Origin of the sequence: Arthrobacter oryzae, assembly GCF_037911235.1 — a bacterium.
Taxonomy (GTDB): Bacteria; Actinomycetota; Actinomycetes; order Actinomycetales; family Micrococcaceae; genus Arthrobacter; species Arthrobacter oryzae_E.
On record NZ_JBBLYW010000052.1, the window covers coordinates 57672 to 115342 of the forward strand.

Below are 57671 nucleotides of genomic sequence, written 5' to 3' on the forward strand. Positions count from 1 at the left end.
TTCTCGTAGACGGTCTCGTGGACGATGGAGACGCCCTCGGCCTGGGTCAGGGCCACCACCAGGGGCTGCTGCCAGTCCGTCATGAACCCCGGGTGCACGTCCGTTTCCAGGACGAGCGGGTTCAGCTTGCCGCCGCGGTGGTAGAAACGGATGCCGTCCTCACCGATGTCCATGCCGCCGCCCACCTTGCGGTAGGTGTTCAGGAACGTCATCATGTCGCGCTGCGAAGCGCCCTCGACGAAAATGTCACCGCGGGTCACGAGCGCGGCAGATGCCCAGGAGGCGGATTCGTTGCGGTCCGAGAGGGCACGGTGGTTGTAGCCGCCGAGGTCCTTCACGCCCTCAATCCGGATGGTGCGGTCCGTCTGGACGCTGATGATGGCGCCCATCTTCTGCAGCACGGCAATGAGGTCGATGATTTCCGGTTCCGTGGCGGCACCGGAAAGCTCCGTGATGCCTTCTGCCCGTGTGGCACTGAGCAGTACCTGTTCGGTGGCCCCCACAGACGGGTAGGGCAGCGAGATCTTGGCGCCCTGAAGTCCCTTGGGCGCAGAAATGTGGATGCCGCCCGGACGCTTTTCGACGACGGCCCCGAACTGGCGAAGAACGTTCAGGTGGTAGTCGATGGGGCGGTCGCCGATCTTGCAGCCGCCCAGGTCGGGAATGAAGGCCTCGCCAATGGCGTGGATCAGCGGCCCGCACAACAGGATGGGAATCCTGGAGTCGCCGGCGTGGGCGTCGATCGCAGTGCTGGACGCGGTCTTGGCACCCTTCGGATCCAGGGTCAGGTCCCCCGTAACCGGGTCCTTTTCGACCGTGACGCCGTGGAGCTGGAGCAGGCTGGTGACAACCTCAACGTCCTTGATTTCAGGAACGTTGCGCAACACGGACGGCTCATTGCCCAGCAGGGCGGCCACCATGGCCTTGGGGACAAGATTCTTGGCCCCGCGAACGGTGACACGTCCAGTCAGCGGGACGCCTCCGCGGATTGTCAAAACACTACTCATATACCGGTTTCCTCACGACTTCTCGCCCCCAAATCCTTACAAAGGCTCCAGCTAAGCATAGGAGCTTGCGTTTCCGATCTGAAATACGGCACGCCTTTCGAAGGGCCCGGCGCCGACCGGGAGGGGCTCAGCCCGGACCGGAAACGGTGCAGCAGGGACCAGGACCGCAGCCGGCGGGACCGCCCCGCCTAGGACAGCCGTGCAGGCAGCGTCTTCGGCTTGAAGGCCGGCCTGGTGGCTTCGTACGCGGTAATGTCTTCCTCGTGCTGGAGCGTCAGCCCGATGTCGTCCAGGCCTTCCAGGAGGCGCCAGCGCGTGTAGTCGTCAATCTCGAACGGTGCCACCACGTTGCCGCACGTCACGGTCTTAGAGACGAGGTCCACGGTCACTTCGGTGCCGGGCGCGTTCTCCAGGACCTTCCAGATGAGTTCAATGTCATCCTGGGCCACTTCGGCGGCCAGGAGTCCCTGTTTCCCCGAGTTGCCGCGGAAGATATCGGCAAACCGGGAGGACAGGACGGTCTTGAAGCCGTAGTCCTTCAGGGCCCACACAGCGTGCTCGCGGGAGGACCCGGTGCCGAAGTCCGGTCCGGCCACCAGGACGGAACCGGCGTTGAACGGTTCCTGGTTCAGGATGAACGCCGGGTCCTTGCGCCAGGCCGCAAACAGTGCGTCTTCGAAGCCCGTGCGCGTGATGCGCTTGAGGTAGACGGCGGGGATGATCTGGTCGGTGTCCACGTTGCTCTGGCGCAGCGGTACGCCGATGCCGGTGTGGGTGCTGAACTTTTCCATGGCGGATCCTTCGGTGCTGGAGTAGGTCTGGGCTGCGCAGGCCAGGCTGCGTTATCTAGGCGAGGTTTTCTAAGCGGCACTGCTGCGGACGGCGGCGGACTCCGGTGCGGGGTCCAGGTCCGACGGCGAACTGAGCGTCCCGCGGACGGCCGTGGCTGCCGCCACCACCGGCGACACGAGGTGGGTGCGGCCGCCCTTGCCCTGGCGCCCCTCGAAGTTGCGGTTGGACGTGGAGGCACAGCGTTCGCCCGGCTCCAGCTGGTCGGGGTTCATGCCCAGGCACATGGAGCAGCCGGCAAAACGCCATTCAGCGCCGAAATCCTTGAAGACCTTGTCCAGGCCCTCTGCTTCCGCTTCGAGCCGCACGCGGGCCGAGCCCGGCACAACGAGCATGCGGATGTTCGGGTCCTTGGTGCGTCCGCGGATGATGTCCGCGGCGGCGCGCAGGTCCTCCATCCGCGAGTTGGTGCAAGAGCCCAGGAAGACGGTGTCCACCCGGATGTCCTTCATCGGGGTGCCGGCTTCCAGCCCCATGTACTGCAGCGCGCGTTCCGCCGCGGCCTTGGCGTTCTCATCGCCGAAGTCCTCGGGCGAGGGCACCCTGGCGGACAGGGACACGCCCTGGCCGGGGTTGGTCCCCCAGGTCACGAACGGTTCCAGCGTATCGGCGTCGAGGTCCACCTCGACGTCGAACGTTGCGTCGTCTTCGGAGCGGAGCGTGTTCCAGTATTCGACGGCGGCGTCCCACTCGGCGCCCTGCGGCGCGTGCGGACGTCCGTACATGTAGTCGTACGTGGTCTGGTCCGGTGCCACCAGGCCGGCGCGGGCCCCGGCCTCAATGGACATGTTGCAGATGGTCATCCGGGCCTCCATGGACAGCGCGCGGATCGCGGAGCCGCGGTATTCAAGGACGTAGCCCTGCCCGCCGCCGGTGCCGATCTTCGCGATGACTGCCAGGATGATGTCCTTCGCCGAAACGCCGGGACGCAGCGTCCCTTCGACATTGATCGCCATGGTCTTGAACGGCTTCAGGGACAGCGTCTGGGTGGCCATGACATGCTCCACCTCAGACGTGCCGATTCCCATGGCCAGTGCGCCGAACGCTCCGTGCGTGGAGGTGTGCGAGTCGCCGCAGACCACCGTCATGCCGGGCTGGGTGAGGCCGAGCTGCGGCCCCACCACGTGGACGATTCCCTGCTCGGCATCGCCCAGGGAATGCAGGCGGACGCCGAATTCCGCACAGTTGTTGCGGAGGGTCTGGATCTGGGTCCGGCTGGTGAGATCGGCGATAGGCTTGTCGATGTCCAGCGTGGGGGTGTTGTGGTCCTCGGTGGCGATGGTGAGGTCCGGGCGGCGCAGCGGGCGGCCGGCCAGGCGGAGCCCTTCAAAGGCCTGCGGCGACGTGACTTCATGCACCAGGTGAAGGTCGATGTAGAGGAGGTCCGGCTGGGCGTTGGCGCCTTCGCCGTCGCCTTTGCGCACCACGTGCGCGTCCCAGACTTTCTCGGCCAATGTCTTTGCCATGGCCATCTCCCTTCACTGCTGTTGGCTGTTTACATCCACTGAACCAGTACGCCCGCGTAATACGCCAGCCAAATGATTTGCATCTCAGATATTGAGACGGCAATATCATTACATGGACAATTCTAGTGGCGTCGGTGTCATCGATAAAGCGGCCCATGTGCTTGACGCACTCGAGGCCGGGCCCACCACCCTGGCGCAGCTGGTGGCCGCCACCGGACTGGCGCGGCCGACCGTACACAGGCTCGCCCTCGCCCTGGTCCATCACCGGCTTGTCAGCCGCGACATCCAGGGCCGCTTTGTGCTGGGAAGCCGCCTGGTGGAGCTCGCCTCCGCTGCCGGCGAGGACAGGCTGATCGCCTCCGCCGGACCGGTCCTGATGCAGCTGCGCGACGCGACCGGCGAGAGCGCCCAGATCTTCCGGCGGCAGGGTGACTGGCGCGTGTGCGTTGCGTCGGCTGAACGCCCTATCGGGCTCCGCGACACCATTCCTGTTGGTACGCAGCTTTCCATGAAGGCCGGCTCCGCAGCCCAGGTGCTGCTGGCCTGGGAGGACCACGACCGGCTGCTCGAAGGACTGCAGGCAGCGCGCTTCACGCCCACCGTCCTGGCAGGAGTACGACGGCGTGGCTGGGGCCAGAGCCTCGGCGAACGGGAGCCGGGGGTCGCCTCCGTTTCGGCGCCTGTCCGGGGCCCCTCCGGACGGGTTATTGCCGCCGTCTCCATTTCCGGGCCGATTGAGCGGTTGACCCGCCAGCCCGGCCGGCTTCATGCCGAAGTCGTCTGCAATGCCGCCCGGGTGCTGACTGAAGCACTCCGCAAGAACAACGACTGATACTGCCACCGGCCGGGGCACCCCTGCGGCGGCCGTGTTCACCGGTCCCTGCCGGCCCGGTACTAGGCTGTGCCCATGAACAGCTATGCGGTGTTCCTCCGCGGTATCAACGTGGGCGGAATCAACATTAAGATGGCGGACCTCAAGACCGCCCTGGCGGCACGCGGCTTCGAAGGCGTGAAGACGCTCCTCGCCAGTGGCAACGTCGTAGTGTCCAGCAGCCTCGGGGCGGTGGCCGTCAAGAAGGACGTCGAAGCCTCCCTGCGGGAGTCCTTTGGCTACGACGCCTGGGTGGTAGTGCTGACCGCCGCCAGGGTGGCCGCGCTGATCGAGGCATGCCCGTACCCGGCCGAGGACAAGTCGACCCACACCTACGTCACCCTCAGTTCGGACACGGCCATCCTGGACGAGCTGTTCGAGGCCGGTTCCCGGCTGGACGGAACGCAGCAGCAGCGGCTGGGTCCGGAGGCCATGGCCTGGCTGGCACCTGCCGGCGGCACGTTGGACAGCCCGTTCAGCAAGCTGTCAGCTAAGGCCCGCTACAAATCCACCACCACCACACGCAACCTCCGCACCATGATCAAGGTGCGCGACGCCACGGCAGCACTGGAAAACGCCTAGTCGCGGCGGGCGGATTTCAAAGCCGTATTGAAGGACTTCAGCCTGCCGACTTCCACTTCCACCGGCTCAACCACCAGCCGGTCCGCAACCGCAGCCACGGCGGCCCTCAGCTTCTTTCCTGCTGCCGCGGCCCGCAGACCGGCGGCCGCAGCGGCGACGAGTTTCCCGGCCACGGCCAGCACAATGCCAAGCACCACTCCCCCGGCGATCATGAGGGTGGGGACGGGCCAGCCCTCCACCCTGGGCACCTCCGGAACCGGCAGCTGGAGATACCCGAGGCCCGCCAAAACGCCGAGCCAGCCCAGGCCGCCCAGTGCTGTCACGAGTGCCAGCCACTGAATGACGTTGAACATTCCCCACCACCACGACTTCCGTCCGGCAAGCAGCTCGGTCCCGGCAATGGCCTGGTCCAGCGCGTCCGGCAACTGGTCCCGGCCTTCGCGCGCTGCGCTGCGGATGGCCGCACGCCATGGCCCCGGAGCCCCGGCACTGGCGGCATCCGCGAATTCCCGCACGGCAGCGTCCGTCCTGGCGCGTTCCGGAGCCCCCGCCGGCGGCAGTGACGTCCTGTTGACTTCGGATTTTGCACCTTCGCGGCGCAGGTTCAGCCGCCGCAGCGGATCCGGACGGAAGCGGACCAGCCAGCGGGTCAGCGGCCATCCGGTGCGCCGGGCGGCTTCATGCCGGTAGGACCGGGACACAGCGTCCACCACGACCGGGACGTTGGCGGCAACCGCCAGCTCGTCCGCCAGCTGCGAGCGGGTGGCTGCCTTGACGCCGGCCGCCTCGCCTGTCCCGGATGCTTCGGCAAGCTCCGCCGAGGCTTTGGAGACATCCGCGGCCAGCCGCTGGGACAGCGCCTGACGTTGCACCACCACGTGGCGGATGGCGGCCCGTACTTTGTCCACGCCGGTCCCTGCCAGGGCGGAGGCACCGAGGACCTGGACCTTGCCCAGGCCGTCCCGGGCGAGGATGGCCTTGAGGGATTCCAGCACCGGAGCGACGTCCGGCTCCGGAAGACGGTCGATCTGGTTGAGGACCACCAGTGTGACTGCTCCGTGCGTAGCCAGGGGCGTAAGAAAGTCGTTGTGCACTGCGGCGTCAGCATACTTCTGCGGATCCAGCACCCAGACCAGGACGTCCACCAGCCCGACCATCCGTTGGACAATCTCGCGGTTGGCGGCCTTCGTTGAGTCGAAATCGGGCAGGTCCAGCAGGATCAGGCCGGTGGAGTCATCGGCGAACCCCGGCACAGCCGCCGAGTGGTGGCGCTTGCTGACCCCGAGCCAGTCCAGCAGCGGTTCACTGCCGTCTGCTCCCCAGACACCCGCCAACGGTTCCGACGTCGTGGGACGGCGGGCCGCCGCCGTCGCGATTTCGGCGCCGCTGACGGCATTGAAGAGCGACGATTTGCCGCTGCCCGTCGCGCCGAAGAACCCCACTACGGTGTGGTCCGAAGACAGCGAACGGCGGGAGCTGGCGCGCTCAAGGACATTAAGCACCTGGTCCAGTGCATCGTCGGGCAGCACACCGCCCGCGAGCTCCCGGGCGTCATTGAGGGCTTCCAGCCGGGCGCCAAGCCGCGAGGCTTCGCGGGTCCCGCTGTGCCGGCTCATGCCGACTCCGCCAGCCGCACGAGCGCGCGGGCGTGACCCGAGAGGACTTCGGGCGCCACCCCTGCCTGGAAGTCCAGGCGGTCAAGGAAACGCTGCTGTTCGGCCTCCAGCAGCTTGTGGCACCTCGCGTTGAGGTCCTCGCGGGCGGTTTTCGCGAGCCGCCGCACGGCATCCTCGCCGAAGACTGCCTCCAGCAGCCTTTGACCGAGGACGGCGGTACCGCCCGCCACGCCGATCTCCAGTCCGGTGAGCCCGGCAGTCATCGAGAAAACCACAATCATGAGGGCTGCCCCGAGCCCGTTCACGCCGAAGGACAGCCAGCGGGCCTGTGTGCGTTTGCCCTGGCCTTCCGTACGGATGAGCTCCATCAGGCCTGCCTGCCAGGCGCGGATCTCTGCCGCCACCCGGTCCGGGAACCCTGCGCCGGTGCCGGAAAGGTCGTCCGTGCCCAGCAGTTGGCGGCCGGCAGGGTCTGAGCGCCAGCGCTGGTCTGTATCCTCGGCCGCGTTGGCGGCTTCGTCCATGATCACCGCCTGCAGTCCCGTTTCAATGGCTGTTTCCACCTTGACCGCCGGCGCCGGTTCGCCGCGAAAGAAGGCACCCATACGGTCCCGCATACGCCCGATGTTCTGCTCCAGGACACGGAAGAACTCCCCCGTGCCGACGAAGTCCTGCCAGCGCGCAAGCACTTCGCCGCGCAAGAGGGCCCCGTCCCGTGTGGCGTCCAGAATCCTGTCGGCGGCGTCCCGGTAAGCGGCACGGGCGTCCTTGGCCAGGACGTCCCGCGATTGCTGCTGTTCCAGTGAAGCCTGGGCGAGGGCAGCCACGCGGCCGCCAAGGGCCCGCACAGTGCCGTTCAGTGTCCGCCGGGCAATGTCGGCCCTCCCCGCGGAGTCCGCTGCCAGCTCGCGTACCCAGCGCCCCAGGGGCTCCACAGCACCGGCGGGCAGCATTCCAAGGTTGTCCAGGGTGACCTCCGGAATAATGAACAGCCGTGCTGCGCCGAGGCCCTCCCGCTGCAGCATCGTCCGGAGGTCCGCGCTGACCTCCGCTTCGGCGGCGGGAGGCACGCGGTCCAGAACCACCGCCACCATGATGTCCCTGGACGCCGCATCAAGGAGCAGCTTCCACGGCACGGCGTCGGCATAGCGGTTGGCCGTTGTCACGAATACCCAGAGGTCGGCTGCGGCGAGCAATTGACCCGCGAGCTTCCTGTTGTCATCCGAGACGGAGTCCACGTCCGGGGCGTCCAGGAGGGCGATTCCTTGCGGCACCGTCGGGTGGCCCACAAGCACCAGGGAGGAAATGGGTGCGGCGTCCGGCGCGGCTCCGGCCCGGTTGGCGGGCAGCGGCGTGTCCACCACCGTGCCCCTGATGCGGCTCAGGTTCGGCAGCACGCGCTGGTCCTCGAACCAGCCGGAGTCCGCCGGGTTATGAAGCAGGATCGGCTGCCTGGTGGTGGGCCGGATCGCGCCCGCCCTCGTGACCGGGTGCCCCACAAGAGCGTTGACCAGGGTGGATTTTCCGGCACCGGTTGACCCGCCGACCACTGCCAGCAGGGGAGCGTCCAGGCTGCGGAAGCGCGGAAGGATGTAGTCGTCCAGCTGCGCCAGCGCATTCCTGATATCAAGGCGGGCCGCGTCCGCGCCAGGCAGCGCGAGCGGGAGGACCGCCGCGCCAAGGTCGCGGCGGACAGCCTCGAGTAGTTCCACGGCCGCGGCTGCCTGCGTGTTGTGCGCGGAAGGGCCCGGGGGTGAACTCTCAGATGGGGACGTCACAGCTTCATCATGCCAGTTAAGCCGGCGTCCGGCTCGAATCCGGTGCAGGGCCGCGCGGCAACGCACTTCTCCCGCGCAATCGAAACGTGCCGCAAACAAAAAAGAAGCGATCCCGGGCTGTTGCCCGGGACCGCTTCAGTGGTGACCCCAGCGGGATTCGAACCCGCGTTACCGCCGTGAGAGGGCAGCGTACTAGGCCGCTATACGATGGGGCCGCGTACTTTCCGGATGGCATTTCTGCCATCAGGCTCAGTGATTGTTTCATACACAGAGCCGGTGTTTCAAATCGGATAAACCGTTCGAAACCCCTGATCCGCCGCACCGAAATGCGGTTTACTCAGAGCTGGGATACCAGGACTCGAACCTAGAATGACGGTACCAGAAACCGTAGTGTTGCCAATTACACCATATCCCAATGGAACTTTCGGGCCGGAGAATCAGGCCTAAACCTTCGCTCCCAGCGCCTCAGCACGAGTAATTACTTTACCCGAGAGTTTTGGCTGGCACAAATCGGGGCGCACCGCCCCGTCCGCCGCACACTCGACAGCCCGTGCCGGCACGCCAGGGCCGTCCGAAGAAGACAAAACCCCTGCAATTCCGGGCACGGTAAGTTTTCGCTCGGTAAGTTACCGAAGAGTAACCACTTCCCCGAACGCCTCCGGCCGGCACTTTCACGCACAAATCCAGATGTTAGCTGCGTCACGGTTGGGGCCGCGGGACCCGCCCCCGTTCGCCAGGACCGTCGAGAGGAATTATCCGTGCCACAGAGTCGTGCCACTGCTCCCCTGAACCCCCGCACCCGCGCCCGCACCCGAGGCCGGCAGGTCGCCATCGCGGTCCTCGCCCTGCTACTGATCGCCTGGTCGGATTCTATACCCTGGTCACCGGCCGCATCACCGACGGCTCAGCCCGGCTCAAGGACGGGCCGGGCCGGCGTCCGCGGGGGCCGATCAGCTCAAGGATGGCACCGGGAAACTGTCCACCGGTGCCACGCTGGCAGACACGGGGGCAGGCAAGCTCTCCGACGCGGCGCGGAAGATCCACGCCGGTATCACCGGCAAGCTCGCTCCCGGCACGGAGCAGCTACAGGCCGGCGCGGAGAAACTCGCGGCTGGAGCGGTAAAGATTGAGGCGGACGTCGCCAACAAGCTCGCCCCGGGGGTGTATCAAGTTGACGACGGTGCCGGCAAACTTGCTGCCGGCGCGGTGCTGCTCTCTGCTGCGCTGACGCCTTCGGAGACCGGCACCGCGGAAAACAACCCGGCCGACGGCGCCACACGGCTCCACGAGGGCACCGGCGAACTGCAGGCCGGGGCAGGTAAACTGACCGCCGGCTTCACCACCCTGAGCGGGAAGCTCAACAGCCAGGATCCGGCAAACCCCGGGGTTGCCCTTGGCACCAGGTTGCTTGCCGACGGGACGGCCAGGATCAGGTTGGGTATGGACGGCGTACCCGGGAACCCGGACCGCCCGGGCCTGCTAAAGGCCACCGCAAGCATGTCTGAGGGCTCCGCCCGGCTTGCTACCGGAACCGCGGCTTTGAACGCCGGCATCAAGGGCGACCCGGTCGATCCCGCGAACCCCGTGCTGCTGAGCGGTTCCGAGGCCCTGGCCGCCGGAGCCTCCGAACTCCCGGAGGGGAACACCAAGCTGGCCTCCGGTTCCACACAGCTGGCCACGGGGGCGGCCAGGCTCGCGGAAGGCAATCCCAAAGTTGCCGCCGGAACAGAAACTCTGCACTCCAGTGCAGCAGCAGTGTCGCCGTCGAACCTGGTGGACCGGACCGATGCCGGAACGGCCGTCGGCATGGTGGGAGTGCTGGGCCTGGGCTCGGTTGGCGCCTTTATGGCGCCGCGCCACCGGCGGAGGGTCACTGTGCCACAGGCGGAAGATTGGTGACACCGCCGGCGCAGCTACCCCAGCAACTCGGCGAGCGAACCAACCTGGTGCCCTGAAAAGGCGGATTCGGTTTCGCCGCTGCGGTTCAGCCACACACCCAGCAGGCCGGCCGCCGTCGAACCTTCCGCGTCCAGCAGGCGGTTGTCGCCCACATAGAGTGTCTCTGCGGCGCTGCTGCCCAGGAGGCGGACGCCCTCGAGGTAGATGGCCGGGTCCGGCTTGGGCACGCCCACCGTATCCGTCCCCACCAGCACCGTAATCCGTTGCAGGCCGGCAGTGTCCAGCTTCACCCGCTGGTAGTCGTGCACGTTGTTGCTCACCGCTCCGTAAGGGATGCCGGCGTCGTCGAGCGCGTCCAGTACCGGCGCTACGTCCTCGAAGGCACGGACGTAGCCGTGCTGCAGGGCTGCGTAGGAGGTAACCCAGGCATGGGATTCCTCCCCCTCTTCCAGTTCCACCCCGAAGTGCCCCAGGGCAGCCCGGCCCCGGAGGAGACGCTGCTCGTTGAAGGTCAGCTCACCGGCCAGGTAGCGGTCATAGAAATGCGTGGTCTCGTGCGTGAAGATGCGTCCGAATTTCTCCCACCCGGCCTGGTCCAGACCGGGCAGGAGATGTTCGCTGACATCACGCAGCGCAGTGGTCATGGCGAATTCGAGGTCAACCAGGGTGTCATCAATATCAAACAGCACACCCCGGATGACTCCGAAGCCCGTGTGCAGGACACGTCCGCCGTCGCCGCGCATGGCAGTCATCAGCCGCGGAAGGCGTGCAGGCGGGCCAGTGAGGATGCCTTGCCCAGGATGACCATGGATTCAAACAGCGGCGGGGAAATCCGGCGCCCGGAAATGGCTGTCCGGACGGGACCGAAGGCCAGCCTCGGCTTGACGCCAAGATCCTCCACGAGCGCCTGCTTCAGCGCCGCCTGGATGCTCTCGGCATTCCAGTCCGCGACCGCATCCAGGGCTGCGATTGCGGCGTCAAGCACCTCGGTGAGATTCCCGGGAAGTCCCTTGCGGGCGTCATCCGCGACGTCAATGGCGTCGTCGTTCTTGAACAGGAAGGAAATCATCTCCGGCGCCTCTCCCAGCAGCGCGATGCGCTCCTGGATCAGCGGTGCCGCCTCAGCGAGGATCTCCTCCTCGCGCGCCGTCAGGGTGTCCCCCACCAGGTTGGCTGCGCGGAGGTACGGGATCAGGCGGCCCCTGAAGTCATCCGCTTCCAGCATCCGGATGTGGGTGCCGTTGATCGCTTCGGCCTTCTTGATGTCGAAGCGCGCCGGGTTGGCCAGGACGTCGTGGACGTCGAAGTGCTCGATGAGCTGCTCGACCGTGAAGATGTCTTCGTCAGCGGACATGCTCCAGCCCAGCAGGGAGAGGTAGTTGAGCAGGCCTTCGGGAATGAACCCGCGGTCCCGGAGGAGGAACAGGTTGGACTGCGGATCACGCTTGGACAGCTTCTTGTTGCCCTCACCCATGACGTAGGGAAGGTGGCCGAACACCGGCATATAGCTTGCCACGCCGATCTCCATCAGGGCCCGGATCAGCACCACCTGGCGGGGCGTGGAGGAGAGCAGGTCCTCGCCGCGCAGGACGTGCGTGATCCCCATGAGGGCATCGTCCACGGGGTTTACCAGGGTGTACAGCGGGGAGCCGTCCGCGCGGACAATCACATAGTCCGGGATGCTTCCGGCCTTGAAGGTGATTTCGCCGCGGACCATGTCGGTGAAGGTGACGTCCTCATCGGGCATGCGGACACGGAGTACCGGTTCCCGTCCGTCAGCCTTGAACGCGGCAACCTGCTCGGCGCTCAGGTTGCGGTCGAAGTTGTCGTAGCCCAGCTTGGGGTCGCGGCCGGCAGCCCGGTGGCGCGCTTCCACTTCCTCCGGCGACGAGTAGCACTCGTAGGCATAGCCGGCGTCCAGCAGTTTGGCCACTACGTCCTTATAGAGGTCCAGGCGCTGTGACTGGCGGTACGGCTCGTGCGGTCCGCCCGTTTCCACGCCTTCTTCCCACGAGATGCCCAGCCACTTCAGGGCCTCGAGCAGCTGCTCGTAGCTCTCTTCCGAGTCCCGGGCCGCGTCCGTGTCCTCGATGCGGAAGACAAACGTGCCCTGGGTGTGCCGGGCATAGGCCCAGTTGAACAGCGCCGTGCGGATCAGGCCCACGTGCGGGGTGCCGGTGGGCGACGGGCAGAACCGCACCCGGACCGGGGTTTCGGCGGTGACGGCAGGACTGGAGACGGCGTTGGACACAGAAGGAGTAGTCATAGTGACACCAACTTTACCGCCTGCCCGGAGGAGGCAGGGCCCGCCGCTAGCGCCGGACGACCGGGTTGGACAGGCGTCCGATGCCTTCGATCTCCACGTCGAAACGGTCACCGGCCGCCACCACGCCCACACCCGCAGGCGTGCCGGTCATGATCACGTCGCCGGGAAGCAGCGTGAAGGCCTGCGACACCACCGAAACGAGCTCGCGGACGCCCCGGATCATCTGGCTCGTGCTGCCGTCCTGGCGAAGTTCACCGTTGAGCCAGCCCTGGATCCGCAGGTCTTCGGTGTCCAGTTCAGTCTCGATCCACGGGCCCAGTGGCGCCGACGTGTCGAATCCTTTGGCCCTCGCCCACTGCAGGTCGGTCTTCTGGACATCGCGGGCGGTCAGGTCGTTGCCGCAGGTATAGCCGAAAATGACGTCGTCGACGCGGTCCTCGGGAACGTCCTTGCAGATCCGGCCGATCACTACGCAGAGCTCGGCCTCGAAGGAGACCTCGTCCGAGAATTCCGGCAGCACGATGGGATCGTTGGGGCCCACCACCGAGGTGTTCGGCTTCAGGAACAGCAGCGGGTGCTGCGGCACTTCATTGCCCAGTTCCTTGGCGTGCTCAACGAAGTTGCGTCCAACGCCCACCACCTTGCTGCGCGGAATGATCGGAGCCAGCAGCCGCACGTCCTCGAGCTTGTATTTGACGGTGCTGCGTTCAACGCCGTTGAAAAAGGGGTCGCCCTTGATGACAGTGACTTCCTCACTGCCGGGCTCGCCTTCGACAACGCCGTAAAGGGGATCAGAATCAGCTACAAAACGGGCGATACGCATGGTTCCTAGCGTACAGTCTCCGGCCCGGCGTCCGGCCGCGCGGCATGGGCCTGGCGTTCAACCGCGGAGGAAGTCCAGCTGCGCAGCCACTGAGTTCCTTGCGGCCGGACGGACGGCGGGATCGATGTCCGTATAGACGGCATCCGTGATGTCGTCGACACCCGCGTCGGGCCCGAGTGCCGCCATGGCAGCGCGGATCTGCGCAAGCCGTTCGTAGCGGTGGTCCCGGTAGGCGCGGACCACTGTATCCAGCGCCGGAAGCACTGCCCCGTGCCCGGGCAGGACCGTGGCCGGGCCAAGCACTTCGAGCCTGTCCAGGGTTGCGAGGTAATCGCCGAGTTTGCCGTCAGGGTAATCCAGGACCGTGGTGCCGCGGCCAAGGATCGTGTCGCCGGTGAGCACCGATCCGTGACGTCCGTCGCCCGGCAGATGGAAACACAACGAGTCCGACGTGTGGCCGGGAGTGGCAAGGACGCGCAGCTCAACACCCGCCGCCAGGATGGTCTCACCGTCCGTGAGCGGCGTTCCTCCGTGGCAGTGCCGGGCATCGGCGGCACGGACCGGCGCCCCTGTGAGTTCGTGGAAGCGTGCGGCTGCCGCGGTGTGGTCGGCGTGGCAGTGCGTGATGAGGATAAGCTCCACCGTCCCCGCCGCGGCCAGTTCGCGCAGGTGCTGTTCGTCCAGCGGTCCGGGATCCACCACCACCGTGCTTCCGGCTCCTGGACCGCCAAGTAAGTACGAATTGGTCCCGTCCAGGCTCATGGGTCCGGGGTTGGGCGCAAGCCGGAACCGCGCCAGCTCGCTGGCGGAAAGAACCGACGGAGCGGATTCGGGATTCACGGTTCCATCATCGCATTCTTAACGGACGACGCCGGGTGGCCCGCAAGCGTTGCGGGCCACCCGGCGTCGTACGTCCGGAAGACTAATCCGTCAGCAAACCGATACTTCGAGGACTCAGACGAGCCGGGTCAGCCAGCCGTGGGTGTCCTCGACGGTTCCGGTCTGGATGCCAAGGAGCTGCTCGCGGATGGCCATGGTGGTCTCCCCCGCCTTCGCGTCCTCGGAGCCAATGAACTCGGTAGCGTCCTTGAGGACACCGATCGGCGTGATCACCGCCGCTGTCCCGCAGGCGAAGACCTCGGTGATCTCACCGGAAGCGACGCCGTCGCGCCATTCGTCCAGTGTGATCTTGCGCTCGGTGACGGTGCGGCCCATGTCCTTGGCCACCTGCATGACGGACATCCTGGTGACGCCTTCCAGGATGGTTCCGGTCAGGGCGGGGGTCACCAGCGAACCGTCCTTCATCACGAAGAACACGTTCATGCCGCCGAGTTCCTCAACGGCATTGTCATTGAACTGGTCGAGGAAGAGGACCTGCTTGCAGCCGTGGGCCTCGGCCTCCTGCTGCGCGATGAGCGATGCGGCATAGTTGCCGCCGCACTTGGCTGCGCCGGTACCGCCGCGGCCTGCCCGCGCGTACTCCCGGGAGATCCAGATGGACACGGGCTTCAGCTCGCCGCCGAAATAGTTGCCGGCCGGAGAGGCGATCACGCGGAAGGAGACTTCCCTGGCCGCGCGGACGCCCAGGAACGCCTCGGTGGCGATCATAAACGGACGGAGGTACAGCGCCTCGCCGTCCCCGGCCGGAACCCACTCGCGGTCGGCCTGCACGAGTTCGCGGATGGCGCCAAGGAAGTACTCTTCCGGAAGCTCCGGCAGTGCCAGCCTGCGGGCTGACTTGTTCAGGCGGGCGGCGTTGGCCTCCGGGCGGAACGTCCAGACCGAGCCGTCGGCGTGGCGGTAGGCCTTGAGCCCTTCGAAAATTTCCTGACCGTAGTGGAGTACCGCAGCGGAGGGATCCAGGGAGATGGGGCCGTAGGCCTCAACGCGGGCATCATGCCAGCCCCCCTTACCCTCGGCGTCGACGCTGTAGTCGACAATCGCGGTGTGGTCGGTGAAATGGTTGCCGAAACCCGGGTTCGCCAGGACGGCAGCACGTTCTTCAGCGGACTTCGGGGTTGCCGAAGGATGCTGGGTGAATTCGACGCCATGGGCAGTCTGAGTCATGGTTCCTCCACGGTCGGCTGCCTGGTGTGTGAACGTGGTTCAGCGTCGGACCACGGCAGCATGTTGGTGATTCGAAACAAGCTTACGCCCGATGCAGACCCCTAAAGGGCGGCGACGATGGCGTCGCCGACCTCGCTGGTGGTGCGCTCCCGGCCATCGCGGCCTTCGACGTCGGCAATGACTGCCGCCTCGATCTTTTTGGCGGCATCCGCATAGCCGAGGTGGTCCAGGAGCAGGGCGGCGGAGAGGATCGCCGCCGTCGGATCAGCCTTCTGCTGGCCTGCGATATCAGGGGCGGATCCGTGGACGGGTTCGAACATGGACGGAGCGGTGCGCTCCATGTTGATGTTGCCCGAGGCCGCGAGACCGATGCCGCCGGTGACGGCCGCGGCGAGGTCGGTGATGATGTCTCCGAAAAGGTTGTCCGTGACAATGACGTCGAAGCGTGCAGGGTCGGTAACCATGAAGATCGTGGCGGCGTCAATGTGCAGGTAGTCATGGGTGACGTCCGGGAATTCCTGCGCCACTGCGTCAACGGTGCGCTTCCACAGGTGGCCCGCAAACACCAGCACATTGTGCTTGTGGACCAGGGTGACGTGCTTGCGCGGGCGTTCGCTCGCACGGCGGAACGCATCGCGGACAACCCGCTCCACGCCGTGGGCGGTGTTCAGCGACACCTCAGTGGCAACCTCGTGCTTGGTCCCGGCGCGCAGGGTGCCGCCATTGCCGACATACGGGCCTTCGGTGCCTTCGCGGACCACGATGAAATCAATCTCGCCGGGGTTGGCAAGCGGGCTGCCGACGCTGCCGAAGAGGCGGGACGGCCGCAGGTTGACGAAGTGGTCCAGGCTGAAGCGGAGCTTCAGCAGCATCTCACGCTCGATAATGCCGGACGGGATCCGGGTGTCACCGGGTGCTGCACCGACGGCGCCGAACAGGATGGCGTCCCGGCTGCGGAGATCGTTGAGGACTTCCTCCGGGAGGGTTTCGCCGGTCTCGAGCCAATGCTGGGCACCCAGTTTGTAGTGGGTCTGGTCCAGGGTGACGCCTTCGGCGGCCACAACCTTCTCCAACACCTTCAAAGCTTCGGCGATGACCTCGGGGCCGATGCCGTCGCCGGGAATGACAGCAAGATTAATCGTGGGTGCGCTCATGTTTTCAGGGTAACGAAGCCATCCACATGATGGTCAAGTCGTCTCAATATTCGAACACCGCCGTATCAACTGGCAGCGGCCTCAACGGCGTGGCACGGGCGAAGCCACGACGGCAACGTTCTTGCCCCACGGATCCTCCGTATAGCAGCTGATGAGCACCAGCCGGTTCGGCACCACTGCCCAGATCGGGCTGTCCTTAAGGGTCGCCTTGGTGTAGGTGGTGACCGAGTCCACCCGGTATGTCATGGCACCGGTTGATGTGGTGACGGTCAGCTCGTCTCCTGCCGCGGCGGCGGAACTCAAGTGGTTGAACGGCGCATCCAGCCCCTCCCAGCTGTGGCCGATGACATAGCTCGTATTCACGGAGCCGTCCCCGGGCGTCCCGAGGTTCGCCAGCCAGTAACCATCCATCGTCTCCGGAGGCACGATGCTGTGGCTTGCGGCGTCGACGGACTCCGGCTGCAGGGGGTGCACCACAACGTCCATCCCGGCGGCCGGGTAAGTAATCCGTTGCGGTGCGGCCGCAGCGGGATAGGAAGGAGCAGGAGGTGCCACCGGCGATCCGCCGGCCGCCAACGGCACGGGAGGCATCGAGGCAGGGTCCGCGGCCGGGTCCGCGGCCAGGGCTGACTGCCGTGCTGCGGCGTCCGCCTCCGGCTGGTGCCCCGACAGGACTGTCGCCACCGGCTCCCCGGCAGCAGGTGCACCCTGGCTGCCGGGGCCGGCCACGCCGTACACCAGCCAGGCTCCCAGTAGCCCGGCGATGCAGACGGCGAGCACCAGCAGGTCCCTCAAGCTCAGGACAAGGCCGCGGACGCCGGCGGCATGCTTGTGCCGGTTCCGGTGGTCACGGACCATGGTGGGACTCCTCGGGATGCTGGAATGAAATGGCGAAATACCGAAACCGGCCGGGCGGGCGCCGCAACCTCCGGCGCCCGCCCGCGGTTCTCCTAGCTGTTCGCGCCGCGGGACCGCAACCCGCCCTTCACGAGCACCCAGCCGCCCACCGCGGTGAAGAAGCCGGTCAGAACGGCCAGCCAGGCGGGAATCCCGGTGCCGGAGCTGCCAACGGCAGTCTGGACGTTATAACCCGTGTTCGCTGCAGGAACGGCCGCGGCAGCAGCCCCGCGGGGCGTTGACGCAACCGGCGCTGCTGCTGCGCCCGCGGCAGGAACCGCCGCAGGTGCCGGTGTGACGGCACCTGGCGTAAGTGCCGGCGGCACCACCACATTTTCGTTGGCCGGAGGCGGAACCACCGGATCAGCCGGAGTCACCGGGTCCACCGGGTCCACCGGGTCCACCGGGTCCACCGGGTCCACCGGGTCCACCGGGTCCACGGGATCCACCGGGTCCACCGGGTCCACCGGGTCCACCGGGTCCACCGGGTCCACCGGGTCCACGGGATCCACCGGGCCGGTATCGAGGCACCCGCTGGCCAGAAGTGCGATGTTGGCCGGTGTCAGGTTTTGGCCACCTGGCACAGTGTCGCCGGTGTTCTGTGGAACAACGTCGTCGGCATGCCCGCCGTGTCCCGAAAGGCCATTAACACTTACTTCTACTGCCGTATAACTTCCCGATCCGCCCTTGGCGTGGCAGATGATGATGCTGTCTTCGTCGCTGGAAGCAGGTGGTGCGGCGTTGGCCGCGACTGTGGCCCCTATGAGTCCGAGGCCCACCACCCCCAGAGTGGCGATTGTTCGTTTCATGTTCGGTTCCTCCATACCAAATCCGATTCGAACCGACCAGACTGTGCGGAGTAACCGTCTTCGAGACCAGGAAAAACAAACCTGCATAAGACCTCAAACAGCGAATTGAAGGTGACAGTTACTCCCCAGACAGTGTCATCAGTTCGCTTGCCTTTTCAGGCTAGGGTTGCGCCGAAGGTTAAACCCGAGTAACTGGTACGCGTTTACTCATCCGGACGCAGGTGGCAATTACTTGCTTTGTGAAGATATTCACTCGCACGCATAGAGCGGACTACTTGGAAAAATTTTCCCCGGACTGCCACACACTGCCGGATGCTGAGGCGGGCAGCGCGGCGTTCACGTGGACGCTAGAACGCTCCCCCACTTGCCTGGCAAGTGGAGGAGCGTCGAGTGAAAAAGACCCGGAGAAATGACCCGGGATACGAGGAGGCGCCCGGCGGGGCTACCCCTCGGCCGGCTCTTCGTACTTCGGGAAGATCGGCGCCGGGGAGGGAAGTTCCGTGCCGGGGACCAGCGGCGTGGCAATGGCCGCGAAACGGCGGGCGTCGCCGTCGGGCTGGCCGAGTGTCTCCAGAAGCGCGGTAGACGCCGTCGGCATTACCGGCTGGACCAGGATGGCCACGATCCGGAGCACCTCAAGGGTCACGTAGAGCACGGTATTCATGCGCTCGACGTCGGTCTTCCGGAGGACCCATGGCGCCTGCTCGGCGAAGTACGCGTTGGTGTCGCCAAGGACGCCCCAGATCGCCTCGAGGGCACGGCTGAATTCCTGCTTCTCGAACGCCGCCCGGGCGGCATCCAGCAACCCGTTGGCCCGGGCCAGCAGGGCGGTGTCCTCGGCCGTGAATGCGCCCGGGACCGGGACCCTGCCCTCGCAGTTCTTGGCGACCATGGACAGTGAACGCTGTGCCAGGTTGCCGAAATTGTTGGCGAGATCGGAGTTCATCCGGCCCACGATGGCTTCGTGGCTGTAGCTGCCGTCGGCACCGAAGGGGACCTCACGCAGGAAGAAGAAACGCACCTGGTCCAGGCCGTACTGGGCCACGAAGTCCGACGGCGCCACCACGTTGCCCAGTGACTTGGACATCTTGACACCGTTGTTGTTCAGGAAGCCGTGGATCATGATCCGCCTGGGCAGTTCCAGGCCGGCGCTCATCAGGAAGGCCGGCCAGTAGATGGCGTGGAACCGGGAAATGTCCTTGCCGATCACGTGGACGTCGGCCGGCCAGAACTTCCTGAACGATTCCGACTCGGTGTCCGGGTAGCCCACGCCGGTGAGGTAGTTGGTCAGCGCATCCACCCACACGTACATCACGTGCTTGTCGTTGCCGGGAACCGGAACACCCCAGTCGAACGTCGTACGGCTGATGGAGAGGTCCTCCAGTCCGCGCTTGACGAAGCTGATGACCTCGTTGAAGCGGGACTGCGGGGCACCGAATTCGGGGTGCGCCTCGTACAGCGCCAGCAGTTTGTCCTGGTAGGCGGAGAGCCGGAAGAAGTAGCTTTCCTCGGCCGTCCAGGTCAGTTCGGTATCCGTCTCGCGCGAGTAGCGGAGGCCGTCTTCCTTGACCACGGTCTCGTCTTCGACGTAGTACGCCTCGTCGCGGACCGAGTACCAGCCCTCGTACTTGGACAGGTAGATATCGCCGTTGGCCTCCATCTTCTTCCAGATGGCCTGGGACGCGGCGTAGTGGTCTTCGTCCGTGGTGCGGATGAAGCGGTCGTAAGAGATTCCCAGGGTGGCATGGGCACCCTTGTAGATTTCGGCGTTCCGGTCCACCAGTTCCTTGGGGGTGATGCCTTCCTTCTCCGCCGTCTGCGCGATCTTCATGCCGTGCTCGTCCGTGCCCGTCAGGAAGAAGACGTCGTAGCCGTCCAGGCGCTTGAACCGGGCCATCGCGTCGGTGGCGATGTACTCGTAGGCGTGGCCGATGTGCGGCACGCCATTGGGGTACGTAATGGCGGTGGTGATGTAGAACGGGGTCTGGGCTGAAGACGACACTCTGGGAAGTTACCTTTTTTCGGAAGCGGTGGCGGGACCGGCAGCGTGGGTTGCTACCCCTAAATCTAGATCAGTTCGGTCAGGGTATCGCTGAGACGGACAAGTTCGTGGTCATGTGACGCCACCAGCACGGCAATTCCGTCGGACGTGGTGTCCTTGAGGATGCTGATGATGCGGTTGGCCGAGGTGCGGTCCAGGCTCGCCGTAGGTTCGTCCACCACCAGTACGCGTGTGCCGAGGATCAGGGCCCGCGCGATCGCCACGCGCTGACGCTCGCCGCCGGAAAGCTGCGCCGGGCGGTGGCGCATGCGGCGCCCCAGGCCAACGAGGTCCAGGAGGTCCTTAGCCATGTCGCGGCGCTGGTCAACTTCGCCGTCCGGGACGGCCGGCAGCAGCACGTTCTCGAGCGCGCTCATGCCGTCGATCAGGGCACCGCCCTGGTCGACGTAGCCGATCAGGGCCCGGCGGCGGTCGGCGATTTCGTCGTCGCCCATGCTCTCGAGGGACTGGCCTTCCCAGAAGACCCGGCCCGACGTCGGCAGCGTGAGTCCGGCGCCGACGGTCAGGATGCTGGTCTTGCCGGAACCGCTTCGGCCGGCCACGCAGTGCATTTCCCCGGCGTGGAGGGTCAGGTCGAAGCCCTCGACGACGTTGACGGCGTCGGCTCCGCCCTTCTGCCCGCCGTAGCGGATGGTGATGTTGCTCAGTTCCAGCGGGGTCCCGTGGTCTGCGGCCTTCAGAATGGTGTTGGCACGGGTCTGGAGCGAGCCGTCCCCGGCGTCATCCTGGGGAATCCGGTCGAGATTCAGGTCGTTGTTCATTGGACCACTTTCGTTGCAATTGGAATCCAGCAAAGTACAGCCACGAGTCCGGCCAGGGCGGCCCAGAGCGCGGCATAGGGGGCGAGCAGGAGCCCGATGCCGAGGGCGCCGACCACGCCCAGCGGCAGGGCCACAGTGCCCACGAGGGCATTTTCGAACAGCCGGACCTGGCCCAGCATGTCCGGGTTCCACCCCATCGCTTCGAGCGTGCCGAGGTACTGGCGTTTGGCCTGGAGCTCAAAGCAACCGGTCACCAGGGTCAACACCAGTCCCACTGCCACGCCGGACAACGCCAGGATGATGCTGGGCAGTGCCACGCTGGCGGCAGCCAGCCCGCTCAGGGCGCTCGCGCCGGCGGCACGCGGAATGTCGATCAGCAGGGCGATGAGGCCGCCAACGGCTGCGCCAAAAACACCCACCGCAACAGCCAGCGAGATCGTGTTGAACTTGTTGGTGCTCAGCTGGCGGTTGGCGAACGTGAGCGGGGAGTCGACGGCGATCAGCCGCTCGTCGTGCTGCGGCTCCTGGTCCACCTCGTCACGGTGCCTCAGCTGCCGTGCCGCGAAGTACGCTGCGGCGGCGTAGAGCACCAGTACCGATGCGGAAACGATGACCGTTGCGAGGTTCCAGCTGACCAGGCTCAGGATGGCGCCGGCAATCGCCAGGAGCGCGGCTCCCACGCCAAATTCGGCAAGCACCCAGCTCCGGATCCTGTTCTGGGTCCAGCCCATGGCGCGGAGGGTGCCGGCTTCACGACGGCGCTGGCGGATGTAGCTGACGGTGGAGGCGCCGGTAAGCAGCGCTGCACCGCACAGGGTGAGGAACAGCAGCGTCACGTTGGTTCCGGTCAGGGAACCTGACACTGCATCGGCCGCATCCTGGCGGACCCACGACTGGGTAACGGTACCCAGAGCGGATTCCTTGCCGGCGCCGTCCTTGGAATAGCCCGGCACGAAGATGTTGGCGTCTTCACGCGCGGAGCCGGCAACAACCGTTGCTTCCAGGCCCATGTCACGGATTTCGTCCGCGAGCTGCTCGACCTCGGGCTGCGACTGCTTCCAGCTGCCCGGCGCCTTGGCCCGGACACGGACGGCGTCGATGACCGACGCGTTCTCTTCATATCCGCGGGCGGCGGCGAGGCCGTAGTAGTCGGTGATGGCGCCGGCCGACTGGCTGACCAAACCCGTGGCGCTCAGCGACGGCTTCAGTTCAGTGTTCTCCACCTTGTTGCCCTGGGCATCTTCGGTCAGGGTCAGCGGCGAGGGATCGTAGCCGCCCAGGGGCAGCCGGTTGATGTCCCCGGCGGCTTCCTGGACCTTGTCGGCGTCGAACGTGCCGTAGACCATGGCCAGCGGCGCGGCGACCTTGGTGCCGGTCTCCAGGCTTTCGCGGTAGGCGCGCTCGTCGACGGGCTCGCGCTGGGTCTGGTCGACCGGGGCGCCGCCGGCACCCTTCTCGGGAAGGCGGTTGACGGTCACCCACTCCCCCGGCGTGGCGGTCTTGTCCACGGCGCCGTTGCCGGCGGTGGAGCCATCCGTGTATTTGGGGGCCGACGCGAAGTCGGTGCTCCAGGTGGCCGGGTTGTACAGGCCCTGGCTGAAGTTACCGGTGTTTCCCAGAAGCTGGGAGTAGTCCTGCGAGCCCGGCCACGAGAGCGCGAACGGTGACTTGGAAACGAACGGCAGGTAGTCCTTGTCCAGCGAGCGGGTCACCGTGCCGACGTCCTTGACCACGTTTCCGGAGTCGTCGATTTCCTCGATCTTCACCGAGTACTTGAGGTCAAGCGAGGTACCCGAGCGGACAATCAGCGGGATGGCCTGGGAATCCGCAGTCAGCTGGCCGTTCCGCTTTGCCTGCTGGTACTGCGTCATCAGGGGCGCCCAGTATTTGAGCTTGACGCCGAGGAAGTCCGGCCCCTCTTCGAGCTCCTCCATGCTGATGCCGGTAGTGAACAGGCTCTCGAAATGACGGCCGATGGCCCCGGCGTTCCGGGCGTCCGCCGGCGGCGCCTTTTCGAGCGGCGCCAGGAAGTCGCCTGCCGTGCCCAGCAGCGCGCGCTCGGACACGGGGTCGACGGCGACGACGGACTCGGTCACCTGCGGCGCCAGCGGAAGCGAGACGGACAGGTTGAAGAGGTTGTGCTCGGAACCGCCCGCGGGAGCCGGGAACTTGATGCCGGTTTCCCCTTCGGCGCCTGCGATGCGGATGCTCTTGCCGCCGGCCGTCTGCTCTTCGATGAGCCTGGCCTTGCCGAGGGACCCTTCGGCCATGGACTTGAACAGGGTCTGTTCGGACTGGCCGTCCGAGCTGACGGCACTGGCCGTCATCCGGTACTTCTTGGCCTCGTCGGACAGGACCGATTCCGCTGCCGGCCACTTGCTGGGGTCCGTTCCGCCTGGCTCCCCGGCGGTCGCCGTACCCACAAGGCCGGCGTTGAATCCGAGGTAGTCCATGGCGTCAAGCCGCGGGGACTCGAGGTTCTGCGAGACGCGCGACACCAGGCTGATGGGCGCGGCCACGGAGGTGCCCGAGAGCTTCCTGATGCCGTCGAGCTGGTCAAAGCTGATGCCGCCCTGGCCATTGGCGATTTCCGGCTGCATGAGTACGCCGCCGGAGCCCGCCTTGGCCTGGACCAGGATGTCATAGAGTCCGCGGGAATTCTGGTCGACTGTTCGGTTGAGCGCCGCCTGTGACTGGCCCTGGACGAGGACGGACAGGCACATGGCGACGATCAAAATGGCCGCGGTCAGCAAAAGCACTCGGCTTCTGATGAACCTCTGGACGGCGTTCATTGGGCTCCCTGAAAGCTGGATTGCGTGAGCGCACACCTCTGTCCACACCTAATGGTTGTGAAGGCGTCCCCTGCCGGGTGTGCAAAAAATAATGGCCGGTCTGCCGGCCGGATCCGAAAATCGGACCCAGCCATTGTACGCAGACCGGCCAATCATACGTGGCAGAAGTTAACGTCTGTCACGAGATGTTCACCGAATAGGCGGGATATCAGTCTTCGAGGTCGACTTCCCGAACCATCTCGGCACCGATGCCGGCCTTGATCGCGTCAAGGACCTGCTGCGGAACCGAGCTGTCAATGGTCAGGAGGGCCAGGACCTGGCCGCCCTCGGCCTGGCGCGCAACCTGCATGCCGGCGATGTTGATGTTGTTCATGCCCAGGATGTGCCCGATGGTGCCGATCACGCCGGGGCGGTCCGCGTAGGCCACCACCACGAGGTGTTCGCTGATGGGAATTTCCACCTCGTAGCCGTTGACGCCCACGAGCTTCTGGATCTGCTTGGGGCCCGTCAGCGTTCCGGCCACGGAAATCTGGCTGCCGTCGCTGAGGGCGCCACGGAGGGTCAGGAGGTTGCGGTATGACTCGGTGTCCGGCGTGGTGATGAGGCGGACGTTGATGCCGCGCTGCTCGGCGATGACCGGGGCGTTCACATAGGACACCTGTTCGGTCACGACGTCGGCGAAGATGCCCTTGAGAGCGGCCAGTTCCAGCACCTTGACGTCCAGGGAGGAGATCTCACCGGCGACTTCGACGTCGAACTGCGTCAGCGAGGCGTGGGTCAGCGCGGTGAAGATGCGGCCCAGCTTCTCGATCAGCGGGATGCCCGGGCGCACGTCCGGAGCGATGACGCCGCCGGCAACATTCACAGCGTCAGGCACCAGTTCGCCGGCCAGGGCAAGCCGGACTGACTTGGCCACGGAGACGCCGGCCTTTTCCTGGGCTTCGTCGGTGGATGCGCCCAGGTGCGGGGTGACCACCACGTTGTCCATCTCGAAGAACGGCAGGTCGGTGCTGGGTTCCTTGACGAAGACATCAACGCCGGCACCCGCGATCTCACCGTCCTTCAGGGCAGCGTGGAGGGCTTCCTCGTCCACCAGGCCGCCGCGGGCAACGTTGATGACGTAGGCGGTCTTCTTCATCTTCTTGAAGGCCTCAGCGCCCAGCATGCCCACCGTTTCGGGAGTCTTGGGCATGTGGATGGTGATGAAGTCCGACTGCGCCAGCAGCTCGTCCAGGGTCACCAGCTGCACGCCCAGCTGGGCGGCGCGGGCGGAGGTGATGTAGGGGTCGTACGCCAGGATCTTGGTGTCAAAGCCCTTCAGGCGGGCTGCCACGAGGGCGCCGATCCGGCCGAGGCCGATGATGCCGATCTTCTTCTCGTAAAGCTCAATGCCCGTGTACTTGGAGCGCTTCCATTCGCCGTCCTTGAGCGCGGCGCTGGCCTGCGGGATGTGGCGGGCGAGGCTCAGGATGTGGCCCACGGTCAGCTCAGCGGCGGAGACGATGTTCGACGTCGGCGCGTTGACCACCATGACACCGGCCTGCGTGGCGGCCTTGATGTCGACGTTGTCCAGGCCGACTCCCGCGCGGGCAATGACCTTGAGGTTCTTGGCAGCGGCGATGGCCTCGGCGTCCACCTGTGTGGCGGAGCGGACCAGGATGGCGTCAACATCCGCGATGGCAGAGAGCAGCTGGGAACGGTCGGCGCCATCGGTCTGGCGGATTTCAAAGTCCGGGCCGAGGGCCTCGACTGTGGCGGGTGAAAGTTCTTCGGCGAGCAGTACTACGGGTTTTGACACGGCTGATCCTCTGCGTTGCAGTCCGGGGGATAAATCAAGTCTAGGCTGACGGAAAGGCCGGGCTCACATTGTTAAGTGTGAACCCGGCCTCACAGTTGGCTTCTGAAGGGTGCCTGAAAGGCGCCTATGCGGCAGCAGCCTTAGCGGGCTGCAGAACCTTCGACGTAGTCCTCGTCCTGCTGCTGCCAGGAGAACAGGGAGCGCAGCTCGCGGCCCACGGCCTCGATCGGGTGCTGTTCGGCCTTGGCACGCAGGGCCTTGAACTCAACGCCGCCGTTGTCCTGGTCCTCGATGAACCGCTTGGCGAACGCGCCGGACTGGATGTCGGCGAGGACAGCCTTCATGTTGTCCTTCACCTCGGGGGTGATGACGCGCGGACCGGAAACGTAGTCGCCGTACTCAGCGGTGTCGGAAACGCTCCAGCGCTGCTTGGCGATCCCGCCTTCCCACATGAGGTCAACGATGAGCTTGAGCTCGTGCAGGACCTCGAAGTAAGCGATCTGCGGCTGGTATCCGGCCTCAGTCAGGGTCTCGAAGCCGTACTGGACCAGCTGCGAGACACCGCCGCAGAGAACGGCCTGCTCGCCGAAGAGGTCCGTTTCGGTTTCTTCGGTGAAGGTGGTCTTGATGACACCGGCGCGCGTACCGCCGATGGCCTTGGCGTAGGACTTGGCCAGGTCCCAGGCAGCGCCGGTGGCGTCCTGCTCTACTGCGATGATGTCCGGGATGCCACGGCCGGCTTCGAATTCGCGGCGCACGGTGTGGCCCGGAGCCTTCGGGGCGATGAGGATGACGTCAACGCCCTCCGGTGCCTCGATGTAGCCGAAGCGGATGTTGAAGCCGTGCGCGAAGGCCAGGGCCTTGCCGGCAGTCAGCTTGTCCTTGATGGAGTCGTTGTAGATCGAGCGCTGGTGCTGGTCCGGCGCCAGGATCATGATGACGTCGGCCCATTCGGCGGCGTCCGCGACGTTCTTGACCGTGAAGCCGGCATCCTGTGCCTTGGCGATCGAGGACGAGCCCTCCTTGAGGGCGATGGTAACTTCGACGCCGGAGTCGCGCAGGTTCAGTGCGTGGGCGTGGCCCTGCGAACCATAGCCGACGATGGCTACCTTCCGGCCCTGGATGATGGACAGGTCTGCGTCGTCGTCGTAGAACATTTCAGTCACTTGCGTAACTCCTTTTGAGTGGTTTCTCTGGTGTGAATAAGTTGTGGTGCTGCGGTCACGCTGTGCCTTATGCGCTGCGCAGGGCCCTGTCACTCATGGAGCGGGATCCCCGTCCAACGGCAAGGGTGCCGGACTGCACAATTTCGCGGATGCCGAAGGGCTCGAGCACTGACAGCAGCGCGGTGAGCTTTTCCGGGTGGCCGGTTGCTTCAATGACCACAGAGTCTGTGGAGACGTCGACCACTGAAGCGCGGAACAGGTCTGCAGCCTGGGTCACCTGCAGGCGTGTTGCGGCATCCGCACGTACCTTGACCAGGATGTGGTCTCGCTGTACGGAAGATTCTGAGGTGAGTTCAACAATCTTGATCACATTGATCAGCTTGTTCAACTGCTTAGTGACCTGTTCAATCAGGTCACCGTCGGCGTCGACGACGACGGTCATCCGGGACATGCCCGGAACTTCCGTCGGGCCGACGGCCAGGGAATTGATGTTGAAGGCCCGGCGTGCGAAGAGGCTGGCGACGCGGGTCAGCACGCCGGGTTTGTCTTCGACCAGAACGGACAGTGTGTGGCGGGTCATGTTCAGTCCTCCTCTTCCCATTCCGGGGTCATGTTGCGGGCAACCTGGATCTGGTCGTTGCTCACTCCGGCGGGCACCATCGGCCACACCATGGAGTCGGGGCTCACCACGAAGTCGATGACCACGGGGCGGTCGTTGATCGCCAGGGCTTTCTGGATGGTGGCGTCGATGTCCTCGGCCCGCTCGCACCGGAAAGAGGCGCAGCCGTAGGCCTCGCCCAGTTTCACGAAGTCCGGGATGCGCACCGTTTCGTGCCCGGTGTTCAGGTCGGTGTTCGAGTAGCGGCCTTCATAGAAGAGGGTCTGCCACTGGCGCACCATGCCCAGCGAGGAGTTGTTGATGACGGCGACCTTAATGGGGATCTTGTTGATGGTGCAGGTGGCAAGTTCCTGGTTGGTCATCTGGAAGCAGCCGTCACCGTCGATGGCCCAGACCACACGGTCGGGCGCGCCGACCTTGGCGCCCATGGCCGCGGGAACCGCATAGCCCATGGTGCCTGCTCCGCCGGAGTTCAGCCAGGCGTGCGGGCGTTCGTACTTGATGAACTGGGCGGCCCACATCTGGTGCTGGCCAACGCCCGCAACGTAGATTCCTTCGGGACCGGTCAGGGCACCGATGCGCTCGATAACGCGCTGCGGTGCGGTGAGGCCGTCCTCCGGTTCGGTCCAGCCCAGCGGGTAGGTTTCCTTCAGGTTGTTCAGGAACGCCCACCAGTTCGCCAGGTCCGGAGTGCCCGAAGCAGCGAACTGCGTCTTCACGGCCTCGGTGAGTTCCGGAATGATCTCCTTGACGGAACCCACGATCGGAACGTCCGCCGTGCGGTTCTTGGAGATCTCGGCCGGATCGATGTCCGCGTGGATCACCTTCGCGTTGGGTGCGAACGTCTTCAGGACGCCGGTCACGCGGTCGTCAAAACGGGCGCCCAGGGTAATGAGCAGGTCGGACTGCTGCAGCGCGGTCACGGCGGACACCGTGCCGTGCATGCCCGGCATGCCGACGTGCTGCGGGTGCGAATCGGGGAACACGCCGCGGGCCATCAGGGTGGTGACCACGGGGGCGCCGGTGATTTCGGCGAGCTCCCGCAGTTCCGCCGAAGCATGCGCCTTCACCACGCCGCCGCCGACGTAGAGCACGGGCTTGCTGGCCGCGGCAATCAGCTTCGCTGCTTCGCGAACCTGCTTGTTGTGCCCGCGCACCACCGGGCGGTACCCGGGGAGGTCGATCTTCGGCGGCCAGGAGAAGGTCATTTGCCCCTGCTGGGCATCCTTGGCGACGTCCACCAGCACCGGACCCGGCCGGCCCGTGGATGCGAGGTGGAAGGCCTCGGCCATGACATGCGGAATGTCGTTGGGGTCGGTCACCAGGAACGAGTGCTTGGTGATCGGCATGGTGATGCCGACAATGTCCGCTTCCTGGAAGGCGTCGGTGCCGATAACTCCGCTGGACACCTGGCCGGTAATGGCTACGAGCGGCACGGAGTCCATATGGGCATCCATGATGGCGGTAACGAGGTTGGTGGCTCCGGGGCCGGAGGTGGCAATACAAACGCCCACCCGCCCGGTAACCATGGCGTAGCCTTGCGCGGCGTGGCCGGCTCCCTGTTCGTGACGGACCAGCACGTGATTCATGCGGGAGGCCATCAAGGGGTCATAGGTGGGCAGGATCGCGCCACCGGGCAAACCAAAAATATCGTCCACGCCGAGTTCTTCGAGCGAGCGGACAATAGCTTGCGAACCGGTCATCACCGTCGGGGGTACGACGTTGTTCGGTCCGAGTACAGGAGAGACAGCAGCAGCGTGCTCGACGCCGGCATCGGCCGTGCGGTCGGCGCGTTCCGGAGCTTTGGGGGCTCCAGCGGACTTTGTAGCCATCAGCGAGGGGCTGATCGGCGATCCTTTGCTCATCGGACTCTTCCTTTGTGGATCTTTATTAGCGGGTACTTCTCATGACGGGTTCAAGATGTGCAACAAATAAAAAAACCCCTCAGCCGTAAGGCTCTTCGAGGGGTTTGCGCGTGACGGTTCGTTACCAGTCGGGCTATTGAGCCACGCGCTTGGTAAGGACGACGACTGCATCTGCAGCGGCGCAGCTAGTAACGAATGCGATCATGCGTTCAGTTTTCCCTCTGGTGAGAAGCGTGTCAACGACGACGATACGCATCTCACCATGTGGACTTCATTGTCCACCTATCGGCAGCCCTCCCCAACTGACTTGCAGATAACGCACCCGAAAGGGCCTTTCGCGACGTTATCTGCCAGCCAGTTGGGTGAGTCCACCTATGGCGGGCTACCCGCAGTATGCGCCGGTGGAGGCGCTGTGCACCAGCTTGGCGTACTTCGCGAGCACGCCCTTGGTGAACTTGGCCGGAAGCGGCTCCCAGCCGATCTTGCGCGACTCCAACTCTGCCTCGTCGACCAGGAGGTCGAAGGTGCGGGCGGCGATGTCGACGCGGATCTTGTCGCCGTCCTTGACGAAGGCGATGGGGCCGCCGTCGACTGCTTCCGGGGCAACGTGGCCGATGCACAGGCCTGTGGTCCCGCCGGAGAAGCGGCCGTCCGTCAGGAGCAGGACGTCCTTACCAAGGCCTGCGCCCTTGATGGCGCCGGTGATGGCGAGCATCTCGCGCATGCCCGGACCGCCCTTGGGGCCTTCGTAGCGGATGACGACGACGTCGCCGGCCTTGATCTTGCCGTTGTCGAGGGCATCCAGTGCACCCTGCTCGCGTTCGAAGACGCGGGCAGTTCCTTCGAAGACGTCGGCGTCGAAGCCGGCGCTCTTCACGACTGCGCCCTCGGGCGCCATGGAACCGTGCAGGATGGTGATGCCGCCGGTCTTGTGGATCGGGTTGTCCAGCGCGCGCAGGATCTTGCCGTCCAGGTCCGGCGGGTTGATCGCGGACAGGTTCTCCGCAAGGGTCTTACCAGTGACGGTGAGGCAGTCGCCGTGCAGCAGCCCGGCGTCGAGCAGTGCCTTCATGATGACCGGGACACCGCCGATCTTGTCCACGTCGGTCATCACGTAGCGGCCGAAAGGCTTCAGGTCGCCGAGGTGCGGGATCTTGTCGCCGATGCGGTTGAAGTCGTCGAGCGTCAGCTCCACTTCGGCCTCACGGGCGATGGCGAGCAGGTGCAGGACGGCGTTGGTGGAGCCGCCGAACGCCATGGTTACGGCGATGGCGTTCTCGAACGCCTTTTTGGTCATGATGTCGCGTGCCGTGATGCCGAGGCGGAGCAGGTTGACCACTGCTTCGCCGGACTTGCGGGCGAACTCATCACGACGGCGGTCTGCCGACGGAGGAGCGGCGGAGCCCGGCAGGGACATGCCCAGCGCTTCGCCGATGCAGGCCATGGTGTTGGCCGTGTACATGCCGCCGCAGGCGCCTTCGCCCGGGCAGATGGCCTTTTCGATGCGCTCCAGGTCCCCGAGGCTCATCTTGCCGGCGGCGCAGGCACCCACGGCTTCGAAGGCGTCAATGAGGGTGACTTCCTTTTCGGAACCGTCCTCAAGCTTGACCCAGCCGGGCATGATGGAGCCGGCGTAGAGGAACACGCTGGCGAGGTCCAGGCGCGCGGCCGCCATCAGCATGCCGGGCAGCGACTTGTCACAGCCGGCCAGGAGCACGGAGCCGTCAATGCGCTCGGCCTGCATGACAGTTTCCACGGAGTCGGCGATGACTTCGCGGGAGACCAGGGAGAAGTGCATGCCCTCGTGCCCCATGGAGATGCCGTCGGAAACGGAGATGGTGCCGAATTGCATGGGGAAGCCGCCGCCGGCATGGACGCCTTCCTTGGCGCCCTGGGCCAGCCGGTTCAGGGAAAGGTTGCAGGGAGTGATCTCGTTCCAGGAACTGGCCACGCCGATCTGGGGCTTCGCAAAGTCGTCGTCGCCCATGCCGACCGCCCGGAACATGCCACGCGCGGGCGCGGCGTGGATTCCGTCGGTTACGACCCGGCTGCGGGGCTTGATGTCCGGCTTGTTTTCTGTCGCGGTTTGGGTGTCCTCACTCATGGGTCAAAGTCTATGGCGCAAAGTTGGGCGCCAACGACCCGGCGGAGAGCGTTAAGCCAAAATCCGGGATTATTTCGATCAAATAGTGGACTCTCGTCTCAAATAATGAGATGCATGGTCCGCGCGGGGGTCAAACTGTGTCAGTCGTCACGCAGGCCGGCGGCGTCGATGGAGGCGGCTTCGGCCTCGAGCATGGACAGAACCTGCGCAATGGTGGTCCGGGCGGCGACGTCAGGCCGGGCGAGCGCCACGATGCTGCGGCGTGCTGTGACACCGAGCAGCGGACGCAGGACGAAGCCGCGCTCCTGATTCCTCAGCGCCGTGTATCGAGGCAGCAGGCTCAATCCGTGGCCGGCGCTGACAAGGGCCTCCAGGACCCGAAGATCGGGAAAAAGCTGCGCACGCACCGCCGGAGAGCCCGCCTGGAGTTCGATCTGGCGCAGTACCGTATCAAACGGAAAGCCGTCGGGTACGCCCATCCACGGAAACCCCACAACATCACCGGCCGTCAGCGAAGGCTTGGCCGCCAGGACGTGCCCGGCCGGCATCGCCACGTCCAGCGGTTCGTTCAGCAGCGGAACCACCACCAGCCCCTGCCGGGCGAAAACGTCGGCACCATCGACGCTGTGGGCCAGCACGATGTCGTAATCGGCAGCCAGGGCCGTGAACCCCGCGACACCCGGGTCCTCGAAGCAGGCCTGGAACCGGAGTCCCTCCACTGCTTTGACACGGTGCAGGAGGCCGGGAAGGAACATTTCCGCTGCGCTCGGAAAGAATGCCGCTTTAACATGCGTCTGCCAGCCCTGCCGGTAGGTGTCGATGGTGGCCTCAGCGCGCGCCATGGCAGTGGAGACATCCGCGGCGGCCGCCGCCATGGCGCGGCCGGCCTCCGTCAGGCGCACTCCCCTGCCGGATTTTTCGACCAGGACAACGCCCAGTTCGTCCTGGAGGGTCTTCAGTTGCTGGGAGACGGCCGACGGCGTTACCTCCATTGCCTCGGCGGTGGCGCCCACTGTGCCCCGGTCCGAGAGTTCACGGAGAATCCGGAGCCGTTTCAAATCCATGAGGCGAGGCTACAGGACGGCACTCCGGCGCGAAGCCTTGCGCCGCCGGGACATGACAAGGAGTCCTGAGCCGGGTCTGGTAGCGTGCAAGCCACCCTGCCGGCCGACCACCAGGACTTCACCGTGAACAGCAAGCCCGTGCCGATCACGCCGGACGAAACCACCCCCGGACCCGACCCCGCGCCCACCAGTGAAGAGCTGAAGGCCAGGCTCCGGGCCGTGTTCGATCACCAGATTCCCAACTACGGCGACTACAACCTCGTCTGCGGCTCCAGCAGCTTCATGGCCCCGGAGGCCGCAGCACGGGGCTGGGCTCCCCCGCGCCGGCGGAGCTTTGTCATCGGCTACCGCTGGCACCCGGCCGAGGTTCTCGTGGCCCCGTTTGACGAAGGCTCCCTTACGGCTGCCGGCGTGCCGGTGGCGTTCAATATGACCAACCTCGCCCACGCCGTCCGGCTTCCCGCCGTCGGGTCTTCGCTGGGCGGCTATGAAGTGGCCGCCAGCACCGGCAAAGCTTTACGTTTCGGAGTGGAGAACGTCATGACGCTGGACTCGCTGCACGGGAATCCCGACCAGCGGGCCATTCACAGGCCGCGGTACATCGAACAAGCTGACGACGCCGCTGACTTTCATGAATTCATGGCCGACTTAGTACAGCGGGCACGGCCGCGCTGAACCTTTACAGCCGTAATCACACCGACGTAACGTCAAGCAACGGCAACCTTGCCTTGTGGACAGAAGGGCTCTGCTATGGACTGGATCATCTGGGTCATCGTCATCGTAGTAATCGTTGGAGTGGTGTGGTGGCTCCTGAACCGCAACAGTTCAGGAAAAACCACGGGAGCATCAACCTCATCCGATTCCGGTGCGACCGCTCCACGCATAGAGGAAACCGGCACCTCCCGCCTTGGCGCCACCGGGAACGCCGCCCCCGCCGGCGGCGGTGCAGCAGCGTCGGCTGACGCAGCGGCCACTGCCGGAATGCCGGCTGCCGCAGGATTCGGTTCCACCGGGATGGCCACGCCCGAGGGCGGAGACGTGGACGACTGGGACGAAGGCTCCGCGGCTGAGAGGGAGGTGCACGCAGCAGGCACCGAACGTACAGCAGCTACCCACAGGGCACCAGCTACCGACCGCACAGCTGAACCTGAATCCACAGCCGTAGCCGGGAAGGAAGAGTGGGAAGGGCAGTGGTCCGAGGCAGGGAGCACGCCGCACGCGGCGCAGGCACATGCGGCCGGGGAACACGTGGCCGAGGCGCCGGCCAAGGGTCCGGCAGCAGAGGGCACCCCCGCAACCAGGGCAGGAGCGCAGGCCCCGGTTCACCACGCCGAGTACACGGAACCGCACGCACCCACCCTTCCGGGTGCCGAGTCCGCCGCAGCGGAGGATGTCCCGGCGCCCGCAACTGAAGCGGAGCAGCGTCCCGCCACCGCAACCACACCAGCCACAGCAACGGCGCCAGCGACAGCAACCGCAGCCGCTCCAGCCGGCGGGAGCAGCGCCGGAGCACTTTCCGAGGGGGACGCCGAAACGATGCAGGCTGCTGCCTCATCGGCGGCCACGGAAGCGGCGGCAAGCCACACGGCAGAGCCCGCCGGACACCTTGCGGCTGAGCAGCCGTATGGTGAAGGATCCGCAGCCCCCGGTCCGGATGGCACGGGGCCCGAGGGTTACACCGTCAAGGGCGATGCACAGTCGATGACCTACCACGACGAAACAAGCCCCGCCTACGAGGAAACCACAGCGGAAGTCTGGTTCGAGTCGGCCGCGCACGCCGAAGCGGCCGGTTTCCGGGCTCCGCGACGGAGCCGGCGCTAGACGCCAGGCACGCAGGCGGAGAGGCCGGCGACGACATGCACGGGGAAAAGGCGGGGCGTAGATCCAGGCCCGCTCCCTCCTTCATGTCTGCCGCTGCCCTGGCGTCAGCCTTGGCATTGTCCGCTTGTACCGGAGACGGCAGCGGCACGCCCACGGGCAACGCCGGCTCACTCGCGGGCGGTGACCGGGCGGCCCGGGAACCGCAGGTACTGCGGTCCGTCGAAGGACTGCGGCTGCCGTGGTCAACCGTGTTCCTGCCGGACGGCACTGCCGTGATCTCCGAACGCGACAGCGGAGAACTCAAATCAGTCAAGGACGGCAAAACCACTGCGCTTGGCAGCATCGCCGGGGTTGTACCCGGCGGAGAAGGCGGCCTCCTGGGGCTGGCAGTCTCACCGAACTACGATTCGGACAAGTCCCTGTTCGCCTACTTCACGGCCCGGGTGGACAACAGGATTGCCCGGCTTACACTGACGGAGTCCGAAGCGGGGGGTGCGTTGAGCCTCGGCCGGCCGGAGACCATCTTCTCCGGCATCCCGAAGGCTTCAACGCACAACGGCGGGCGCATCCGCTTCGGACCGGACGGGCACCTGTACGTTGGAACCGGCGATTCCCAACGCCGCGACCAGCCACAGGATCCGAACGCGCTGGGCGGGAAGATCCTCAGGATCACCCCTGAGGGCAAGCCCGCCCCGGGCAACCCGTTCGGAGACAACCCCGTCTACAGCCTCGGCCACCGGAACGTGCAGGGCCTCGACTGGGATGACGCGGGCAGGCTCTGGTCCAGCGAATTCGGGCCAAACGTGGATGACGAGCTGAACCTGATCCAGCCGGGCGGAAACTACGGTTGGCCGGAGGTTACCGGGGCGCCGGGCAGACAGGGCTTCATTGATGCCAAGGTGGTCTGGCCGTCCACCGCAGAATCATCCCCCAGCGGCCTCGAGATCGTGGGGACCACGGCCTATCTCGGAGCGCTCCGGGGCCAGCGGCTGTGGGCCGTCCCGCTCGATGGCGAAAATGCCGGAAATCCTGTGAGCCATTTCACAAGAAAGTACGGGCGCATCCGGGACGTTTCACTGGCCCCGGACGGTACTTTATGGATGCTCACCAACAACCAAAACCCTGATTCTGCGCTGATTTTGGCGCCTCCAGGCTAGTCAGCCGGTCCAGCCAGGCGCCGATTTCACACTGCGCCAAATCTCGTGTAGAGTTTCATGTCGTTGCGGAGATGAACGAGGGAAACAAAAGCCCCCGGGAAGAACCAAAACAACAGCTGCACCTCTAGCTCAACTGGCAGAGCAATTGACTCTTAATCAATGGGTTCCGGGTTCGAGTCCCGGGGGGTGCACCACAGAAACCCCGTCTTCACTGGCCACAAGCCTGAAGGCGGGGTTTCGTCTTGCCCGGCCATCGGGCTTTCAAAGCGTCCCGGTCAAGGACATGGACCCCTTCTTCCACCTGTACGGTGCCCATGGAGTTTCCGGGCCCGGCCTTACGGGCATTGTTGGAGATGCATGTGGTGGCCATCCCGCAAGCCAAACCGTGCCCAATAAAGTCGGGCTGGGACGTTCAGGCGCTGGAGGCAGTCGCCGTCAGGCTCTTAGGGTAGGCAAATCCCCGAGCGGCGGGTCGTTCAGACGGGAGGGTCGTTCAGAAGGGCGGGTCGATCAGTTGACGCTGTTAACGTCCACGGCGAGTCCGGACTCGGCACTGGCCACGATGGCCTTGGTCTCGGGTGACGAAAAACGCTTGGCCAGGACGGTCACTACGGCCTGGAGTTCCTGACGGAGGACATCCGGGTCGATCGAAGCAGCCGCCAGCACGGTCCGTTCCATGTCCGCCGCGGCGGCCACGGCCTCAACTCCGCGCTCGGTAAGGGTCACCACATGGCTTCGACGGTCGGAGGTGCTGCGTTCGCGGCGAATGTGTCCATGAACCTCGAGCCGGCTCAGGGTTTTCCCCATGGTCTGGGCCTGTACACGAACCAACTGGGCAAGCTGCGCCTGGGTCATGGGTCCGTTGACGGCAAGGACTTCCATGGCGATCACCCCCGCGTGGGTCAGGCCGATGGCTCCCAGCTTCTCGTTCCAGGAGTGTTCCACGAGGCGTGCCGCGGTGGACAAAAGGCGCCCAGTGGGCCAGCGATCCATATCAGGCATACCACTTAGTATAGCGAGCGTGGGATTCGTCCCCGGTTCCCGCGCTTACTAAGCTTGCATGTCCAGAACATTCCTAAGGAGAAAATCTTGGCTGAACGACTCATTCCCGGCACTCCGGCACCGGACTTTGCGCTGAAGGATTCCGCAGGGAACGACGTCAGCTTGAAGGACTACCGCGGACGAAGCACCATCGTATATTTCTACCCGGCCGCCTCCACGCCGGGGTGCACCAAGGAAGCCTGCGACTTCCGCGACACGCTGGCCTCCTTGCAGCGGGAAGGCTACGACGTCCTTGGCGTCTCTCCTGATCCCCTCGGAAAGCTCGCTAAATTCGCGGAGCAGGAAGCCCTGACTTTCCCGCTCCTGTCCGACGAAGACCACACCGTGGCTGAGGCCTATGGTGCCTGGGGTGAGAAAAAGAACTACGGGCGGACCTACGAAGGCCTCATCCGGTCCACGGTTGTGGTGGATCCCGACGGCAAAGTCGCCATGGCACAGTACAACGTGCGGGCAACTGGCCACGTGGCAAAGCTCCGCCGGGACCTCGGGCTGGCCTAGGCATTTTTCGCCGGGATCCAGTGAGCAGGGCTTAGCCTTCCGCCGAGCGGAGGGTGCCGCGCGGCAGGTACACTGGAGCCTGGCACCCGCCGTCGAACGTTTCCCTGCTTTCGCAGGATAGGCAGCAAAACCACGTACGACGGCGCCGCGCGCGAGTGGTGAAATTGGCAGACACGCAGGATTTAGGTTCCTGTGCCTTCGGGCGTGGGGGTTCAAGTCCCCCCTTGCGCACAGCTGCACAATCCTCGGAATCCCGGGCCTCACGGCCCGGGATTTCTTTGTTTAACTCCACCGCACCAGCGCCCGAAAGGCTCCAGAAAAAAAGATTCTCCCTGTTCACCCATCCATTCCTGGCGAACTGCCGAATACCCATTGAGACACCAACCAAGGGTCGGTGCCCGCAGTCGGAAATTCAGCCAGTGCAGTGATCGAAGTAGTCGTTCGCCGCAGGCAATGATCGGCACTAACAAGGAGAATCGAAATGCAGTCATTCAAGCGCACAACTTTCACCGTTGCAGGTGTTGCAGCTGCAGCTCTGCTGAGCCTGACAGCATGCGGCGGCTCATCAACGACGGCTACCAGCTCCTCAGCGCCGGCCTCCACGCCGTCCGCTTCGAGCATGGCGCCGTCACCGTCGGCCAGCTCTTCGGCCGCCATGGACCCCGCCGCCAACCTGGTTGGCCCGGGCTGCGCAGGTTACGCCGAGCAGGTACCCGACGGCGCCGGCTCAGTGGCCGGCATGGCCCTCGACCCCGTCGCGGTGGCCGCCTCCAACAACCCGCTGCTGAAGACCCTGACGGCCGCAGTGTCCGGCCAGCTCAACCCGAAGGTTGACTTGGTTGACACCCTGAACGGCAGCGAATTCACGGTCTTCGCACCGGTGGATGATGCATTTGCCAAGATCGATGCCGCCACCATCGAAACGCTCAAGACCGACGACGCCCTCCTGAGCAAGATCCTGACCTACCACGTGGTTCCGGGCCAGATCACCCCCGACAACATTGTGGGCACCCACAAGACCGTCCAGGGTGGCTCGGTCACCGTGACCGGCACCAAGGATGCGCTGAAGGCCGATGACGCCAGCGTCATCTGCGGCGGCGTCCAGACGGCCAACGCCACGGTCTACCTGGTGGACTCCGTCCTGATGCCGAAGTAACCCTGAACGCTCCTGATCCGGCTCCAGCCTGACTCCCTGGACCGACCTGGAGAAAAGGAGGCCCGCACCATCCGGTGCGGGCCTCCTTATTGCACCCGCTCCCAGCTCTGCCTTCTTCGCCTTCGGCGGGCGTTCAGGATCAGTCAATTAGACTGGGGACCGGCCCGCTGTCCGCGGGCCTCCCTGCCGTCCAGAGGTGATCATCGAGTGCCCAGCAGTAAATCGCGCCGCATTGCAGTCAGTATCGGTGCAGGGGTCCTGTCGCTGCTGCTGGCCTCATGCACAGGCACGCCTGCTCCGGCGCCGGCGTCGTCTTCTTCGGCGACTGCCAGCACGCCTGCCACCCCGACGGCGACGTTCACCTTCGGCACCGCGGCCCAGCCGCTGGGCCTTGATCCCGCCCTGGCCTCCGACACGGAGTCCTACCGGATCACCCGCCAGATTCTTGAAGGTCTCGTCGGAGTGGACCAGACCACAGGCCTGCCCACTCCCCTGCTCGCCACCGAGTGGGCCGAGTCAAACGAGGGCCGTGCCTACACCTTCAAGCTCCGTGAGGGAGTAACCTTCCAGGACGGCTCGACCTTCGATGCCGCCGCCGTCTGCACCAACTTCAACCGATGGTTCAATTTCCCGGAGAGCCTGCGGAAGCAGGCCCCCGGCACCTCGTTCAAGGGCGTCTTCAAGGCCCACGCCGACCAGGCATCCCTGTCCATCTACAAGGGCTGCACGGCCCTCTCCGCGGGGAACGTCCGCATCGACCTCACGCAGCCCTTCACCGGGTTCCTCCAGGCGCTGACGCTCCCGGCCTTCGCTATGTCCTCCCCGACAGCCATGGCCAAGCAGGAGGCGGATAGCCTCAGCCAGTCCCGCGACGGCCAGCCGGTGTCTGCCTACGCCCTGCACCCCGTCGGCACAGGCCCTTACAGCTTCGCCGCGTGGGAAGACTCCAGCGTCAAACTGGTCAGCAACAAGGACTACTGGGGTGACAAGGGCCAGATCGGCACCATCAACTTCGTCACGTACGATCATCCGCAGTCCAGGCTCCAGGCCCTCCTCGACGGGAAGATCGACGGTTACGACGCCGTCACCGTGGGCAACTTCGATCAGCTCGTCAAACGCGGACAGCAAATCATCCAGCGCGACCCGTTCTCAGTGATGTATCTCGGCATGAACCAGGAAGTGCCCATCCTTCAGAACCTCAAGGTGCGCCAGGCGATCGAGCTGGCCGTGGACAAGGACACACTGATCCGCCGGTTCTTCATCGACAACACTGCCCAGGCAACCCAGTTCGTACCGCCCAAGCTCAGCGGGTTCAACAACAACGCCCCGTCCCTGGGCCACGATCCGGCCAAAGCCAAAGCGCTGCTGGAGGAGGCCGGGTACAAGGGCGAGGAACTGAAGTTCTACTACCCGCTGAACGTCACCAGGCCTTACCTCCCCACGCCTGAAAAGGTGTACGCAGAGCTCAGTAGGCAACTCACCGCCGTCGGCCTCAACATCAAGCCGGTTCCGGTGGACTGGTCGGACGGGTACCTGCAGAAAGTGCAGTCTCCCGGGGACCATGCCCTGCACCTGCTGGGCTGGAACGGTTCCTACTCGGATCCGGACAACTTCGTTGGCCCGCTCTTCGGCGAGAAGAGTGGCGAATTCGGCTACCAGGATCCGCAGGTCTTTTCGAAGATCGCGCGGGCACGCGGCCTGCCGGAGGGCGAGGAACGGACAGCGCAGTACCGCACCATCAACGCCCAGATTGCCGAATCCGTACCTGCGGTCCCGATCGCTTACCCCATCTCCGCCCTGGCGCTCTCCGATCGGGTGCTGAAGTACCCGGCGTCGCCGGTATTAAACGAGGTTTTCACAAAAGTGGAGCTGAAACCTTGACGGACTGCCGCAATTTCAGTTAGTAGGGTGCTCGGGGATATTCTGTGACAGCCAGAGCCGCTGCTATCGGAGACTGATTGTGACTTTCATATCCAAGACCCAACATGCCGACGTCGTCCTGATTGGCGGCGGCATCATGAGCGCCACGCTGGGTGCGTTCATCAAGCAGCTCGAACCGAACTGGACCATCTCGCTGTTCGAACGGCTCGACGAAGCCGGCCTGGAAAGCTCGGGCCCGTGGAACAATGCAGGAACCGGCCACGCCGCCCTGTGTGAGCTTAACTACTCTCCCGCAGCCAAAGACGGCTCGGTTGATCCTTCCAAGGCACTGCACATCAACGAGCAGTTCCAGCTGTCCCGGCAGTTCTGGTCCCACCTGGTCAGCAACTCCCTCATCGGCTCCCCCAAGGGATTCATCAACACCGTCCCGCACATGAGCTTCGTGATCGGGGATGCCAACGCGGACTTCCTGAAGACCCGGTATGAGGCGCTGAAGCCGAACACTCTTTTCCGCTCCATGGAGTACTCCGAGGACCACGCCCAGATCGCCAAGTGGGCGCCGCTGATCGTCAAGGGCCGCGACCCCAAGCAGAGGATCGCCGCCACCCGCGCGGCCGAAGGAACCGACGTCGACTTCGGTGCACTGACCCGCGAGCTGACCACTTACCTCGGCAACAACGGCGTGGAGATCAACTACGGCCACGACGTCAACGGCATCCGCCGCGCCCCGGGCGGCGGCTGGGACCTTACGCTCAAGCACAAGAAGTCCGGAGAACACGGAAACATCCGCGCGAAGTTCGTGTTTGTCGGCGCCGGCGGCGGTGCGCTGCATCTGCTGCAGGCCTCCGGAATTCCGGAGAGCAAGGGCTACGGCGGCTTCCCGGTCTCCGGTCAGTTCTTCCGCTGCACCGACGAGGCCCTCGCGGCCCAGCACAGCGCCAAGGTCTATGGCCAGGCATCCGTGGGCGCTCCGCCCATGTCAGTTCCGCACCTCGACACCCGTTACGTTGAAGGCAAGCGTTCGCTGCTGTTCGGCCCGTACGCCGGATTCTCCACGAATTTCCTGAAGAACGGCTCGTATCTGGACCTGCCGCTGTCGATCCGCCCCGGCAACATCATCCCGATGCTGGCCGTGGCGAAGGACAACATGGACCTGACCGCCTACCTGGTCAAGGAAGTGGCCAAGCGCCACGGCGACAAGGTGGAGGCCCTGCGCGAGTACTACCCTGAAGCAAAAGACGGCGATTGGGAACTCATCACGGCCGGCCAGCGTGTTCAGATCATCAAGAAGGATCCGAAGAAGGGCGGTGTGCTCCAGTTCGGCACCGAAGTGATCGCCGCCCGCGACGGTTCCATCGGCGCACTGCTCGGTGCTTCCCCCGGAGCCTCCACGGCAGTTCCCATCATGATCGAGCTCCTGCAGAAGTCCTTCCCCAAGGACTTCAAGGGCTGGCAGTCCAAGCTCAAGGAAATGATGCCCGGCTACGGCGTCAAGCTCAACGACAACCCGGAGCTGGCCGCCCGGCTGGAGGCGGAAACGGCCAGGACGCTCCAACTGGAAGCAGTGGACGCACCCTCCAGCTGACGCCCTGTTCGGGTTACGGCAGGTTCCACCCCCAACCACAAGACCGTTAACCCCTCAGGAGACAATGAGATGTACCGGCTGGCAAAACTTTCGCTGGCAAACAGGGCCCTGATCGCGCTGATCACCGTCTTTGCGTCGGTGTTCGGCGTGATCACCATGTCCTCCCTGAAGCAGGAACTCATTCCTTCCATTGAGTTTCCGCAAATCACGGTCATCTCGGCCATGCCCGGCGCGTCACCGGAGGTCGTGGACAAACAGGTGAGCGGGCCCCTCGAGACCGCGCTGAACGGCGTCGAGGGGCTGGAGTCGACGTCGTCCACCTCCCGCACGGGGGTGTCGCAGATCACCATGGTTTTCACCTACGGTTCCAATCTGGACCGGGCCCGGAACCAGATCGACCGCGCCATCTCCAACGCCAAGCGGACGCTGCCCGACGATGTCCAGCCGCAGGCGATCGCAGGCAGCATCAGCGATTTCCCGATTGTGTTCCTGGCGGTCTCCTCCGACAAGCCTCTCAGTGAGCTGAACGCCGATCTGCAGCGGCTCAGTGTTCCCCGCCTTCAAAAGCTCGACGGCGTGAGGGGCGCCGACATCACCGGCGGCGCCACCCAGCACATCCAGATCCTTCCCCGCCCCGAGGCCATGGCAGCCAAGGGTGCCACCATCCAGTCCATCAGCAATGCGCTGAAAAACAACGGAGCGCTTGTTCCGGCGGGCACCATCGAGGAACAGGGCAAAACGCTGTCGCTGCAGATCGGCAGCCCGGTGGACTCCCTGGACGCCGTCAAAGCGCTGCCCCTCGGCGGCGCCAAGGACGCCGCAACCATCGGCAGCGTGACCGATGTCAGCATCAAGGACGACGCCAGGACGTCCATCACCCGGACGAACGGCAAGGAAACGCTTGCCCTGTCCGTGACGAAGAAGCCCGAAGGCGACACCGTGGCGATCTCGCATGCTGTGAAGGATTCCATCGGCCAGCTTGAAGCGGAGCTTGGATCCAACGCGAAGTTCACCCCGGTGTTTGACCAGGCCCCGTTCATCGAAAAGTCCATCAAGGACCTCACCACGGAGGGCCTACTAGGCCTTGGCTTTGCCGTCGCGGTGATCCTGGTGTTTCTGATGTCCGTACGGTCGACGCTGGTAACCGCCGTCTCCATTCCGCTGTCCCTGCTCATCACGTTTATCGGTCTCTCCGCCACAGGGTACTCACTGAACATCCTGACCCTCGGAGCACTCACCATCGCAATTGGACGCGTGGTGGACGACTCGATTGTGGTCATCGAGAACATCAAACGCCACCTCAGCTACGGTGAGACCAAGCTCGCAGCCATCCTCACTTCCATCCGCGAAGTGGCCGGCGCCATCACGGCGTCCACCCTGACCACCGTCGCCGTCTTCCTTCCGATCGCCTTCGTCGGTGAACTGGCCGGCGAACTGTTCAGGCCCTTCGCCCTGACGGTGACCATAGCCCTGCTCTCCTCCCTGCTGGTGTCCCTCACCATCGTTCCCGTCCTGGCCTACTGGTTCCTGAAGACGCCGGCCGCCGGCGCGGGCGCCGCGCTTTCCGCCGAGGCCGCCCGGGAAGCCGCCGCCAAGGCGCATGAGAAGGAGCAGCGGAGCCTGCTCCAGCGCGGCTACCTGCCCATCCTCAACAAGACACAGAAACATCCGGTGGTGACTCTCATCGCGGCAGTCCTGGTGCTCGGCGGGACGGCGGCGATGACACCCTTGCTCGCCACAGACCTCCTGGGCCGCTCCGGCGAGAACAGCATGACCGTCAAGCAGGTCCTGCCCGCAGGAACCAGCCTCGAGGACACCAGTGCGGCTGCCGCAAAGGTCGAGGACGTCCTGGACGGCATCGACGGCATCAAAGACGTCCAGGTCACCTCCGGAAACGCCCAGACCGGTTTCACGGCCCTGACCTCCAGCGGCGCCTCCAACTCCACCTTCACCGTGGTCACCGAGGAGAAGGCCAACCAGGCCCGGCTCCAGGAAACCGTCCGCGGCGAACTGGCCAAAATCAGTGACGCCGGCAAGATCTCCGTAGGCTCCCAGCAGGGCGGATTCGGCACCTCGTCCACCGTGGACATCACCCTGAAGGCGGCCAACTCGGCCGACCTCAGGACTGCCAGCGATGCCATGGTCAAGGCCATGGAGGGCGTACCGGGCAGCACCGAGGTTGCCACCAACCTCGCAGCCACCCAACCCGTGGTGCAGGTCAAGGTGGACCGCGCCAAAGCCGTCGCCGCCGGCCTGAACGAGGAGCAGGTGGCCGGAGTCCTGGCCTCCACCATCAGCCCGCTTCCGGCCGGGACAGTCCGGATCGACACCAATGACTTCCCGGTCCAGATCGGCGAGGGCACCCGCTTCACCAGCGTCGGCGCCGTTCGGAACATCCCGCTGCCGACGTCGGGCGGTGCCGTGACGCTGGGAAGCATCGCCTCCGTGGAGCAGGTGGACATCCCGGTTTCCATCACCGCCAGCAACGGCCAGCGCACCGCGCGCGTCTCGGTGACGCCGTCGGGCGCCAACCTGGGCGCGGTGAGCACTGAAGTGCAGAACCGGCTCAAGACGGTTGAACTCCCGGCAGGGGTCACGGCGGAGATCGGCGGCGCCACCACCCAGCAGACCGAGTCATTCCAGCAGCTGGGCCTGGCCCTGCTGGCCGCCATCGCCATTGTGTACGTGATCATGGTGGCGGCCTTCAAGTCACTCATCCAGCCGCTCATCCTGCTGGTGTCCGTCCCCTTTGCCGCTACGGGGGCCATCGGGTTGCTCCTGGTGACCAGGGTGCCGCTGGGCCTGCCGTCGCTTATCGGCATGCTGATGCTGGTCGGCATCGTGGTAACCAACGCAATCGTCCTGATCGACCTCATCAATCAGTACCGGCAGCCGCGGGCCGGCATTCCCGGTGTGGACCCGGCCGGAATGAACGTGGCCGACGCCATCACCCACGGTGCGCGGCAGCGCCTCCGCCCGATCCTGATGACCGCCCTGGCCACCGTGTTCGCACTGACGCCTATGGCGCTGGGTTTGACCGGCGGCGGGGGCTTCATCTCCCAACCGCTGGCCATCGTTGTGATCGGCGGCCTGATCTCCTCCACGGCGCTGACGCTGGTCCTGGTGCCGGTCCTCTACCGGCTGGTGGAAGGGCGCCGGGAGAAGAAAGCGGTGCTCCGCGCGATGCACGAACGCCCCGACTTCGGCCCCCCGGACGACGTCGACGCAGAGTTCCGTGACTGGACAACGGGCATGGTGCCCAAGGTTTCCGGCCGCCGGGCTGCGGCCGGCGAGCCCGAGTAGTACGGGCACCCTGTACAACTGAAGCGCCTGACCAATTGCCGGCCTGAACAACTGCAGGACTGCATCTGAAGTGCCCGTGCCACCCCGGTGGCACGGGCACTGCTGTTTACCCCGGCGGGAATATCCTGGCGTGCCGAACGTTACATCCAGCGATAGATGCAAATGCATGTAAATCGGCTACACTGGAACAAGACCCGGAGAAGTTCGGACAACGGAAAGGCACATCATGCAAATCGGCGTATTCAGTGTCAGTGACATCACCACTGACCCCACCACGGGCCGGACCCCCACGGAGCACGAGCGAATCAAAGCGTCCGTGGCGATCGCCAAGAAGGTCGAAGAGATCGGCATGGATGTCTACGCCATCGGCGAGCACCACAACCGCCCCTTCTTCTCCTCCTCCCCCACCACCACACTTGCCTACATCGCGGCGCAGACGGAACGAATCATCCTGTCCACTGCCACCACCCTGATCACCACCAACGACCCCGTGAAGATCGCCGAAGACTTCGCGATGCTGCAGCACCTGGCCGACGGCCGCGTGGACCTGGTGATGGGCCGCGGCAACACCGCGCCGGTCTACCCCTGGTTCGGCAAGAACATCCAGGACGGCATCGAACTGGCGATCGAGAACTACAGCCTGCTGCGCCGGCTCTGGGACGAGGACACAGTGAACTGGTCCGGCAAACACCGCACCCCGCTGCAGAACTTCACCTCCACCCCGCGCCCCCTCGACGGCGTGGCCCCCTTCGTGTGGCACGGTTCCATCCGCTCGCCGCAGATTGCTGAAGTGGCCGCGTACTACGGCGACGGCTTCTTCGCGAACAACATCTTCTGGCCCAAGGAGCACTACCAGCAGCTGATCAGCCTCTACCGCGAACGCTACGAGCACTACGGCCACGGCAAGGCCGACCAGGCGATCGTGGGCCTCGGCGGACAGTTCTTCATGCGCAAGAATTCCCAGGACGCCGTCAAGGAGTTCCGTCCCTACTTCGACAACGCGCCCGTCTATGGCCACGGCCCGTCGCTGGAGGACTTCACCTCGCAGACGCCGCTGACGGTCGGTAGCCCGCAGGAGGTCATCGAGAAGACCCTGACCTTCCGCGAGTACTTCGGCGACTACCAGCGCCAGCTCTTCCTGATTGACCACGCGGGCCTGCCGCTGAAGACCGTGCTGGAACAGCTGGACCTGTTCGGCGAAGAGGTCCTGCCGGTGCTCCGCAAGGAATACGCCGAGAAGACTCCCGCCCACGTGCCGGAACCGCCCACTCATGCCGGACGGGTGGCAGCCCGGATGGCTGCCCAGGTGCAGGAGGAATCACTGGGCAAGCCGACAGCGCAGGACGCCTGATGACCACGCAGCCAGGCGAGTCGCCCGTCCGGCTCGCCGCCGAAACCTGGGAATCGCTCTTCCGCGCGCAGGTGGCGGTGATGCGCAGGCTCCAGTCCGGCCCTGCTTTCAAGGCGCTGGCCGTCAACGAGTACGACGTCCTTTTCACTCTCTCGCGCTGTCCTTCGGGCTGGCTGCGGCTGAACGAGCTGAACGACAATGTGCTCCTTAGCCAGTCCAGCCTCAGCCGGCTTGTGGAACGGCTGGAGAAGCGCGGACTGGTGGAGCGCATGCCGGCGCCCCAGGACGGTCGCGGGGTCCTCCTGAAACTGACTGACGCCGGGCGGGACCTGCAAAAGCAGATCGGGCGGGAGCATGTACGCGACATCTCCGCCCTGATGACTCCGGCGCTTACCTCCAGCGAACAGCGTGAGCTCCTGCGGCTCACCGAGAAGCTGCGCGGGTCCGTGTCGGGACGCTAGCTGCAGTCCCCGGGCGTCAGGCCAGCACGACGAGCTTCGCGGGGTCTTCCTCGGGCAGCTGCCCGTCCACCACAGCGGTGACACGAAGCTCCCGCAAGGAAAGGCTTCCACCCACCGTGGACAGGAAAGCCGTGTCCGAGGAGTCCCGGCCCGCGGTGATCCTCAGCATGCTCTCCCGCGGGGCAAGCCCGGTCGGATCGATGACGTGCCAGGCCCCGTTGATATAGGCCTCGGCCACGGCGTGGAAATCCATCGGGCTGAGCCCGGGCGCATAGACCGCCACCAGCCTTGCCGGCACGTCCTTTGAACGCAGCAGTGAAATGGCAAGGTGGGCGAAGTCGCGGCACACGCCGCGGCGGTGCAGGAGCGTCTCCACCGCGCCGTCGGTCCCGCGGGAGGAACCACTGACATAGCGGAGCTCGCTGAAGACCCAGTTGCGCACGGCGTGCAGGAGCCCTTCGCCCTGGAGACCGCCGAATTCGGCATAGGCCGTGGGCAGCAGGCGGTCCGACTCGGCATACCGGCTCGGCCGGACGTAGCGGATAAGTTCCATGAGGTTGGGTTCTTCCGGAACCGCCAGCCCGGAAACAGTGGCCGTGTAGTCCACGGTTACCTCAGTGGGTTCCGCGAACTCCATGTAATGGAAGCGGCCGCCATGGTGATCGGACAGTTCCGTCACGGGGACCGGGTCCTGCCCCGAGGTCACCGAGAGCGTTTCCACGAGCGACGAATAGCCCGCATTCCTTGCGACGGCAACCGCCAGTGCGACTTTGGTTTCAGCTGCGGTCTTGAAGACGAGCCTGGCGGCCACGCTGCGTTCCATGTATCTCCGGGTGTGAGGTAGTGGCAGAACAGTACCCGGTGCCGGCCGGTTGGGTGTACGGGCGGGCGGCGGGACTAACTTTTGATCTCCAGAGACATTAGCATCCGCTGGACATTCGCGAATTCGGAGCCCGCGTTGACGTACTTTGCCGCCTGGTCGAGGGTGTCGAAGGCCTTGGCGGGGGCCACTTTCTCATCCGTGGCGAAGGCCTTTATCGCGGCCAGGTCCCCGAACGAGACGTCGCCCTTGCCCTCGGGACCGCGCACGATGTTCTGCAGGGCGCAGGCCCTCCCGTCGCTTCCTCCCACCACGTTGGTGATGCCGTAGGAGCCGAAGTACTTGTAGCCCTGGATCACGCGAAACACGACGTGAGGGGTAATCAAACCGTCGCCCTCACGGTGCGGCAGGTCCACGGGAACGCTGCTGACCACCACGTACGGCCTTCGGGCCGCCTCCTCGCACGCCGCGGCGGAGGGCGACGGCAGGCCTGTCTGCAGGGTCGCCAGATACACGCCCTTGGCGTCCTTCACTTCGACCTTGACCGCCCCGGGAAGCGTCCCCTGGTCCGGCGTGACTGACTGGGCGATCCAGTCCTGCGGCAGTTCGAAACTGACATTCTTGGTGGAGTCCGAAAAGACCTTCCACGAAGCCGCCGTCGCCCCGGCCGACGCGGATTCCGTACCCGATTCCGAAGGTTGCGCTCCGGTGGTCGGGGCCCCCGGACTTGCCCCTGGTGCGGACGACGGCGGCGCACCCGCCGTCGTGCTTTCCGTCGGACTGGCGCCCGCCGTCCAGGCGGGTTCCCCCTTGCCCTCGCCGCTGCAACCGGACAATACTGCGGCCGCAACGATGAACGCCGCACCTGCACGGACCCTTGGGGCTACTGCCTTCCCTGTCATGACGCAAGCGTAGCCGCGCCCGCCGCGCAGACGCCGCGTTCCGGCGGGAGTGTTGGCTGGCGGGGTTTCCCTTCCGCAAAGAGGCTACGCTGGGGACATGGCGGAACAGCACTTTGACACGGAGCAGGACAGCGTAGCGGACATCTCGGCCCTGGACATTGCCGACTGGAGGGTCCGGACCTTCGCCATGTACGAAAACGTCCGAAGAATAGCCGTGGACAGCCCTGCTGAGGCGCACTCGTATTGGCGCCAGGAACGCGACCGGTTGTTCGGCACCCATCCGGCCTCGGCGCTCACGGCGGAAGCCAAGGCCACATTCAGCGGCCTGCGGACAGCTGACTATGACCCCATCTACCGGTTCCAGGTGCCCCTGACGAAAGAGGGCGCCGGCCGGGAAATGAACGTTGAAACGGGCACCGACGGCGTTGTCAAGTTTGTGCGCCTGGGCACCTTCGACCTGCCCGAGATGGGCCAGCTGGCCGTCTGGAAGCTGCACGGCTACGGCGGCGGCATCTTCGTGCCGTTCCGGGATGCGACAGCCGGGCAGCCCGGCGGCAGCTACGGCGCCGGCCGCTACCTGCTGGATACGATCAAAGGTGCCTTCCACGGGGTGCTGGGATCGGGGTCCGACGCGGAATTCATCCTTGACTTCAACTTCGCCTACAACCCCTCCTGCGCCTACAACGAAGCCTGGGCATGCCCGCTGGCGGGTCCGTCCAACAGGCTGGCCGTAGAAATCCCGGTCGGCGAACTGTACTGACCCCGGCAGTAAAGATCGTCCGGGCGACACACTCCGCCGCACCCTCGGGCAGGACGTAGGATGTCACGATGACCGCAACGCAGACACGCCGTATTGCCCGGGTCCGTCCGCACTCCCCGGCGTCGGAGCTGGAACAGTTCTTCGTGGCCAACGACGCTCCCGAGTTCGGCAGCGAAGCGGGAAGGCTCTGGACCGTCACCGACAGCCCGTTCCCGGGCTCCCGGGCGAATGCCTGCAGCGCTCCCCGGACCGGATGGCAGCCGGGCTCGGTGGTCGGCGAAGACACTTTCACCTTCCTCGCGCCCAGCGTCCCGGCAAATGTCCTGGGCATGGCGCACAACACCGGCCAGGCCGGCCGGGACCTTCCTCCCCAGGCCTTCCACAAAGCAGCCACCAGCGTGGTGGGTCCGGGCGACGCCATCGAGCTCGCGCCGGGAGTGGGGCACGTGGACCCCGAAGCCGAGCTGACCATCGTCGTCGGGCGCAAAGCTCGTGGGTTGACGCCGGAGAACGCACGGGATGCCGTCCTCGGTTTCACCATCGGCAACGACGTCACGGCCCGGGATCTGCAGAAGACGGATGACCTGTGGATCAGCGCCAAGAGCCAGGACACCTTCACACCGGCCGGACCGTGGATCGTGACCGGCCTGGACAGTGACGCATTGTCCATCGGCGTCGTACATAACGGCACCGAGCTACGGTCAGCCAGCTCCGCGGACCTCGGCTGGGGCGTGGACGAAATCCTGGTTTACCTGACGTCCTTCATGACGCTCCACCCAGGCGACCTGGTCCTCACGGGATTTCCCGCCGAAAGCGCACGGCTACATCCTGGGGACACCGTCACCTGCCGGGTTGGGGGAATCGGGGACCTGACCAACCCGGTCCGGGAGGCCGCCTGACGGGTTCCGGCGGAACATTGTGGCAGGCTGGAACGATGGAATCACCTGCTGCGCCCGCCATCCTGCTGCCGCAACAGTCCGAGCCGCAACAGTCCGAGCCGCAACAGTTCGGGCCCGGAACCGCAGCACGGCGCCCGCCGGCCACAAGGCACCACCGGGGCATCCTTCGCTTCCCCGCTATCCGGCAGCTCCTGCGGTTCACCGCCGTGGGCATCCTCTGTACACTGACCTCGCTGGCCCTCTACGCCCTGCTCCGGCCCTGGCTGGGCTCCCAGCCGGCCAACGCCGCGGCGCTCTTCGTTACCTCGGTGATGAATACGGCCCTGAACCGGCGGCTCACGTTCAAGATCGCCGGACGCGCGAAGGCCGGCAGGGACCACCTGAGCGGCCTGGTGGTCATTGTCATTGCACTGGTAATCACGGGCGGCAGCCTGGGGGTGCTGCACTGGGTCAATCCTGACGCGACCTTATCGGATGAGCTGTGGACCACCACGCTCTCCGGCTTCCTGGCCACAGCCGTGCGCTTTGCGCTGCTTCGGCACTGGATCTTCCGCCGCGCACGGCACCGCTGACCCTTGGCCGCTGAATCCCGACGGCGGACGGCGACGGCGACGGCGACGGCGGACGCAGCCGGTTGGCGCAGGCAGTTAACGGATGCCGAGCGCCAGCACGCTTCCGACGGCGTTCCTAACGGCTGCTGCCGCTTCGTGAAGTTCCGCCGCGGTCACCGCTGCATCAAAGCTGAACCGGACCGCCGTATGGGCGACGTCGGAGGGAATGCCCATCGCGAGCAGCACCGGCGAGGCGGCATCGGAGCCGGCAGCGCAGGCGGATCCGCTGGAGCACACCACGCCTTGCCGTTCCAGTTCAAGGAGCACTGATTCGCCGCTGGTTCCGGGGAAGCAGAATGAAGCCACCGACGGCAAACGCTCCGCGGGGTGTCCCGTCAGGTGCGCGCCGGGCACTCCGGCCAGGACTTCGCGGATGAAGTCGTCCCGCAGGGCAGCAACGTACTCCTGGCCGGGCCGGTCGAGCCCCAGCGCGGTGGCCAGTGCCACGGCGCCTGCAACATTCTGGGTTCCGGAGCGACGGCCGCGTTCCTGCCCGCCGCCATGAAGCAGTGGTTCAATGCGGGTGCGGCTCCGCACGAACAGCGCCCCGTTGCCTTTTGGTGCGCCCAGTTTGTGGCCGGAGATGCTCATGGCGTCCACCCCGAGGATTTTCGTGTCCAGCGGCAGCCAGCCCGCGGCCTGGACAGCGTCTGTATGGAACGGGATCCCCCGTTCGCGGCTGAGGGCAGCGAGCTCCCGGATTGGCTGGATCGTTCCCACTTCGTTGTTCGCGTACATCACGCTGACCAGTGCGGTCTCCGGGCGGAGGACGGCAGCGAGGGCTTCGGGCGTGACTTGCCCGAAGCCGTCCACCGGGACGACGTCAACGGAGAAGCCGTGGAACCGTTCGAGGTACCGGGCAGATTCCTCCACGGCGGGATGTTCGACGGCGCTGATCACCACGCGGTTGAGGTCCGGGTCTGCGGCCTGCCGGGCCAGGGCGATGCCCTTGACGGCGAGGTTGTCAGCCTCCGTGCCGCCGGAGGTGAAGGTGATCTCCGCGGGCCGGCAATTCAGCGCCATGGCAGTGGCAGTCCGGGCGCCCGCGAGCGCCGTGGCCGCGGACTCCCCCAGTGAGTGGTGGCTCGACGGGTTTCCGAAGTCGCCGGTGAGGTACGGCCACATGGCTTCCAGCACTTCGCGGCGGACCGGAGTGGTGGCCGCTGCATCCAGGAAGATCATGGCGGGTTCAGCCCACCGTCGGTTCAAAGTCCGGCGACTCAATATCCAGCAGCTCAATGTCGAGGCCCAGGTCGAGGGCGATGACGCTGTGGGTGAGGCCGCCGATGGAAATGACGTCCACTCCGGTGGCGGCGATCGCTGCCACCGTTCCAAGGTTGACGTTGCCGCTGGCTTCCACCCGGGCCCGCCCGGCCACCAGTGCCACGCCGGCCGACAGGTCCTCAAGCGTGAAGTTATCCAGCATGATGGTGTCCACTCCGGCGGCGAGTACCGGTTCCACCTGCTCCATCCGGTCCACCTCAACCTCAAAGTGGGTGGTGTGGCCGAGTTGCGCCTTCGCCGCCCGGAGCACGGTGGTCAGCTTGGCCGGATCCCCGCCGGTGATCACCGCAAGGTGGTTGTCCTTGACCAGCACGGCGTCGGACAGGCTGAAACGGTGGTTGGCGCCGCCGCCGCAGCGGACGGCGTAGCGCTCCAGCACGCGCAGGCCGGGCGTCGTCTTCCGCGTGTCCGTGATCCGGGCCCTGGTTCCTTGGACCAGGTCCACGAATTCTGCTGTCCTGGTGGCGATGGCGCTCATCCGCTGGACCAGGTTCAGTGCCACGCGTTCCGCCAGCAGCACTGCCCGGGCATTGCCGGTCACCCTGGCCAGCGGCGTGCCCGGACCGAACCTTTCACCGTCAGCCACCAGCAGTTCGACGGCGGCGTCCGGGTCCGTGAGTTTCATGGCGGCGGCAAATACGGCTCCCCCGCTGAGGACGCCCGGGACACGGGCGTTCAGCACCGCCGTCGCACGCGCCTGCGCAGGGATGAGGACCTGCGAGGTGATGTCGCCGTAGGGGGCGTCCTCGGCGAGCGCAGCGCGCAGCACCCCCAGCACGGCGGACTCGGGAAGGCTGCCGGTGAGCTCGACGGCGGCCACGGCCGGCTTTTCCTGGGCGGTGGTGGTCATGAGGAAATCCTTTGCATCGAATGGGTTGGGGCTGGCGCCGGGTCCGTATCGGCCCGGTAGTGGGCGCCCACGGATGCCGTCCGCTTCCGGGCGGCCGCCACGAGCAGGCGTGCGGCGAGCAACAAGTTGCGGTCCTCGTGCCCGCGCGGGTCAGTCACGTCGGTGCTGCCGACGGACTTCTCCCACTCGGCCAGCTGCGCGGCTGCGGCGTCGAGTTCCGGCCCCGTGCGCAGCACCCCGGCAGCACTAGTCATCAGCCGCCGAAGAGCATCCCGGGAAAACGACCCCGGTACAGGCACAGTCTTAACAACACCTTCGGGCACCGCCGCTGAGGCTGCTTCCCCGCACGCAAGGCCGCGCTGCCCGCCGTCGTTCGAGGGCGTTCCGGAAGCGTGCGTCAAGGGGAGGCCGCCAGCGGCCGAGACAGCACGCGGAGCAGTGCCGGCGGGCGACACCCACCCGGCGTCGCCAGCAAGGAAAGACTCAACGGCGCGCCGGCCGAAAACCAGCCCTTCGAGCAGCGAGTTGCTGGCCAGCCTGTTGGCGCCCTGGGCGCCGGTGCAGGCCACCTCGCCGGCTGCGTAGAGACCCGGGACGGAAGTCCGTCCGCCCAGGTCGGTGGCCACGCCGCCCATCCAGTAGTGGGCAGCCGGGGACACCGGAAGCGGTTCGGCGGTCCAGTCGAAGCCCGCCGCAGCCGTGGCCGCGCTGATGGTGGGAAAGCGGCGCGCCAGGAAACCGGAGCCCTTTGCGGCTTCAATCCCCCGGGCATCCAGGAACACCGGGCTGTCGGCCGGCGCCCCCGTCCGGGCGAGGTGCAGCGCGATGCTGCGGGAGACGACGTCGCGCGGTGCCAGTTCGGCGTCCGGATGGTAGTCCGGCATGAAGCGGCGGCCCTCTGCATCCATCAGGAGCGCACCTTCGCCGCGGACGGCTTCGGACACCAGCAGGGGCGGCGGGCCGCCCGCCGATTCGGGCATCGCCATGGTGGTGGGGTGGAACTGGAAGAATTCCAGGTGATCCACCGCAGCGCCTGCACGCCAGGCCAGTGCCAGGCCGTCCGCGGTGGCAACGGAGGGGTTGCTGGTGCGGGCGAAGGTCCTGCCCGCACCGCCGGTGGCGAGCAGCACGCCCACGGCAGGCATGCTTTTGAGTTCTCCGTTTTGCAGGTAGTTCACGCCGCTCACCCGGCCGTCCGCCGTCGTCAGTTCCGTGACGAAAGCGCCGGCTTCCAGCCGAAGCTGGCCGGACACCGCCCGTTCCAGGACGGCGGCGATCAGTCCGCGGGCAATCCGGGCGCCGGTGGCGTCCCCGCCGGCGTGCAGGATGCGCGGCGCTGAGTGGGCAGCTTCCAGCCCCAGCGCGGTGTTTCCGCGGGCATCGGCGTCGAAGGTGACTCCGAAGCGCCGCAGCCCGGCGATGTCCTGTGCTGCCTCCGTGCAGAGGATCCGAACGGCGTCGGTGTTGTTCAGTCCAGCGCCGGCTGCCAGCGTGTCGGCGATGTGGGCCTCCACGGAGTCACCGGGGGCGGCTTCGCCGGGTTCCAGCACGGCCGATACGCCGCCCTGCGCGTAAAACGTGTTGCTGTGCTCCAGCTGCCCCTTGCTCAGCAGGACCACTTCCGCCGCAGCGCCACCGTCGGCGTCGGCGGCCAGCAGCGCTGCGTAAAGCCCGGCAATTCCGCTGCCCACCACCACCAGGCGGCGCCGGGCCTCGTTCGGTGCCACGCCGCGGGTGGCCACTGCCGGCGTGGTCACGGCCGCGCCGCCAGCATCCGCTCGAGGGCCACGCGCGCCGGAGCGGCAACGTCGTCGTCCACGGTGATGCGGTTGAGCACTTCGCCGTTGACCAGCGCCTCCAGCACCCACGCGAGGTAGCCGGGGTGGATCCGGTACATGGTGGAGCACGGGCAGATCACCGGGTCCAGGCAGAAGATGGTGTGCTGCGGGTACTCCGCCGCCAGCCGGTTCACCATGTTGATCTCGGTGCCGATGGCGAAGGTGGCGGGTTCCGTGGCCGCGGCGATGGCCTTCCGGATGAAGTCGGTGGACCCGGCGGAATCGGCGGCGTCCACAACCTCCATGGGGCACTCGGGGTGCACGATCACGTTCACGCCCGGGAACTCGGCGCGGGCCTTTTCAATCTGCCCCACGTTGAAGCGCTTGTGCACGGAGCAGAAGCCGTGCCAGAGGATCACGCGGGAATCGAGCAGGGTCTGTTCGTCGTTGCCGCCAAGTTCCTTGCGCGGGTTCCACATGGGCATCTGCTCCATCGGCACGCCCATGGCCTTGGCCGTGTTGCGGCCCAGGTGCTGGTCAGGGAAGAACAGGACCCGCTGGCCGCGCTGGAAGGCCCATTCGAGCACTGTGGCGGCGTTGGAGGACGTGCACACAATGCCGCCATGTTCCCCGCAGAACCCCTTGAGCGCCGCGGAGGAGTTCATGTAGGTGACCGGGATGACCGGTACCCGGCCGTCGGCGTCTGGCTCGGTGCCGTAGAGCTCTTCCAGCTGTTCCCAGCACTCGGTCACGGAGTCGATGTCCGCCATGTCCGCCATGGAACAGCCGGCTGCGAGGTTCGGCAGGATGACCGCCTGGTCGGGTTGGGACAGGATGTCCGCGGTCTCGGCCATGAAGTGGACACCGCAGAAGATGATGGCCTCGGCGTCGGGCCGGGTCAGCGCGGCGTTGGCCAGCTGGAAGGAGTCGCCCACGAAGTCGGCGTACTCAATGACCTCGTCCCGCTGGTAGAAGTGCCCCAGGATCACGGCTTTCTCCCCGAGGGCCGCCTTGGCCGCCCGGATGCGGGCGTCCAGGTCGGCGTCGCTCGCCTTCTTGTATTCCTCCGGCAGCTGGCCCTGGCGCGGGGTGGCGGCAGGCGCGACGTCCGCGCTGGAGGCGCCCGGGCCGTAGGCGGGCACACCGGCAAGGGCCTCGGCGAGGTCGTAGTCCCAGGGCCCGCGGGCCAGCGCCGGGCTGCAGGTGGCCGCAGCTGTTGCAATGCCTGTGGCAGGGCCCGCGGCCCGCCGTTCGGCCTGTTCGCGAGTGATCAACTGGATTGCCGTGTTGACGCTGCTCATGGTGTGCTCCTGTTATCTGGGTCAAGGCCGGGGCGGCCGGTAAAGCGGTAGAGGCGGGGAGGGCGGTGTTTTCCGCCCTGCAGGTATTCGCCGGTTTCTTCGATTTCCGGCGTGGACTTGAGCTGGCGGCGGAAATTCGCCGGATCCAGCTCGCGGTCCAGGACGGCTTCGTAGACCTCCCGGACCTGGGCCAGGGTGAAGTACTCCCCCAGCAGGTGGTACGCCACCGAACCGTAGGCCAGCTTGTTCCGGAGGCGCCCGAGGGCGTAGTCCACGATGGCGTTGTGGTCGAAGGCCAGGTCTCCCAGGCGGTCAGCCCGGAACCACCTGACGTTTTCGGACTCGTCGGCGAGCGCGGCTTCCGTGGGCTGGACCAGCGCCCAGTACACGATGGACACCACGCGCTGGGTAGGAGAGCGGTGCAGGCCGCCGAAGGCGTAAAGCTGCTCCAGGTAGTTTGGGGCCAGCCCGGTGGTTTCCCGCAGGTTCCGCGATGCGGCGTCCTGGAGGGACTCGGCGTGTGTCAGCGGACCGCCGGGCAGCGCCCACAGGTCCTTGAACGGCTCGCGGATCCGGCGCACCAGCGGCAGCCACAGCGTGGGCCGCCCGGACCTCTCACTGGGGCGGAGGGCGAAGATCACCGTGGAAATGGCGAGCGACGGCGGCGCGGACTGCCGTTCCGCAACATTGGCAGAGCTCGTGTACACGGCGGTTCACCCCGCTTTCCTTGCGCCTTAGCGGCGCCTTTGGCTTCAGCTGGCGGTCCCGCCCACGGGCCCTTCGGCTAGTTATAGTCAATATGACTAGAACTAATGGTACGACTGCGGGTCGCCCAGGCAAAATGCTTCAGGTCACATTGCGGCGGCAGCCTCGAGCAGCGGCAGCGTTCGGCCTTGGAAGTGCGTATTCAGCACAATCACGGATGAGGACCTCAGCACCGTCTTTGTGGCGATCATGGCATCCAGAACCCGCTGCAGGTCAGGGTTGGACTGTGCCACGATCCGTGCCATCAGGTCCGAACTGCCGGAAACGGTGTGAATTTCCGTGAGTTCAGGAATGCGGGCCAGCGCTTCGACCACCGCGTCATGGCCCAGGTCCTGGTTGATGGTGAGCGAGCAGAACGCCACCACGGGGTAGCCGAAGCGGGACGGGTCCGGCTGGGGCACCCACGAACCGATGACCCCGCCGGCGGTCATCCTGTCCAGCCGGGACTGGACCGTGGCGCGGGCAATCTTCAGGACCCGCGAGGCTTCGAGCACCGACGCCCTGGGCGAATCGGTAAAGAATCGGACAATTTTGGCGTCTGTCGCGTCCACATTCATTGGTCTTCTCCCAGATCCGGCGTCTAGTCGTACAAATAGCCCTTACATCTCGGCAATTCGGCTGCAAACTGCCACCATGCTCTCATGAAAGCTGTGCGGAAAGGCCTGCGCGGGACGGTAAATTCAATATGTCCCAAAAGGACCAAACACCGACCATAAGAAGGTTCGCAAGCATGACGATGAAGTCCACCGCAGAGCGCCCATCCACTTCGCTCGGCCACAGCATGAAACCCCGCCAGCTCACCATGATGGGGCTGGGGAGCGCCATCGGGGCCGGACTGTTCCTAGGGTCGGGGGCGGGTGTCCAGGCCGCCGGGCCGGCCGTACTGATCTCCTACCTCGTGGCCGGCACCCTGATCATCCTGGTCATGTGGGCCCTGGGCGAGATGGCCGCCGCCAACCCGAACAGCGGGGCGTTCTCCGTCTACGCGGAGAAGGCCATGGGCAGGACCGCCGGCGCCACAGTGGGGTGGCTATGGTGGCTGCAGCTGGTGGTGGTCATCGCGGCCGAGGCCCTCGGCGCCGCCGGCCTGCTTTTCTCGGTGTGGCCCGTA

General features: G+C 65.7%; 48 protein-coding genes and 4 tRNA genes (2 of these 52 cut by a window edge). 19 read left to right on the forward strand and 33 right to left on the reverse strand.

Annotation, left to right across the window (positions count from 1 at the left end; genetic code table 11):
• From murA to leuC, 3 genes are all read right to left on the reverse strand, one after another.
• Window positions 1-1007 carry the 5' portion of a UDP-N-acetylglucosamine 1-carboxyvinyltransferase gene (gene murA, locus WMN78_RS15140; protein WP_028271630.1) on the reverse strand. Its footprint begins 319 nt before the window's first position, so the window shows 1007 of its 1326 coding nt (coding positions 1-1007); it begins with the start codon at window positions 1005-1007; its stop codon lies off the left edge, out of view.
• A 188-nt stretch (window positions 1008-1195) separates the two neighbouring features.
• Window positions 1196-1798 carry a 3-isopropylmalate dehydratase small subunit gene (gene leuD, locus WMN78_RS15145; RefSeq protein ID WP_317780073.1) on the reverse strand — a complete coding sequence of 201 codons (603 nt, stop codon included), beginning with the start codon at window positions 1796-1798 and terminating at the stop codon, window positions 1196-1198.
• 69 nt (window positions 1799-1867) lie between these two features.
• Window positions 1868-3322 (reverse strand): 3-isopropylmalate dehydratase large subunit, encoded by a 1455-nt coding sequence (gene leuC, locus WMN78_RS15150; protein ID WP_340534563.1) that lies wholly within the window; start codon window positions 3320-3322, stop codon window positions 1868-1870.
• 112 nt (window positions 3323-3434) lie between these two features.
• On the opposite strand from leuC, the gene WMN78_RS15155 reads away from it, so the two are divergent.
• Together WMN78_RS15155 and WMN78_RS15160 are read left to right on the forward strand one after the other, a co-directional pair.
• Complete coding sequence (locus WMN78_RS15155; protein ID WP_011692361.1) at window positions 3435-4154, forward strand: IclR family transcriptional regulator; 720 nt, start codon at window positions 3435-3437, stop codon at window positions 4152-4154.
• Between the two features lie 75 nt (window positions 4155-4229).
• Entirely contained in the window at window positions 4230-4775 is a 546-nt protein-coding gene (locus WMN78_RS15160) for a DUF1697 domain-containing protein (RefSeq protein ID WP_340534564.1), read from the forward strand.
• Here WMN78_RS15160 and WMN78_RS15165 read toward each other — a convergent pair.
• The 4 genes from WMN78_RS15165 to WMN78_RS15180 all read right to left on the reverse strand — a co-directional run bounded on the left by WMN78_RS15165 (window position 4772) and on the right by WMN78_RS15180 (window position 8584).
• Entirely contained in the window at window positions 4772-6391 is a 1620-nt protein-coding gene (locus WMN78_RS15165) for a GTPase (protein ID WP_340534565.1), read from the reverse strand. The two genes, WMN78_RS15160 and WMN78_RS15165, sit on opposite strands and share 4 nt — an antisense overlap.
• On the reverse strand, window positions 6388-8169 hold the full coding sequence (locus WMN78_RS15170; RefSeq protein ID WP_340534566.1) for a dynamin family protein: 1782 nt from the start codon (window positions 8167-8169) through the stop codon (window positions 6388-6390). The genes WMN78_RS15165 and WMN78_RS15170 overlap by 4 nt, the downstream gene beginning before the upstream one ends.
• A gap of 139 nt (window positions 8170-8308) precedes the next feature.
• Window positions 8309-8384 (reverse strand) — tRNA-Glu (locus tag WMN78_RS15175).
• A 128-nt stretch (window positions 8385-8512) separates the two neighbouring features.
• A tRNA-Gln gene (locus WMN78_RS15180) sits at window positions 8513-8584 on the reverse strand.
• 746 nt (window positions 8585-9330) lie between these two features.
• Between WMN78_RS15180 and WMN78_RS15185 the strand changes: the two genes are divergently transcribed.
• Window positions 9331-10068: a hypothetical protein gene (locus WMN78_RS15185; protein WP_340534567.1), complete on the forward strand. Its 738-nt coding sequence runs from the start codon at window positions 9331-9333 to the stop codon at window positions 10066-10068.
• A gap of 14 nt (window positions 10069-10082) precedes the next feature.
• Here WMN78_RS15185 and WMN78_RS15190 read toward each other — a convergent pair whose 3' ends face one another.
• From WMN78_RS15190 to WMN78_RS15270, 17 genes are all read right to left on the reverse strand, one after another.
• Window positions 10083-10820 (reverse strand): HAD family hydrolase, encoded by a 738-nt coding sequence (locus WMN78_RS15190; protein WP_340534568.1) that lies wholly within the window; start codon window positions 10818-10820, stop codon window positions 10083-10085.
• Window positions 10820-12334: a glutamate--tRNA ligase gene (gene gltX, locus WMN78_RS15195; protein WP_340534569.1), complete on the reverse strand. Its 1515-nt coding sequence runs from the start codon at window positions 12332-12334 to the stop codon at window positions 10820-10822. The genes WMN78_RS15190 and gltX overlap by 1 nt, the downstream gene beginning before the upstream one ends.
• A 46-nt stretch (window positions 12335-12380) precedes the next feature.
• Entirely contained in the window at window positions 12381-13157 is a 777-nt protein-coding gene (locus tag WMN78_RS15200) for a fumarylacetoacetate hydrolase family protein (protein ID WP_340534570.1), read from the reverse strand.
• A 57-nt stretch (window positions 13158-13214) separates the two neighbouring features.
• Window positions 13215-13997: an MBL fold metallo-hydrolase gene (locus WMN78_RS15205; RefSeq protein WP_340534571.1), complete on the reverse strand. Its 783-nt coding sequence runs from the start codon at window positions 13995-13997 to the stop codon at window positions 13215-13217.
• A gap of 114 nt (window positions 13998-14111) precedes the next feature.
• A complete protein-coding gene (locus WMN78_RS15210; protein ID WP_340534572.1) occupies window positions 14112-15224 on the reverse strand; it encodes a branched-chain amino acid aminotransferase in 1113 nt (370 codons plus the stop codon).
• Between the two features lie 101 nt (window positions 15225-15325).
• Window positions 15326-16378: a 3-isopropylmalate dehydrogenase gene (locus WMN78_RS15215; RefSeq protein WP_340534573.1), complete on the reverse strand. Its 1053-nt coding sequence runs from the start codon at window positions 16376-16378 to the stop codon at window positions 15326-15328.
• Between the two features lie 81 nt (window positions 16379-16459).
• Window positions 16460-17236, reverse strand: a complete 777-nt coding sequence (locus WMN78_RS15220; RefSeq protein ID WP_340534574.1) for a class F sortase — start codon at window positions 17234-17236, stop codon at window positions 16460-16462.
• 92 nt (window positions 17237-17328) lie between these two features.
• Window positions 17329-18084, reverse strand: a complete 756-nt coding sequence (locus tag WMN78_RS15225; RefSeq protein WP_340534575.1) for a hypothetical protein — start codon at window positions 18082-18084, stop codon at window positions 17329-17331.
• Between the two features lie 442 nt (window positions 18085-18526).
• Window positions 18527-20086 carry a methionine--tRNA ligase gene (gene metG, locus WMN78_RS15230; protein WP_340534576.1) on the reverse strand — a complete coding sequence of 520 codons (1560 nt, stop codon included), beginning with the start codon at window positions 20084-20086 and terminating at the stop codon, window positions 18527-18529.
• Between the two features lie 65 nt (window positions 20087-20151).
• Complete coding sequence (locus WMN78_RS15235) at window positions 20152-20907, reverse strand: ABC transporter ATP-binding protein (protein WP_011692375.1); 756 nt, start codon at window positions 20905-20907, stop codon at window positions 20152-20154.
• Entirely contained in the window at window positions 20904-23699 is a 2796-nt protein-coding gene (locus WMN78_RS15240; protein ID WP_340534577.1) for an ABC transporter permease, read from the reverse strand. Before WMN78_RS15240 ends, WMN78_RS15235 begins: the two co-directional genes overlap by 4 nt.
• Window positions 23700-23907: 208 nt before the next feature.
• On the reverse strand, window positions 23908-25497 hold the full coding sequence (gene serA / locus WMN78_RS15245) for a phosphoglycerate dehydrogenase (protein WP_305941413.1): 1590 nt from the start codon (window positions 25495-25497) through the stop codon (window positions 23908-23910).
• Window positions 25498-25637: 140 nt separating this feature from the next.
• Window positions 25638-26663 (reverse strand): ketol-acid reductoisomerase, encoded by a 1026-nt coding sequence (ilvC, locus tag WMN78_RS15250; RefSeq protein ID WP_425341157.1) that lies wholly within the window; start codon window positions 26661-26663, stop codon window positions 25638-25640.
• Between the two features lie 67 nt (window positions 26664-26730).
• Window positions 26731-27243: an acetolactate synthase small subunit gene (gene ilvN, locus WMN78_RS15255; RefSeq protein ID WP_011692379.1), complete on the reverse strand. Its 513-nt coding sequence runs from the start codon at window positions 27241-27243 to the stop codon at window positions 26731-26733.
• Window positions 27244-27245: 2 nt separating this feature from the next.
• A complete protein-coding gene (locus tag WMN78_RS15260) occupies window positions 27246-29147 on the reverse strand; it encodes an acetolactate synthase large subunit (RefSeq protein ID WP_340534578.1) in 1902 nt (633 codons plus the stop codon).
• Window positions 29148-29529: 382 nt separating this feature from the next.
• The gene (gene ilvD, locus WMN78_RS15265) at window positions 29530-31251 is read right to left on the reverse strand and encodes a dihydroxy-acid dehydratase (RefSeq protein ID WP_340534579.1); all 1722 of its coding nucleotides are present in this window, start codon (window positions 31249-31251) and stop codon (window positions 29530-29532) included.
• A 140-nt stretch (window positions 31252-31391) separates the two neighbouring features.
• Complete coding sequence (locus WMN78_RS15270; protein ID WP_340534580.1) at window positions 31392-32315, reverse strand: LysR family transcriptional regulator; 924 nt, start codon at window positions 32313-32315, stop codon at window positions 31392-31394.
• An 84-nt stretch (window positions 32316-32399) separates the two neighbouring features.
• Between WMN78_RS15270 and WMN78_RS15275 the strand changes: the two genes are divergently transcribed.
• From WMN78_RS15275 to WMN78_RS15290, 4 genes are all read left to right on the forward strand, one after another.
• Complete coding sequence (locus tag WMN78_RS15275) at window positions 32400-32990, forward strand: hypothetical protein (protein ID WP_340534581.1); 591 nt, start codon at window positions 32400-32402, stop codon at window positions 32988-32990.
• Between the two features lie 75 nt (window positions 32991-33065).
• The gene (locus WMN78_RS15280; protein ID WP_340534582.1) at window positions 33066-34136 is read left to right on the forward strand and encodes a hypothetical protein; all 1071 of its coding nucleotides are present in this window, start codon (window positions 33066-33068) and stop codon (window positions 34134-34136) included.
• A gap of 83 nt (window positions 34137-34219) precedes the next feature.
• On the forward strand, window positions 34220-35293 hold the full coding sequence (locus WMN78_RS15285) for a PQQ-dependent sugar dehydrogenase (protein ID WP_340534583.1): 1074 nt from the start codon (window positions 34220-34222) through the stop codon (window positions 35291-35293).
• Between the two features lie 118 nt (window positions 35294-35411).
• Window positions 35412-35487 (forward strand) — tRNA-Lys (locus WMN78_RS15290).
• A gap of 316 nt (window positions 35488-35803) precedes the next feature.
• Here the strand turns inward: WMN78_RS15290 and WMN78_RS15295 are convergent.
• The gene (locus tag WMN78_RS15295) at window positions 35804-36286 is read right to left on the reverse strand and encodes a MarR family winged helix-turn-helix transcriptional regulator (RefSeq protein ID WP_340534606.1); all 483 of its coding nucleotides are present in this window, start codon (window positions 36284-36286) and stop codon (window positions 35804-35806) included.
• Between the two features lie 96 nt (window positions 36287-36382).
• Here WMN78_RS15295 and bcp point away from each other — a divergent pair, with 96 nt between their 5' ends.
• The 8 genes from bcp to WMN78_RS15335 all read left to right on the forward strand — a co-directional run bounded on the left by bcp (window position 36383) and on the right by WMN78_RS15335 (window position 46590).
• Window positions 36383-36853 carry a thioredoxin-dependent thiol peroxidase gene (bcp, locus tag WMN78_RS15300; protein WP_340534584.1) on the forward strand — a complete coding sequence of 157 codons (471 nt, stop codon included), beginning with the start codon at window positions 36383-36385 and terminating at the stop codon, window positions 36851-36853.
• Between the two features lie 149 nt (window positions 36854-37002).
• Window positions 37003-37084 (forward strand) — tRNA-Leu (locus WMN78_RS15305).
• A 250-nt stretch (window positions 37085-37334) separates the two neighbouring features.
• Window positions 37335-38009 carry a fasciclin domain-containing protein gene (locus WMN78_RS15310; protein ID WP_317780093.1) on the forward strand — a complete coding sequence of 225 codons (675 nt, stop codon included), beginning with the start codon at window positions 37335-37337 and terminating at the stop codon, window positions 38007-38009.
• A 207-nt stretch (window positions 38010-38216) separates the two neighbouring features.
• Window positions 38217-39890 carry an ABC transporter substrate-binding protein gene (locus WMN78_RS15315; RefSeq protein ID WP_340534585.1) on the forward strand — a complete coding sequence of 558 codons (1674 nt, stop codon included), beginning with the start codon at window positions 38217-38219 and terminating at the stop codon, window positions 39888-39890.
• Window positions 39891-39969: 79 nt separating this feature from the next.
• Complete coding sequence (locus WMN78_RS15320) at window positions 39970-41475, forward strand: malate:quinone oxidoreductase (protein ID WP_340534586.1); 1506 nt, start codon at window positions 39970-39972, stop codon at window positions 41473-41475.
• A 69-nt stretch (window positions 41476-41544) separates the two neighbouring features.
• Window positions 41545-44778 (forward strand): efflux RND transporter permease subunit, encoded by a 3234-nt coding sequence (locus WMN78_RS15325; RefSeq protein WP_340534587.1) that lies wholly within the window; start codon window positions 41545-41547, stop codon window positions 44776-44778.
• Window positions 44779-45004: 226 nt separating this feature from the next.
• Window positions 45005-46129 carry an LLM class flavin-dependent oxidoreductase gene (locus tag WMN78_RS15330; RefSeq protein WP_340534588.1) on the forward strand — a complete coding sequence of 375 codons (1125 nt, stop codon included), beginning with the start codon at window positions 45005-45007 and terminating at the stop codon, window positions 46127-46129.
• Entirely contained in the window at window positions 46129-46590 is a 462-nt protein-coding gene (locus tag WMN78_RS15335) for a MarR family winged helix-turn-helix transcriptional regulator (RefSeq protein ID WP_340534589.1), read from the forward strand. The genes WMN78_RS15330 and WMN78_RS15335 overlap by 1 nt, the downstream gene beginning before the upstream one ends.
• A 16-nt stretch (window positions 46591-46606) precedes the next feature.
• Here the strand turns inward: WMN78_RS15335 and WMN78_RS15340 are convergent, their stop codons facing one another.
• Both WMN78_RS15340 and WMN78_RS15345 read right to left on the reverse strand, forming a co-directional pair.
• Window positions 46607-47413, reverse strand: coding sequence for a transglutaminase family protein (locus tag WMN78_RS15340; RefSeq protein ID WP_340534590.1), 807 nt, complete (start codon window positions 47411-47413; stop codon window positions 46607-46609).
• A 74-nt stretch (window positions 47414-47487) separates the two neighbouring features.
• Complete coding sequence (locus WMN78_RS15345; RefSeq protein WP_340534591.1) at window positions 47488-48312, reverse strand: hypothetical protein; 825 nt, start codon at window positions 48310-48312, stop codon at window positions 47488-47490.
• Window positions 48313-48409: 97 nt separating this feature from the next.
• Here WMN78_RS15345 and WMN78_RS15350 point away from each other — a divergent pair, with 97 nt between their 5' ends.
• From WMN78_RS15350 to WMN78_RS15360, 3 genes are all read left to right on the forward strand, one after another.
• Window positions 48410-49072: a DUF1684 domain-containing protein gene (locus tag WMN78_RS15350; protein WP_340534592.1), complete on the forward strand. Its 663-nt coding sequence runs from the start codon at window positions 48410-48412 to the stop codon at window positions 49070-49072.
• 68 nt (window positions 49073-49140) lie between these two features.
• Window positions 49141-49971 carry a fumarylacetoacetate hydrolase family protein gene (locus tag WMN78_RS15355; RefSeq protein WP_340534593.1) on the forward strand — a complete coding sequence of 277 codons (831 nt, stop codon included), beginning with the start codon at window positions 49141-49143 and terminating at the stop codon, window positions 49969-49971.
• 35 nt (window positions 49972-50006) lie between these two features.
• Window positions 50007-50543, forward strand: a complete 537-nt coding sequence (locus tag WMN78_RS15360) for a GtrA family protein (RefSeq protein WP_340534594.1) — start codon at window positions 50007-50009, stop codon at window positions 50541-50543.
• A gap of 75 nt (window positions 50544-50618) precedes the next feature.
• On the opposite strand, the gene WMN78_RS15365 is transcribed toward WMN78_RS15360, so the two are convergent.
• From WMN78_RS15365 to WMN78_RS15390, 6 genes are all read right to left on the reverse strand, one after another.
• Window positions 50619-51764 carry a cysteine desulfurase family protein gene (locus WMN78_RS15365; protein WP_340534595.1) on the reverse strand — a complete coding sequence of 382 codons (1146 nt, stop codon included), beginning with the start codon at window positions 51762-51764 and terminating at the stop codon, window positions 50619-50621.
• Between the two features lie 7 nt (window positions 51765-51771).
• On the reverse strand, window positions 51772-52716 hold the full coding sequence (gene nadC / locus WMN78_RS15370; protein ID WP_340534596.1) for a carboxylating nicotinate-nucleotide diphosphorylase: 945 nt from the start codon (window positions 52714-52716) through the stop codon (window positions 51772-51774).
• A complete protein-coding gene (locus tag WMN78_RS15375; protein ID WP_340534597.1) occupies window positions 52713-54473 on the reverse strand; it encodes an L-aspartate oxidase in 1761 nt (586 codons plus the stop codon). The genes nadC and WMN78_RS15375 overlap by 4 nt, the downstream gene beginning before the upstream one ends.
• A complete protein-coding gene (gene nadA, locus WMN78_RS15380) occupies window positions 54470-55795 on the reverse strand; it encodes a quinolinate synthase NadA (RefSeq protein WP_340534598.1) in 1326 nt (441 codons plus the stop codon). Before nadA ends, WMN78_RS15375 begins: the two co-directional genes overlap by 4 nt.
• Window positions 55792-56502 carry an NUDIX hydrolase gene (locus WMN78_RS15385; protein ID WP_340534599.1) on the reverse strand — a complete coding sequence of 237 codons (711 nt, stop codon included), beginning with the start codon at window positions 56500-56502 and terminating at the stop codon, window positions 55792-55794. Before WMN78_RS15385 ends, nadA begins: the two co-directional genes overlap by 4 nt.
• Before the next feature lie 144 nt (window positions 56503-56646).
• Complete coding sequence (locus WMN78_RS15390; protein ID WP_340534600.1) at window positions 56647-57117, reverse strand: Lrp/AsnC family transcriptional regulator; 471 nt, start codon at window positions 57115-57117, stop codon at window positions 56647-56649.
• 173 nt (window positions 57118-57290) lie between these two features.
• Between WMN78_RS15390 and WMN78_RS15395 the strand changes: the two genes are divergently transcribed.
• On the forward strand, window positions 57291-57671 hold the 5' end (the start) of the coding sequence (locus tag WMN78_RS15395; RefSeq protein ID WP_340534601.1) for an amino acid permease. It continues 1005 nt past the right edge of the window; 381 of the gene's 1386 nt are visible here — the first part of the coding sequence; it begins with the start codon at window positions 57291-57293; its stop codon lies off the right edge, out of view.

Excerpts from the sequence above, each read along its gene's own strand:
- leuD (WP_317780073.1), bottom strand. The coding sequence starts at position 1,798 with ATGGAAAAGTTCAGCACCCACACCGGCATCGGCGTACCGCTGCGCCAG.
- leuC (WP_340534563.1), bottom strand. The coding sequence starts at position 3,322 with ATGGCAAAGACATTGGCCGAGAAAGTCTGGGACGCGCACGTGGTGCGC.
- WMN78_RS15155 (WP_011692361.1), top strand. The coding sequence starts at position 3,435 with ATGGACAATTCTAGTGGCGTCGGTGTCATCGATAAAGCGGCCCATGTG.
- WMN78_RS15160 (WP_340534564.1), top strand. The coding sequence starts at position 4,230 with ATGAACAGCTATGCGGTGTTCCTCCGCGGTATCAACGTGGGCGGAATC.
- WMN78_RS15165 (WP_340534565.1), bottom strand. The coding sequence starts at position 6,391 with ATGAGCCGGCACAGCGGGACCCGCGAAGCCTCGCGGCTTGGCGCCCGG.
- WMN78_RS15190 (WP_340534568.1), bottom strand. The coding sequence starts at position 10,820 with ATGACTGCCATGCGCGGCGACGGCGGACGTGTCCTGCACACGGGCTTC.
- gltX (WP_340534569.1), bottom strand. The coding sequence starts at position 12,334 with ATGACTACTCCTTCTGTGTCCAACGCCGTCTCCAGTCCTGCCGTCACC.
- WMN78_RS15200 (WP_340534570.1), bottom strand. The coding sequence starts at position 13,157 with ATGCGTATCGCCCGTTTTGTAGCTGATTCTGATCCCCTTTACGGCGTT.
- WMN78_RS15210 (WP_340534572.1), bottom strand. The coding sequence starts at position 15,224 with ATGACTCAGACTGCCCATGGCGTCGAATTCACCCAGCATCCTTCGGCA.
- WMN78_RS15215 (WP_340534573.1), bottom strand. The coding sequence starts at position 16,378 with ATGAGCGCACCCACGATTAATCTTGCTGTCATTCCCGGCGACGGCATC.
- WMN78_RS15220 (WP_340534574.1), bottom strand. The coding sequence starts at position 17,236 with ATGGTCCGTGACCACCGGAACCGGCACAAGCATGCCGCCGGCGTCCGC.
- WMN78_RS15225 (WP_340534575.1), bottom strand. The coding sequence starts at position 18,084 with ATGAAACGAACAATCGCCACTCTGGGGGTGGTGGGCCTCGGACTCATA.
- WMN78_RS15235 (WP_011692375.1), bottom strand. The coding sequence starts at position 20,907 with ATGAACAACGACCTGAATCTCGACCGGATTCCCCAGGATGACGCCGGG.
- WMN78_RS15240 (WP_340534577.1), bottom strand. The coding sequence starts at position 23,699 with ATGAACGCCGTCCAGAGGTTCATCAGAAGCCGAGTGCTTTTGCTGACC.
- ilvN (WP_011692379.1), bottom strand. The coding sequence starts at position 27,243 with ATGACCCGCCACACACTGTCCGTTCTGGTCGAAGACAAACCCGGCGTG.
- WMN78_RS15260 (WP_340534578.1), bottom strand. The coding sequence starts at position 29,147 with ATGAGCAAAGGATCGCCGATCAGCCCCTCGCTGATGGCTACAAAGTCC.
- ilvD (WP_340534579.1), bottom strand. The coding sequence starts at position 31,251 with ATGAGTGAGGACACCCAAACCGCGACAGAAAACAAGCCGGACATCAAG.
- WMN78_RS15270 (WP_340534580.1), bottom strand. The coding sequence starts at position 32,315 with ATGGATTTGAAACGGCTCCGGATTCTCCGTGAACTCTCGGACCGGGGC.
- WMN78_RS15280 (WP_340534582.1), top strand. The coding sequence starts at position 33,066 with ATGGACTGGATCATCTGGGTCATCGTCATCGTAGTAATCGTTGGAGTG.
- WMN78_RS15285 (WP_340534583.1), top strand. The coding sequence starts at position 34,220 with ATGTCTGCCGCTGCCCTGGCGTCAGCCTTGGCATTGTCCGCTTGTACC.
- WMN78_RS15295 (WP_340534606.1), bottom strand. The coding sequence starts at position 36,286 with ATGGATCGCTGGCCCACTGGGCGCCTTTTGTCCACCGCGGCACGCCTC.
- WMN78_RS15310 (WP_317780093.1), top strand. The coding sequence starts at position 37,335 with ATGCAGTCATTCAAGCGCACAACTTTCACCGTTGCAGGTGTTGCAGCT.
- WMN78_RS15325 (WP_340534587.1), top strand. The coding sequence starts at position 41,545 with ATGTACCGGCTGGCAAAACTTTCGCTGGCAAACAGGGCCCTGATCGCG.
- WMN78_RS15330 (WP_340534588.1), top strand. The coding sequence starts at position 45,005 with ATGCAAATCGGCGTATTCAGTGTCAGTGACATCACCACTGACCCCACC.
- WMN78_RS15335 (WP_340534589.1), top strand. The coding sequence starts at position 46,129 with ATGACCACGCAGCCAGGCGAGTCGCCCGTCCGGCTCGCCGCCGAAACC.
- WMN78_RS15340 (WP_340534590.1), bottom strand. The coding sequence starts at position 47,413 with ATGGAACGCAGCGTGGCCGCCAGGCTCGTCTTCAAGACCGCAGCTGAA.
- WMN78_RS15345 (WP_340534591.1), bottom strand. The coding sequence starts at position 48,312 with ATGACAGGGAAGGCAGTAGCCCCAAGGGTCCGTGCAGGTGCGGCGTTC.
- WMN78_RS15350 (WP_340534592.1), top strand. The coding sequence starts at position 48,410 with ATGGCGGAACAGCACTTTGACACGGAGCAGGACAGCGTAGCGGACATC.
- WMN78_RS15355 (WP_340534593.1), top strand. The coding sequence starts at position 49,141 with ATGACCGCAACGCAGACACGCCGTATTGCCCGGGTCCGTCCGCACTCC.
- WMN78_RS15360 (WP_340534594.1), top strand. The coding sequence starts at position 50,007 with ATGGAATCACCTGCTGCGCCCGCCATCCTGCTGCCGCAACAGTCCGAG.
- WMN78_RS15365 (WP_340534595.1), bottom strand. The coding sequence starts at position 51,764 with ATGATCTTCCTGGATGCAGCGGCCACCACTCCGGTCCGCCGCGAAGTG.
- nadC (WP_340534596.1), bottom strand. The coding sequence starts at position 52,716 with ATGACCACCACCGCCCAGGAAAAGCCGGCCGTGGCCGCCGTCGAGCTC.
- nadA (WP_340534598.1), bottom strand. The coding sequence starts at position 55,795 with ATGAGCAGCGTCAACACGGCAATCCAGTTGATCACTCGCGAACAGGCC.
- WMN78_RS15390 (WP_340534600.1), bottom strand. The coding sequence starts at position 57,117 with ATGAATGTGGACGCGACAGACGCCAAAATTGTCCGATTCTTTACCGAT.